This is a genomic window from Providencia sp. PROV182, assembly GCF_028480325.1.
Lineage (GTDB): Bacteria > Pseudomonadota > Gammaproteobacteria > Enterobacterales > Enterobacteriaceae > Providencia > Providencia hangzhouensis.
The window spans coordinates 57,672-115,342 of the sequence record NZ_JAMPOL010000015.1; the positions used below are offsets into that span (position 1 = coordinate 57,672).

Consider the following 57,671-nt stretch of genomic DNA (forward strand, 5'->3'; position numbering starts at 1 on the left):
AAAATAGTATCCGAACCTTCCCTCATATCAACTAGCTTTAGTGTAATTTGATGTTCGGCTTTACCCAGAAAAGTTAAATGGTCTTCTTGGCCCAAATGTAATCCATAAGAATCAAAATCGTAATGTTCATAACCATGTTCTACAATATACATCGGTGACATTCTTGTCAGTGGGACAATTCCACTGTATTTCCCTGTTTTGACTGATGGAATTTCTTTAAATTCAACACCAATAATTATTGAATTAGGTAGAACCAAAACCTCATCATCATTAATTTTCTCTCTGATACGTACATTTATTTTGCTTCCATCATCTAAGTTAAGCTCTCGAGTTTCAGAATGTTGAAATTTGTGTTTCATTAAATTTTTATGCTGATATTCAGCAATACGATGATAAACAATATCAGCTGCTTCTTCTGTCATTGGAAAGTAGCCAGATACCTCTGAAGGATGAACATTTTCTGGTATATTTATAACATCATTGTCAGGAAACCAAGTAAGGTCAGGTCGCGATAATGTTTCAATATCAGGAAGAAAAAGTGCATAGGAATTAATTGTGAATATATTTTCCAGATTATGAAATGTATGAGCAATGCCAGGTGGAATTACAAGTGTTTTTGCCGAAGATGGAGTAATATTAAATTCCAATGACACTCTGAATGTGGGGGAATTTGCACGGCAATCGATGAATTTTGCAGTTATGATTTGCTCTGTATTTCCGATGAAAGTCAGCGTATCTTGCTGGCCTAAATGAATCCCATACTGACCGTATTTAAATTCATGCTCACCATGATAGATAATATTTATAGGGTAGGTAGTAACGAAAGGAATAACATATGAGTCTGACTTTCCATTATTAACTCTCCATCGTGAGATCCAATGTAACCCTGTAATAGTTATTTTTTGGTTGAGATCATTAATTTCATCCATATAAAACCTCATTTAAGGTGGCAGCCCTAACCTACAGGCCGCCAAGATAATTAAATATTGACCACTTCTATGTCATAACCTGCACTTTCTGCACTTTTTATTAGTTCGCTCAGGCTACTTGTATTAAGTTGATAATATTTATCATCTGCTGGTGCATTTTTGATTCCAGCCAGATAAGCAAGCTTATCTAAAGCAACAGTTGCCACAGATTTTGTCTGTAGGATCATGTCAGTAAAACTATTTCCTTCTGCATTTATTACTTCAACACTTTTTGGAGATTTGTATAGGCGGGCTATATTTTGAATTTCGCTCATATGAGCTCCTTACTTTAGATTAAAAAGTATATAGGTATGTTTATGTCATGAAGGTGAAATGAAACATTAAAAAAACATTTCATTAACACTTATAGCATCGACATTTTTATTCTGTCAATAACCAATTAGTTTTTTAATCCAAAAAACACCAAAATTTCGATATTAATATTCACATATATTTAATATAAAATTATATAATAAACATAGTAACAAATATCCATTCAAGAAATAGAACTTACCATTCACTAGATCTTTTATATTCAAGAAATGTCATTGCAGTCTGCGATTGACGATAATTGGCTTTTACATAATCGATTCTCTCGATGGAATTTTCGCCAAGGAAGCCCATCAAATAAAGAATGAAATGAGTAAAGAAAATAGAGAGGATCGCTGCATATGTCACCCCTTTTCAAAGACCTAAGCCAGCGAAAGCTGGCTTAGGTGTTGGCAACGTGCGAAATCAATAAGATATTAGTATTTCAATGAATTACATAACCGTATGCATTTAAACATTCCTATACTTGTTCAATTAAGATCGCACTCAAACTGAACAAATATTATACAATCCATAAAGTTACATAAAGTAACTGTAATTGAGCTAGAGTTTTGCCTTTACGAGTAATTTATACTCACTCACCACGCGTCACAAATTCGAGAGCTTGCTCAACAACGACTAAGTCAGCCCCTTTTTTATGCGCATTTTCACTTAAATGACGACGCCACTGACGTGCGCCGGGGATACCTTGGAAAATCCCTAACATATGGCGGGTCATATGGCCTAAATAAGCGCCTTTCGATAACTCTTTTTCGATGTAAGGGTACATCGCTCTAACAGCGTCAACACCATTAGTGACAGGAAAGTGCTCACCAAACAATTGGTTATCAACCGCCGTTAAAATAGACGGGTTTTGATAGGCTTCGCGCCCCACCATGACGCCATCTAGGTGTTGAAGATGCTCTTTTGCGTCTTCCAGCGTTTTGACTCCACCATTAATCGCCATGGTCAAATGAGGAAAATCACGTTTTAATTGATAAACTCGCGGGTAATCAAGTGGTGGGATTTCACGATTTTCTTTTGGGCTAAGGCCGGATAACCATGCTTTACGTGCATGGATAATAAACATTTCACAACCGCCTTTATCAGAAACGGTTTCAATAAAATCACATAAAAACGCGTAGCTGTCTTGCTCATCAATACCAATACGAGTTTTTACGGTTACAGGAATAGAAACCACGTCTTGCATGGCTTTCACACAATCAGCAACAAGCTGTGCATCTCCCATTAAACAAGCACCAAAACGCCCATTTTGTACGCGATCTGATGGGCACCCCACATTTAGATTAATTTCATCATAACCACGCTCTTGTGCCAATTTAGCACATTGGGCTAATGCAGCAGGGTCGCTACCACCAAGTTGTAAGGAAACAGGATGTTCTTCCTCACTAAAAGCAAGATAGTCCCCTTTTCCGTAAATAATCGCCCCTGTTGTGACCATTTCGGTATACAGCAAGGTGTTTTTGCTTAATAAGCGATGAAAATAACGGCAATGGCGATCTGTCCAATCGAGCATCGGCGCAACGGAAAATCGGTTTAGGTTGGTGTAGCCTTGTTTTGAGGTATTTTGATGCATGGTGGTCTTGTGTATTGAAATCAAATGGATAGCCCCCAAAAGTAAGGAGCCAAGCAAAAACAGCAGGCTATTATAACATAGAGCGAATTAAGTGCGATGATGACGAAAATGAGCGGCTGAACTCAGTTAATTTAACGAAATAACCCCCGATATGAGCAATGTCATATCGAGGATTTTTAAACCAATTATGTCATTTTAATACTCAGTCACGCACTATTTTTTCGCAGAAAGCAGTGCATAGCTGGTCATTAAATTACGGTAATCAGGGATATGGTTTGAAAACAAAGTGCCTAACCCTTCCACATCATTACGCCAATCACGGTGTAATTCACAAGCGGCACCAAACCAGCTCATCAATTGAACACCTGCTTTTGACATTCTATCCCACGCGGCATCACGTGTAATCGGGTTAAATGTACCTGAGGCATCAGTGATCACAAAAACTTCATAGCCTTCTTCCAGTGCAGATAGTGCAGGAAATGCCACGCATACTTCAGTCACAACACCGGCAATAATCAGCTGTTTTTTACCTGTGGCTTTGACAGCTTTAACGAACTCTTCGTTATCCCACGCGTTGATTTGACCAGGGCGAGCAATGAAAGGGGCATCAGGAAATGTTTCTTTTAATTCAGGAACTAACGGGCCATTAGGACCATCTTCAAAAGATGTAGTCAAAATAGTTGGTAAGTTAAAATATTTTGCCAAATCGGCCAGTGCTAACACGCTGTTCTTGAATTTATCTGGGTCTTGGTCACGAACTAGCGATAACAAACCCGTTTGATGGTCAACAAGTAATACAGCTGCATTATCTTTATCTAGGCGGTTATATTTGAAACTCATATCAACGACTCCTCAATGATTAGAAAAGTACTCTATGTGGGTTCAGATAAAACAAAAGTGGTATTTAATCTGCTTATCGCGCCTAAAACACCACTTTTTATCAAAAATATTTCAACAAGATGAATTCACACAATTCGTTATTTAGTTTCTGCGCTCATTGTGACAAAATTCCCCATACGAGCACTGGTAATTGTATAGCTATCTGCGCCCGCTGCTTTAGCTTTAGCTGCAATTTTCGCTTCTGTTGAAGCTAGCGTATCACCTGTTGCGGTGATTGTTGCTGCTGATGCACCAAATGCGACGAAAGATAATACAGAAGCTGCCATCAAAGTTTTTAACATGTTCATAGTCTAATTCCTTCATTTTTTATTCGATGAGACAACCCTTGTTGTCTGCGATGAAGGCATCATATCGACAATGTTATTTAGGTTAAAGCTAATAATATAGCTCAATTTATTCAAATTAACTGAATAATGTACTTTATCTGAAACTCACAATGGAATAAAACCGAAAGATATAATCAAGCAGCCTTGTGGTATGCTTTCCCAAAGTTGGTTTACTTCTCGCGCAACCTTTAATAGGAACTGTATATGCCACTCAATAACCGAACACTCCCTACATTTAGGTACCACCCGAACCCTATTGAAACAGAAGCTTTTCTGACGGATAAAACAGTAACCTGTGATTGTTGTAAGCAACCTACTGATATTTATTATGAAAGCCCGTTTTATTCTACTGAGGATATTGATGCTTTGTGTCCTTGGTGTATTGCTGATGGTTCTGCCAGTGCAAAATTTGATGGTGAGTTTCAAGACCCTGCCAGTGTTGAAGGTATTGATTGCGAATATGACGAGGACGGCGAGTTTTCACATACTCTAAACCTCTACCCTACTGAAATGTTTGATGAACTAATTAAACGAACACCGGGCTATCAAGGGTGGCAACAAGAAATTTGGCTCGCACACTGCCAAGAGCCTTGTGAATTCATAGGCTATGTTTACTGGGATGACATCAAAGATAGACTCGATGAATTTGTTTCCCTTGAAAATGATATCGCTGATTATGGTTTTTCAATTTCAGAGCTCGCGAATATTCTCCATCAAGATAGCTCTGCTCAAGGTTATTTATTCCGTTGTTTACATTGCAAAAAACTACGTTTGCATTTTGATTTTAGCTAATTTATATCAACTAAATCGCGTGAAGAGGCTTATCTTCACGCTCTCATCTTCAACTATTCATCAGTTCAATAATTTGCTCCGCTAATTCTGGCGTTGCGGCTGATAGCAAGCTTCCCGCAAACATGGCTTGCTTACGCTGTCCATTTAATGCACAAACTTCCCCGCCCGCCTCTCGGATACACGGAATAAGTGCCGCACTATCCCAAGGTTTCATAATGGTATCAATCGCACCATGAATGCGGCCGCTGGCAACCATGGCATGCTGATAAGCGTCATTAGCAAAAATGAAATCCCTTGCTTGGCCCACAACCGCATCCAAATGATAAATTTGCGCCCCTTCTCGGGAATCATAATTACTATTATGAATGCCTGATGCGCTTACCACTGCTTCTGATAATGATTTAGGCGATTGGCTTTCGAGTTTAAGCTGTCTTGGAGCCTGACTAGCTGTTTGCACCCAGCACCCTTCCCCTTGTGAAGCAAAGTAGAGTGTGGATATCGCGGGAAAACTAATCACACTAAGTAATGGTTCCCCATTTTCCACATAAGCAATTAACGTACTAAATAACGGCACTCCATAAATAAATGCACGCGTACCATCAATCGGGTCAATTACCCAACCAGAACTGAATTGCTGCTCACCGACAAAGCCAAACTCCTCACCTAAAACAGCGATATTCGGTGTTTTTTGTGCAAAGAATGCCCTAATTTCTTCTTCAACTCGGGTATCCGTTTCCGTAACTACGGAACGATCGGGTTTATAATCAAACTTTCCCGCCCCTTCAAAAGCGTCTACTGTCATGGTTTTGACTAATTTAGCGGCTTCGAGTGCAATATCTAACATGACCAAGCTCCTCATTGAAAAAGAAAATGAGTATAACGGATAGGTTATGGAATAAAGGCGCTAAAATGCCTTATCGACCAGAGATAAAGCACCAATACAACCTAAATTTGTTTAAGAGAAACTTCACCAAATGTCATAAATACCAAAGTATGCCCCGCAATTCCACGGTACACCCCTTGCTGATTATTGAGTTCGCAAGCCAATGCCGTTAATTGCCATGCGTCATACTCCTCGATTTGACTAATGCGGGCGGTTAATAATGCGTTGTCTTTCCGCTCGCCATAAGCTTTCACCGCGATTGCATCTTGTGTTAAAGCGCTGTCGATAGAACTGTTTGCCCAGCTCCACATCCAACTGCCTTGGCTTTGGTCATAAGTACCAACAATTTGAACGGGCGCTGTTGCCATTATATTGTCAGGCGCATGAAAAATAATGGTTCCTTCGTCTTGGTTCACTGACCAATCGGCTTCATCTAATTTCCATGTATCACAATGAAATTGGTTTTTGGCCTGTAACGCATTCATGCTACGTTCAATTAATGCCTCATAAGGCATTTGTTCTATTTCATTATCCATTTATTACCCAATATTTTTTAATGCGTTGATAATCAACTGCCAAAATTTATGATGGTCTAATTTAACAGCAACTTGAGTATGGCAATTTTCAGGCGCAGGATGGCGGAAGTCAGCCACCGTCATGCCTAACGTGTGCGTCCCAGTCAGTTCAATATTTACAGGCACTTTTTGTGTGGTCATTACGTTAGGGTCAATAACATAAGCAACCGCACAAGGGTCGTGTACTGGCGGAGCATCAAAGCCTTGAGCTTGCTTGTACATTTTCCCAAAAAAATCCAGTAGTTCGACGACAAATTGTGAACAATCACTGCCAATCGCAGCAATTTGTTTCACTACATCAGGAGTTGCTAGCGCTTGATGGGTAAGGTCTAAGCCCACCATGGTTAACGGCCATTTTTCATTGAAAACAATATGAGCCGCTTCTGGGTCAATTTTGATGTTAAATTCAGCTACCGCACTCCAATTCCCAACATGATAGCCCCCTCCCATCAGCACCACTTCTTTAACTCGTTCGACAATGCGAGGTTCAAGACGAGCAGCAAGCGCAATATTCGTTAATGCGCCAGTAGGAACTAAAGTCACCGTTTTAGGCGAGTGAGACATAATGGTTTCGATAATCAGTGAAACTGCATGTCTTTCATCAAGCTTCAATGTTGGTGTCGGTAATACAGGCCCATCAAGCCCTGATTCCCCATGAATATCAGGCGCAACTTCAATTTCCCGAACTAAAGGGCGTACCGAGCCCGCGGCAAATGGAATACCGCTAATCTTCGCCATTTCAGCGATAGCTAGTGCATTATGAGTGACTTTTTCGAGGGTTTGATTACCAGCAACGGTTGTTACCGCCAATAATTCAATGTCAGGGTTACCATAAGCCAGTAATAAAGCGATAGCGTCGTCATGGCCGGGGTCACAATCGAGGATTATTTTTTTGCTCATACCTTACCTTATTAAAATTGGAGTCAGAAATGGCACTGACCCCAATTTAACCAGCTAGCAAGGTAAAATCTATGCTTACTATCTGAATACTTAGAAATTTATTTTAAAACATGCGCATAGACACGTTTTTTCTCACCTTCATTTTTCGAAATATACACACCTTGTAACTCAGGAGCAAAGCCCGGTAATGCATTAATACCCGTTTCTAGTGCTTTGAAATAACGCAGTACTGGCCCCGACCACACTTCCCCAGGTACGACACATAATACGCCCGGTGGATACGGTAATGCCCCTTCAACGGCAATACGCCCTTCCAATTCATCTAATGGCAATAATTCACAGTTACCACGAATAAACTCTAAATGTGCTTGTTGAGGTGCCATTTTCACTTCCGGGAAGTGAGCTTTACGGAACATCTCTTTTTGCAGCTGTTTAATATTGTCATTAACGCTGAGTTGGTGCATCTCTTGGCATAAACGGCGTAATGTATAACCCTGATAATGGTCTTGATAACGCTGATAAACCGAAGGCAATACATCTTCTAATAACGCATCTTCATCCAGTAGCTGTTCGAAACGGACTAAATGGGATACTAGCAGTTCCAGTTTTTCACGGGTTTCTGCGGGTGTTAACAAAAATAAAATTGAATTTAAGTCACATTTTTCAGGGATCATGCCGTGTTCACGTAAAAAATGCGCCAAAATCGTCGCAGGCACGCCAAAAGCGTCATATTCTCCACTTTCGACATCAATACCTGGCGTCGTTAGCATCAATTTACAGGGGTCAACGAAGTATTGGTCCTGTGCATAGCCATCAAACGCATGCCAACGTTCTTGCGGTATGAAGTTAAAGAAGCGTTGCTCAGCAGCGATTTGCTCTGTTGGGTATTCGTGCCATAACTTGCCATCAACGATTTCAGGAACAAAAGGCTTAAAATAACGGCAGTGCTGAAGTATCGATTTTCTTACCTCAATCCCCACTTTCACGCAGTCCATCCACATCATTTTACCTGCATTACCTTGGTGAATACGTGCATTGACATCTAAAGAGGCAAACAAGGGATAAAATGGGCTCGTCGAGGCGTGCATCATAAAAGCATTGTTGAGTTTTTTGTGTGAAACAAAGCGCTCTTGCCCCTTGATGTGGTTATCTTTTTTATGGATTTGTGACGCTTGTGAGAAACCAGCCAGTTGTTTATGAACTGACTGAGTCACCATAATACCGGGGTCATTTTCATTTAATTCAAGTAGCAATGGCGAGCACTGGCGCATCATTGGAATAAATTGTTCATACCCCACCCACGCAGAATCAAATAAAATGTAATCACACAAATGTCCAATTTTATCAACCACTTGCCTTGCGTTATACACAGTACCGTCATAAGTTCCAAGTTGGATCACCGCTAAGCGAAATGGCCGTTGGGCTTGTGCTTTTTCAGGCATCACTTCTTGGATGAGTTCACGTAGGTAAGCGTCTTCGAAACAATGTGCATCAATGCCGCCAATAAAACCAAAAGGATTACGTGCCGTTTCTAGGTAGACCGGTGTTGCCCCCGCCTGTATCAGCGCCCCATGGTGGTTTGATTTATGATTATTACGATCGAACAAAACTAAATCACCCGGTGTTAATAGCGCATTTAGCACGACTTTGTTGGATGATGAGGTGCCATTTAAGACAAAATAAGTTTTGTCCGCATTGAAAACTTTCGCGGCAAATTTTTGTGCCTCTTTCGCTGCGCCCTCGTGGATCAATAAATCGCCCATTGCCACATCGGCATTGCATAAATCGGTACGAAACAGGTTTTCACCATAAAATTGATAAAACTGCTCCCCTGTTGGGTGGCGACGGAAAAATTGGCCGCCTTGGTGCCCCGGACAGGCGAAAGTCACATTATGGCCCGCAGCATAATCCATCATTCGAGCAAAAAATGGCGGTAATAACTGCTCAAGGTACTGATTTGCAGCATCGAGCAATTGACGGCTATTTTCTTCACGAGCAGCCGGGGATGGCGGTAATAGCGCCGTTAAATAAGGTGGTAAATTTTCATCGGTTGGCAGCTGTTTATCACTAATGATAAACAGCGGAATACTCAGCTGACTCTCAACAACTCTTTCCCACAGCCCTTGGTTGGCATCTTGTTCAGATAGCACGACAGCGGCAATATTGTTTAACTGTGCATCGCGAATATCTACCCACTGAAATTCATTAGTGAAATAGATTGCGACCCCCTGGCTACATGCCACATTGATTTTGTTCATAGCAGTCTGGCTCTTAGTTAGCTGAGGAAAAGAGGCGGACAATATACTTGATAGATCAGGGAATTGAAATGACTAGCATGGTAAGAAAAGAGGGCAAGATTTGGAAAGTCGAATATATTTTATAAGCCACTGGTTAATAGCATAAAAATTCTATCTCATCACACCCCACTCCCCCATACTTCAGGCCGTCATAAAGATAATAAAAAGATAAATTAACCAATTAACCCTGTGAACACCACAAATTAATCGGTCAATTTATCCGTAATGGGACGTTAGTTGTTTTTTTCCACATACAAAGTCTGTGATGGGAATGCAAAGTCAGCATCGTGGCGTTTAACTATCTCAATGATCTTCAAATACACCGCTTGCTGTGCGGCTAGCCATTCAGCCCAAACCGTTGTTTTGGTAAAGCAATACACCATAATATTTAACGAAGAGTCGGCAAAAGCATCGAAATAAACTAATAAGGTTTGGCTGGTATCGATATTTGCATCTTGTTGTAACATCGTGCGGATATCATCGACAATAGCTCCAATTTTGTCTGAATCTTCGTAACGCAAACCAATTTCAGTTTTGATACGTCGGTTAGTCATGCGCCCCGGGTTTTCCACACTAATAGAAGAAAAAACCGAGTTGGGAATGTATAGCGGACGGTGGTCAAACGTAATAATTTTAGTGATCCGCCAGCCGATTTCAACCACCGTGCCTTCAATGTTTCTATCCGGTGAACTGACCCAATCGCCAATATTGAAGGGCCGGTCAAAGTAGAGCATTAACCCAGAGAAAAAATTACTCAGGATATCTTTACCGGCCATACCGATAGCAATACCGCCAATCCCGCCAAACGCCATCAAACCAGAAAGGCTCATCCCAAAATGCTCGCCAAACAGCAGTACCATAATGACAAATATCGCTGTTTTAAACACGCGGGCAACAATACGTGCCGAAGTGGGGTCACTGCCTTTTTTAATCTGTGCTTTTTCTAATCGGTTCGCTAGTTGGAACAGTTTTCGCATTAAAATCAATGCAATCAATGAGATGGTAATAAAATTAACCAGAGAAGTGGAAATAAAGGTTAAATCAAAATCTTTTGCGGCCATGTCTACATATTGAGCAATAACAATAACCACGCCACACAGCACAACAGTTTGAATCACATTGATCAAAATACTTTTGCGCTTATGTTTATGCTTACGGCGTTTATGTACAATCTCAAAAGCTAAATAGATTGCGAGAAAAGTCGCAATTAAGGTCATACCAATCGCATATTTTTCAAGTAATGCTTCTATCATTTCTAACCGCCCTAAAATTTACCTGATAGATCTTATTTTTATTTGTTTTACTGTGTATTGTTTTTCGTTATCTTGTTATTAAGATAACAATTATAAAGATAATTTTCCCAATAATTATCAGGTACTTTTTAGATTATCCAATAATGAATAACAACCTATTTTCCCCAAATGATAAAGAAATAAAAAATGTCCATGCGCTTAGACCATACCAACAGTATAACTATTTTGTCGGTAAAATCGCTGACTGGGAACAGGTATGGAGCCTCGGTGATGGGAAAAATCTCGTTACCGCATGGAATGATGAAAAATGTCTTTTTCTCCCCTTATGGCCTGCCAAAGCATTTGTTGAGTTGTGTTTAACGGGTGAATGGGCAAATTTTACGCCAATGCTATTTACCCTTAAACACCTGATGACAGAAATTCTGCCTGATATGCATGAAGCAAATATTAAGGTTGCGTTGATGATGCAGTCTGATGGGGAAAAAACATTAGTTTATGATGCCGCGGCGCTTCTGCGCGATTTAGAAGAAGAATGTCAGCAATATGAGTAAAAGGCAGCAATGTGCTGCCTTTGTGAAGTAAAAACTACTTTTCAACACCGGTAGTGACAGTAAATTCACGAGTTTGCCCTGCCTCTAACCAAATCAGTGTTTGGTTATTTTTCGCCGCAAGGAAACCTTCTGGACGACAAGTTGCAGGGAGTACAAATGCGCCAACTTTTTGGTCACCATTATACAAAATCCAACGAGTTGCATAATTTAGCTCATTAGATTTAAAACGCGTTACAAACGTATCTCCTGCGGGTGAAACCATTCTAAACTCAGGCGTTGCGGTATATTGGCTAAGATCATCCATAAAAAACACAATTTCAGGGTCACACATTTGTGGCTGATTAAGCTGATTTAATGTGACTTTGCCAGATTTCAACGCTTCATTAAATGCGAGCCATTTTTCAGTTGGCTGTACATGCCCCGGTATTGATTCACGCAATTTAATCGCATTTTCGGGGATATTTTGTGTCAATGTTGCATTCTCCACGTAAGCATAATTCATATGGCACATATATTGGAGAGGCATAGGCACCGATGCTAAATTGGTGACTGACATATGAATATCAAATAATGCACTATCTGAGTTTAATTGCACTGACGGTATCGCACGATAATGGTGACCAAAACCCATCACATACTCATATTCGCCGACAACTTTCAAACTTTCGCCTGTCAGTTCCAGCCAAGCGCTATCCATTGATGCACAAGGCATTTCCCCATGTAATGGGTGAGAATCTTCTGGAGAAGGGCAACCATTGCTGATTAAACCTGAATGGAATGCAAAGCAACCGTAGGTTTCAACTACCGTTGGAACCAGTTTTGGCGCTGAAAACATATTTTCCATTTTCAGATTTTGGCCACAAAATTGTGCATCCCAAATCATTTGTCCTAAAAAAGGTAAAATCGTTAAATACCCTTGCTGATTTTCAATTCGTAGCCCTTCCACGCCAGTTTGGTAACGAAATGCAGTGGCAGTAAATTGGTTATTTTTTAAAATAAGCATCGGGTTTTCCGTAAATAAGCTTTTGTGAAGAGGTATCAATGTATTCATTTTCATACTCACGGTTTAATAAGATAAATGGAATTGGGTAGCTCACACTACCCAATTTGAGCACTATTTTGCAGCTTGTTTGGCTTTAAAGCGGCGTTCACCAACGAAGTAAATACCGACATACACGAAGCACAGCATGGAAACGAGGAATGAAAGTTGTAATGAGTGCAGCATATCTGCGACATAGCCTTGAACGGCAGGAACAACCGCAGCACCGACAATCGCCATCACAATGACCGCCCCAGCCATTTCGGTATGCTCATTATCAACGGTATCCAAAGTACCTGCATAAATGGTTGCCCAGCAAGGTCCAAACAAAATACTCACCATGACCGCTGCATACACCGCAGTGAAACTCGGAATAAACGCAACATAAATCAGGAACAACGCCCCAATCACCGAGTAGATAATTAGGACTTTTTCTGCATTAAAGCGAGTCATTAGAATATTGGCGATAAACTTCCCAATAAAGAAACAGGCAAAGCTATACACCATAAAGTTTGAGGCATCGCGTTCGTTAATATCCCCCATCTCTAATGCGAGACGAATGGTAAATGACCACACAGCCACTTGCATACCGACATATAAAAATTGGGCAATAATTCCTTTTCTAAAGCGGCTATTTTTCGCTAAATATTTTAAGGTTTCTACCGCGGTTGGGCGTTTATGATCTTGAGTTTCTGCCACTTTACATTTAGGAAACTTGGTAATAAGGAATAAAATCATTACCACAACCAATACCATAATCATATAACGGTAAGGTTCGAGGGTATTTTCCAACATGGCTAAACGGAATTCATGAATTTGTTCCGCATTCATTCCTGCCATTTGGTTTTGTAAACTATCCCCCTCGGAAAATACCAGATACTTACCTAGCAAGATCCCACCCGCTGCGCCAATTGGGTAGAAAGTTTGGCTAATATTTAAACGCAATGTCGCGTATTGTTTAGGCCCTATCATTGAGCTATATGTATTTGCTGCGGTTTCAAGGAAGCTTAAACCAATCGCAATGGCGAAAATAGCTGCCAAGAACATGGTGTAAGTCGCCATATGAGACGCAGGGAAGAACATACTGCAACCCGCGATGTATAGGATCAGCCCCACCATAATGGCATATTTATAACTGGTTTTTTTGATCACTAACGACGCTGGAATAGCGATTAAGAAATAACCACCATAGAATGCACTTTGCACTAAAGCAGAGGCGAAGTTACTGAGTTCAAAGACACTTTTAAACTGTGTGATTAAAATATCATTTAATGCTGCTGCACATCCCCACAATGGGAACAGGCACGATAGTAGGATAAATTGGAATAGAGGAGTCTTACTCAGGTAGCCATCCGGTAACTGAGTGATGTTCTTAATGTTCATAGTAACCCTTATATTTTTATAATTTATACCCGATGAGTGGCTATGTGGCTCTGATGACCACTTAATTATTCAAAGGGTATATAGCTACGTTGGACTATTATTATTTAGCTATTCATTAGCTGTGTTGATTTGCACAAATTCATTAAATTGCTCAACACTTGGATAAGAAGATTGAGTCCCTTTCCCTGTCACACTGAAGGCCGAAAACATCACTGCTTTTTTCAGTGCTTCTTCAATATTCCCCGTATGGACATAGTAATGAGAGAAACAGCCGATAAAGGCATCCCCTGCACCACTGGTGTCAATGGCATTCACTTTAATTGCGGGTATATGTAACTCACTGTCGCGAGTCATCCATAGCGCCCCTTTATCCCCTAATGTCACGATGACATTTTTTAACCCTTTATCCAGCAAAGACTGTGCGGCGCGACGAATGTTATCCATCGTGTCTACTGGCATATTGGTTAAAATTTCTAATTCCGTTTCATTAGGTACAAAGAAATCACATCGGCAAGCAAAATCGAGATCGAGCGTTCGTTGCGCTGGAGCGGGGTTAAGCAACACTGGGATCCCATGTTTATTGCCGAATGAAATTGCGTGATAAACCGTCTCAAGCTGGACTTCTAATTGCAGGACGATCAATTTACATTTTTTCAGATCTTCCGCTGCGCGATCGATATCTTCCGGGGATAAAAATTTATTCGCCCCTTTGACGATCAAAATGCTATTTGATGAATTTTGATTAACAAAAATAGGCGCGACACCACTTGAGGTACAAGGTACTTTTTCCACATAACGGGTGTTAATACCGTAAGACTCAAGATTGCGGATCGTATTATCTGCAAAAATATCATCGCCGACTTTGGTTAACATGATCACTTTTGAATTTAACTTAGCAGCAGCAACCGCTTGGTTCGCACCTTTACCGCCGCAACCAATTTTGAAAGCTGGCGCTTCTAACGTTTCGCCTTCTTTTGGCATTTGATCGATATAAGTGATCAAATCAACCATGTTTGAACCAATAACTGCTATATCCATAATGTCCCTCGTGTTAAATAAATCACATAATGATATGATAGTAACATTATCATGTTGCAAAAATATCATTTGTGATTAGGATCTCGAATAACGAATGATCAAGTGTTATATCTACCACATTTCCTCATTCTTTGTTGTCTATCCCACATTTATATAGGAAAGTTGAAAATGCAAGACTTAGCAAAATATATTGATCACACTTTACTTGCTGCGAATGCGACTGTCAGCGATATTACTAAACTGTGTACGGAAGCTGCTGAACACCATTTTGCCTCTGTATGTGTAAACACAGGTTATGTTCCTTTAGCCAGCGAACTTTTAAAAAACAGCGACGTTAAAGTTTGCTGTGTGGTAGGCTTTCCACTAGGGGCATGCTTAACTGAAGCCAAAGCATTTGAAGCCGCAGAAGCTGTCCGCCGTGGCGCTGATGAGGTCGATATGGTTATCAACATTGGCATGCTAAAAAGTGGCGACTTAGACTTTGTCCGTCGTGATATCGAAGCGGTATTTGCAGCCTGCGGTAAAGCAACATTAAAAGTTATTTTAGAAAACTGCCTATTAACTGATGAAGAAATTACACAAGTTTGTGAAATTTGCCGCACAATTAAAGTCGGTTTTGTGAAAACTTCAACAGGTTTCAGTACAATGGGTGCAACAGAGCACCATGTCGCCCTGATGCGTAAAGTGGTTGGCGATGAAGTCGGTGTAAAAGCCTCCGGTGGTGTGCGTGACCGTGAAACCGCAATTAAAATGATTGAAGCTGGCGCAAACCGTGTAGGTGCCAGCGCGAGTGTATCAATTGTCACAGGAACGGCGACCAAGCCGAGTGACTACTAAGTGATGGGGCGCGGTCTAACCGCGCCAATTTTGTGCATTTAAAAAGGATTGTAGGGTGATAGAAACTAAACAAAAAGAACGCCTTCGCCGTTTAAGTGAATGTTTAAAGCGTTCAGGACGCATTCATTTAAAAGAAGCCGCTAGAATACTCGAAGTTTCAGAGATGACTATCCGACGAGATCTCAGCGCAGACACAGAAGGCCCTATTCCTATGTCACTCCTTGGCGGCTATATTGTTTCTGTTACCCAACCAGCCAACTTAGCTACCCAAGAGCCGCAAGCCGATGTTTTTACCCCAGACCAGACCGAAGAACTATATATCCCTAATCTTGCCGCGAGTATGGTGACAGAAGATGATGTGATTTTCTTTGATAATGGCATTGAAATGGCCACCTTGATTTCACTCATCCCCGAAGAGATTAATTTCACTGGCATTTGTTACTCACATAATGTTTTTCTCGCCCTTAGCCAAAAGAAAAATGCCACCGCACTTTTATGTGGTGGGGAGTATCGCCCTAAAAGTGATTCTTTTTACAACCCTTCACTCCCTTCATTACTTGATTCAATCAACCCTAAAAAAGCCTTTATTTCAGCGGCTGGCGTGCACGGAAATTTTGGCGTAACTTGCTATAATCTCGATGATTTACCAATGAAGAAAAAAGCGATGGAAAAATCTATCCGTAAGATTTTACTCGCCCCTTATAACCTGTTCGATGAAGTCGCGACCGCCAATATGGGGGAATTATCACAATTTGATGTGATAGTCACAAATAGGCAGCTTTCTGATGAATATGAAACATATTGCCGTAATGGCTTTGTGAAAGTGATTTATTAAAATCGCCAATAGATTTAGCGGACAATATCTTGCCCGCTAACATTAAATCTTCACGGTTAAATAGTCTTCTGCAATTTCTGTTGCGAGGAACACCGATTGGCACTCTGCAAGCAATCTTGGTATATCTTCACTCACGTAACGACCACTAATATGGGTTGCGATAAAACGCTTAACCCCTGCCGCGCGTGCTAGCTCAGCCGCTTGTACCGTAGTCGAGTGGCCACGCTCATTGACTTTTTGAGCAAATTCAGCCTCTAAGGTGGTTTCATGGATCATCACATCGGCATTTCTCGCAAGCTCCAGTGCTTGTTCTGTCGGTTGAGTATCACCAAAAATCGCAACGACTTTACCGGGAATAGGCTCACCAAGGTAATCAGCCCCATTCACGACTCGCCCATCATCAAGAACAATGGTTTCACCCGCTTTGAGTGCTTGCATCCAAGGGCCGCGAGGAATATTGTCATTGGCTAATTTGACTGCGTCTAATGCACCACTTTTTGGATGTCCTTCAATACGATAGCCGTAGCACTCAACACGGTGGTCAAGAGCATAAGCCGTCACAATTAACTCCCCATCATCAAATAACTGCCCAGCTTCAATTTCAACGATTTCCAACGGGTATGTCATATAAGACACACTCACGGCTAATACCGTTTCAATATAGTGTTTTAACCCTTTTGGACCATAAACAGTCAGTAGGTCTGTTGCCCCACCCATTGAGCGGCTACATAACAAACCGGGGAGACCAAAAATATGGTCGCCATGTAAATGGGTAATAAATATTTTCTCAATTTTTGGCGTTTTAAATGGGCTATTTAAAATGCGATGTTGTGTCCCTTCTCCACAATCAAATAACCAGTAGCTTTTACGGATACCGACTAAATTTAATATCATACTGGTGACATTGCGCTCTTTTGTCGGCACCCCAGCACTGGTTCCTAAAAATGTTAACTCCATAACTTCCTCATCTAATTTGTTGTTTTTATTATGGTAAGATTTTTTCCAATAAAAAAATCATTTATTTTAATCTGTATAGTATTCCGTATTTTTTGATTATCAACCAAAGCCAGTTATTCCAAATATTTCCAATATACAAATCGTATTTCCATATTCATCCGATCAATTCACAAGCACTGATCATTGTCTGCCCTGAAAATAGCGATATTAATATTTATATCAGGAATATGTTCGATGAATCCCCCTTCGTCAAAATTGAAACCTAAACTACCGAACAGTTTGCTCCTCTCTACGGCAATTTGGTCTACGGCTATTTTGCCAATGGTGCCAAGTTATGCCCAAATCGTCCATTTAGACGATTTACCTACACTCGGTGGTCAGGCCATTCAATTTGAAGGAACCCAACCTGAAGATAGTACTGAACGTTTTTTAGCGGAATATGGACAAAATGCCGCAAACTTTGCTTCTGAAGAAAAAAACACCAAAAATCTGGCAGATATGGCACAAGATTACGCTCGCCATAAAGCCGCAAATATGGCGACGGATGAAATAACACATTGGTTATCCAAAGCCGGTAATGCCAGGCTAAATATTAATCTCGATAAAAAATTGTCAATTAAGACATCTCAATTAGATTGGTTAGTACCTTGGTATGAACAACAAGATTTGTTGTTATTTTCTCAGCACAGTATTCACCGCACTGATGGCCGGCTACAGACCAATAACGGTATTGGTTTACGTCATTTCCAACAAAATAGCATGATAGGGGTAAATGCTTTCTTTGATCATGATTTATCCCATTACCATTCGCGCTTAGGGTTTGGTGTGGAATATGCTCAAGATTACGTTCGAATGAGTGCGAATAGCTATTTGGGACTATCGACTTGGCGCAGTGCATCCGAATTAGCCGATGATTATAACGCACGCCCCGCCAACGGCTGGGATATTCAACTTGAAGGTTGGCTACCCACGTATGCGAATTTAGGTGCAAACCTAAAACTGGAACAATATTACGGAGATGACGTCGCTTTATTTGGCAAAAATGAGCGCCAGAAAGACCCAATGGCGGCTACCGTCGGCGTCAATTGGTCTCCATTTCCCCTGCTCGCAATAAATGCAGAACATAAAATAGGCAATAGTGGAACAAATGAGACAAATGCAAAAGTGGCGTTTAATTGGTTGCTAGGAAGGAGCTTAGCGCAACATCTTGATACTTCGGCGGTAGCGGCCACTCGCCATATTTCCACCAATCGCTATGATTTTATTAACCGTAATAACAATATTGTGTTGGAATACCAAAAGAAAAGCTTAATTTCATTATCATTACCGAAAGTTATTCAGGGTATGACAGGAGAAGAACTTTCTATTATCCGCAATTTAACCACGAAATACCCGCTAGAAAAAATAGTGATAGAAGCCCCTGAATTGATAGCCGCTGGGGGGGAAATACACCTTAATGGCAGAGAAAGTTCAGTAAAACTACCGTCTTATAAAATTGCCAATCATTCATTTAAAAACTCACAACTCAATCTTTATCGCTTAACCGTGACGGCTTATGACATTAACGGAAATGTTTCCCCACAAGCAGAAACGTTAATTGAAGTTACCAACACAGGCGCTCTCACTATCACCCATAAGAATACCGCAAAAAGAAATAATGCTGTCGCTGATGGTAAAAATACAAATATATTCACTGTAGTAATTAAAGATACTCTTGGCCACCCAGTACCCAATGCGAAAGTCAATTTCACATTGCCTGCAAATCTTAATTCTATTAATCAAAAAAATACGGGATATTATTCATTACTTAATCATTTTATGTGGAAGGCTCAGGCAGAAAAATCAGTTTCTGAACAATCCCATAGCATCATCGCTAACAGTAAAGGTGAAGCTTCCATTCAATTTACTAGTTTGGTATCAGGAAGTTATGCAATAAAAGCAAATATTGAGCATGGTACAGAAATTAATGAAATATATAACTTTAAATCCGATATTAGCCAGTCATTTATTGGTAGCGTCGATATCATTCAAAACAATGCAGTGGCAGATGGGATCAGTAAAAACAAAATTAAACTGCATATTGTGAATAATAGCCGACAAAGCATCGCAGGAGCACACGTTCACTTTGAAGCAGCAAATGCCATTATCTCACCAATTAAATTGACTGATGAATATGGAAATACAGAATTAGAAATCAGCAGCTTAGTCGAAGGTTCTATAAATATCATTGCCACCCTGAATGGCGATAGTCGAACAATACAAGTTAACTTTCTAAGGGATGGATCTGCGATAAATATTCAGCCGAGTATTGGGACTCTTTTTAAATCTACAGTAAATGAGAAAAATAGTCCTACACGCACACCGTTAGGTTTGCTAAGGCAGCTATTTCAAAAAATGAGCTAATACTGCCCATAATAAAACAAACTTAATTTAGCGGTTCTTTTAGTGTCAAAATTAGCCCCTTAATAGGGGCTTTCTACTATAAATTTTTTCAACCGTTCCCCTTCAACCCATCCCAATCCAACCCAAATTTAGCGAGATACTTTCGCAGCCTATCTGCATCATTGGGCTGTTTTTTATGTTGCCGCGAAACGGCAAACAGCTCACGCCCCGCTTCGGAAAGGGTAGATGAACGGCGACAAACTTCCAGCACTGTTGCCAGCTGTTGCTGGTCGAATAAATCAATTTCACCAATTTGCTTTGGTAATGTATTGGTTGATTTTGACTGCCATTGGGCTTGCAAACGGCCAATTTCTTCTTCGGCCACCGCTTTAGTAATACGCCCGCGTTCGGCAAACGTTGCCATCCGGCTAATGGATGCACCCAACTCACGAAAATTGCCACGCCACAGGGCCTGAGAGGAACAGGCAAACTTCACATACACATTGCGAGCTTCGCTATCAAAACGAATTTGGCTTTGTTGCTCTTGGCAAAATTTGGCTAATTCATAATCAATATTCGGTTCGATGTCTTCACGGCGGTCACGCAAGCCCGGTAACGCAAACGTCCACATATTGATACGGGCAAATAGGTCTTCACGAAATTTGCCCTCCTCCACTTGCTGCGCCAAATTACGGTGAGTCCCTGCAATTAATTGAAAATCACTGTGAATTTCTTCATCTGAACCATAAGGGAAAAAGCTTTTTTCTTCGATGGCTTTCAATAGCATTGCTTGCTCATCTAGCCCAAGTTCCGCAATTTCATCGAGAAATAAAATACCGCCATCCGCTTCTTTCAGTAACCCACGCCTTGGGTTGATTGCCCCTGTGAATGCCCCTTTTACATGGCCAAACAGCGTTGACATAGCGTTATCACCACGCAAGGTAGCGCAGTTTACTTCCACAAAGCGCCCTTTAACTTGGTGGCGACTTTCACGCAGTTGATAAATTCGCCGAGCTAAGAAAGACTTCCCCGCCCCCGTTGGCCCATTGAGTAAAATCGGGGCTTTAGAACGCAGTGCGACACGTTCGATTTGCTCAATCATGGTATTAAATGCCGCGTTGCGGGTGGCAATACCCGATTTTAAAAACGAAACCTGCTGTTGCTGCTCTGTTTGGAAACGGCTGGTGATATGGGTATAACGGCTTAAATCAAGGTCAATCACGGTATGAATGCCGATAGGGTCTTTTTCTCGCCCTTTTTGGCTCGGTGAAGTTTGAATTAATTTGGCTGGTAAATAATGAGCTTCCGTTAATAAAAACCAACAGATTTGCACCACATGGGTACCCGTAGTGATATGTACAAGATACTCTTCATTATCAGTATCAAATTGATAATGCGAAGAAAAATCCAGTAATGAGGTATAAACCTCTTCAAAATCCCACGGGTCAGCAATATCCACCTCATGCAGTACCACTTCCGTATTGGGAGAAGCTTGTTCAATATCCTCTTTCACCCGGTGCGCCATGCCATAGTCATTCACCTGATGCAGTAATTCAAAACGACCAATATCCAAATCAGGCTGTTGGCAAAGACCAACCGTTGGGCGCCATTTTGTCCAGCGATTGGCTTTTTTGCCTCTTCTATCAAGTACTGTGCCCAATACACCAATCACAACCTTACGTTTCTTGCTCATAATATTTATATAAATTTATAAGTTACGATATAAAAAGATAATAAATAGCATAATCCATTTACCATGCCAATGTTACCCACTTTTCTCTTAATATTATTTTTTACTTATTTTTCAATGCAGTAAAAATATTTATTTCATTTTAAAAAAAGTTGGCACGCTTCTGGCAATACTATATTCATCCACTGCCGGAAATTGTATGAACTGCAAGTTCAACCGGTGCAGACATGGTGGCTTAGCCACTACATGGTCTGTATGCCGCCGTCAGGAAGATACCTTGGTAATAGCCTAGCTATCAGGTTCGACTCCTGAAAAAAATACAAATCCAACTGTATAAAACTAAGCAGAAGTTAAGCTTAAAACCGCCACTCGAGAGCTTTGCCGAGTGATGAGCAGAAATTTAGACAGCCAATTTTGGCACTCTACTTTTCCCCTCACCACTTCGCTTTTTTCTTCAGTGCCGGATAAATATTGAAAAAGGAAAAATAATGAAAAAAATAAATATCGCTCAAGGACAAATCGCACTAACCTCAAAAAATGGGGATTTTAAACAATTACTGACTGCGGGTGAGCACCATTTAAACAATTGGTTCAATCGATTGACTGTGTCATTGTTCACACTTGATAACGAACCTATTGATGAAAAACTGGCAGACCACTTACGCCAATTTCACCCTGATTGGGTTGATGACCACTGTATTGACATCGCTTTGACTGATGACGAGATTGGTTTTATTTACTTGCACAATAGTTTGACAGAAATATTGCCACCAGCGACCCGTCGGTTGTATTGGAAAAATGGCAATAATTTAAAAGTGGAGCCGCAGTCGCTAGAAAATAGCGTTATTGACTCTGCATTCGTTGCACGTCTGATGGGTAAAAAACGCATTAAAGGCAATGAGTTGGCCTTGATTAGCCAAGTACCTGCATGGCATGTCGGTATGTTAAAAATTGATGGTGAGATACAAGATTTATTACAACCGGGAACTTACGGTTATTGGAAAATCAACCACAAACCGGAAGTTGAGATAATAGACACCCGTTTACAATCATTAGAAATTAGCGGACAAGAGATTTTAACCAAAGACAAAGTCACATTACGCATCAACCTGTGCGCCAACTGGCGCTATCACGATATTTTACTGGCGTTCTCAAAATTGAGTCAGCCTGTAGAGCATTTATATCGTGAATTGCAGTTTTCAATACGAGAAATCGTGGGGACTCGAACCTTAGATGAACTATTAGAAAACAAACAATTAGTCGATGAGCTGATGTTAGCTCAAGTCGCGCAATGTGTGGCTGAATTTGGCCTAGAAATTGACAGTATCGGTGTAAAGGACATCATTTTGCCTGGGGATATGCGCACTATTTTATCTCAAGTGGTAGAAGCCGAAAAATCAGCACAAGCTAACGTGATCCGCCGTCGCGAAGAAACTGCCGCGACTCGTTCACTGTTAAATACCGCAAAAGTGATGGAAAACAACCCAGTTGCACTGCGCTTAAAAGAGCTTGAGACCTTAGAAAGTATCGCACATCGAATCGACCAAATTTCCGTTTACGGTGGATTAGATCAAGTATTAAACGGATTGGTAAAAATTAAGGAATAACAATGAATAACAATAACTTTAATCAATTAATTCAAGAAAATGGCGTACCTGTAAAAATGTGGACCAACGGTGTGCCTGTAGATCCTAAAGCGGTAACACAACTACAAAACACCGCTAAAATGCCGTTTATTTTTAAGCACCTTGCGGTAATGCCTGATGTACATGTTGGGAAAGGTTCAACCATCGGGAGCGTGATCCCAACCAAAGGCGCCATTATTCCTGCGGCGGTTGGCGTGGATATTGGTTGCGGGATGATTGCGGTAAAAACGTCCTTAACGGCATCGGATTTGCCGGATAGCTTGCAAAACATCCGGTTTGCTATTGAAGCCGCGGTTCCGCACGGTCGAACTACACATCGACATGGACGTGATAAAGGAGCTTGGCATCGTACACCGGATATTGTCGATACCCACTGGGCGCATTTGGATGAAGAGTTCAAACGTATCTGTGATAAATACCCAAAACTGCGTGGAACCAATCATTACAACCACTTAGGAACATTGGGAACGGGGAACCACTTTATTGAGCTGTGCTTAGATGAACAAGACCGCGTGTGGGTAATGCTTCATAGCGGGTCACGTGGTGTAGGAAACGCGATTGGTAATCTGTTTATCACCTTAGCGCAAAAAGATATGCAACAGCATATCGCTAATTTGCCAGATAGAGACCTTGCGTATTTCGAAGAAGGAAGCGTGCATTTTAATGACTATATGGAAGCGGTAAGTTGGGCGCAGGACTTTGCTCGCCATAACCGTGAAGTGATGATGCACCGCGTGCTGGAAGCACTATCACGCGAAATTCCAAAACCGTTTATCACTGAACAAGAAGCCGTAAATTGCCATCATAACTATGTGCAAAAAGAGCAGCACTTTGGTGAAGAAGTACTGGTAACCCGAAAAGGTGCCGTGTCGGCTCGAAAAGGCCAAATGGGGATCATTCCAGGGTCTATGGGAGCCAAAAGTTTTATCGTGCGCGGTTTAGGTGACGAAGAAAGTTTTTGCTCCTGTAGCCACGGCGCAGGCCGTGTAATGAGCCGAACAGAAGCCAAAAAACGTTTCTCAGTCAGCGACCAAAAAATGGCGACCGCCCATGTGGAATGCCGTAAAGACAGTGATGTGATTGACGAAATACCGATGGCGTACAAAGACATCGACGCAGTAATGGCTGCGCAATCATCATTAGTAGAAATTGTTCATACCCTACGCCAAGTGGTGTGTGTGAAGGGTTAAAGATAAAAAGTAACAGGAGAAAGCATGGAAACTGACCATGAAAGTGTATCCGTGCTGATGAAAGAACGGATAGGTAAAACACTCAAAGAAATAGAAGAAACTCATCACGTTAAAATATTATTTGCGTGTGAGTCTGGAAGTCGCGGTTGGGGCTTTGCCTCCCGCGACAGCGACTATGATGTTCGATTTATCTATGTTCACAAACTTGATTGGTACCTAACGCTAGATAAAAAGCGCGATGTGATAGAAAAGCCAATTGATGATGAGCTGGATGTATCGGGTTGGGAGCTATCTAAGGCATTGAAATTAATGCGTAATTCTAACCCTGCATTAATAGAGTGGTTGCATTCACCCATTGTTTATTTTAAGGATGAAGCATTTTTTGCTCAACTGGAGCAACTGGCTGCGCAATTTTATTCACCATTAAAATCACGCTATCACTATTTATCAATAAGTAAGCGTAATTTACATACTGACTTTAAAGGTGAGCGCGTTAAACTGAAAAAATATCTTTATCTGCTGCGTGCGGTATTAGCCCTGCGTTGGATAGAAGTAAGTAAGAGCATGCCACCAATGGCATTTTCTGAATTAGTCGCGGCCACAGTTACCGATAACAAGGTACTCACAGAGATAGATGAATTGCTGGTTATTAAGCACCAAGCAGTTGAAAGTGATTATGGCGCGAGGCGACCAGCTATTGATAAGCTCGTTTTGGAAGTTATTGCCAACGCAGAGCGAATGCAATTTCCTGAGCCCGCTTGCCGTGACAGCCGATTATTAGACGAGTTTTTGCGTACAATTGTGCTAGCAAATAATTGACTATCATGATTCAAAAAAAAAAGACCATCAGAACATTTTTGATGGTCTTTTTCTTTAATAATATTAAATAATTAACAATAAAGCTTATTACCACCCGGATTTTTATAAATGAGAGTTTGAATCCTGTGTATGATGTAATACCGCCAGCACTTCAATGCCTTCAAGCGCTTTTCGATAATAAATAATATGGCTTTCAACAGGGAAGCTAAAGACGCCCAAATACAAATCTTCACTACGATCACGACCAAGGGATGGCTGTCGGGCAAGTATGTCTGTCATTGTTACTCGTAATGAGTTGGCATAAGCTTCGGCAACATTAACTCCCCAACGACGCATAGAATAAAGCTTGATTGAGCGGATATGCTCTCTTGCTTTATGAGTAAACCTAACGCTCATCCTTAAGCCTTATTTTCAAGTTCGTCCATGGTTAGCGGGGCAAATACATCATCAATGCTATGAAATTCACCGCGTTCTGCTTGTGCAATAGACTCCGCCAAAACCGTTTTTAGGCTCTGTAATTTTAATTGCATAAGCTGGTCATATTCGTCCGGAGAGATAACAACAGCAACACGTTTACCGTGCTTGCTTATTTCAACAGGTGCACGTTGAACTTTCATCAATAAATCACCAAATTGATTTTTAGCAACTTGTGCTGAGATAGTTTCCATACATCACCTACAATATAAAGTAGCTTGAATATCCATTATAGCTAAAATGGCTTAAACTACCAATATTTCAAAAATATCGTTCATCTTGAAACGACCATTTTTTAGACAAAAAAATAGACCATCAGAACATTTTTGATGGTCTTTTTTCAAAGGCAATGTCAAACACGAAAGAAAAACGGATTTATCGCCAGTTCGGGTTTTTGATAATGGAATATTTACCCGCACCTAAAAATGCCAATGCGATACCACTCAAGAAGAAATACACAATACTTTCAATCGCCCATGCACCTGTTTTATCAAGCACGAATGTTTTATCTAGCCCAATCATCAGCCATGCAATCACCATAGTGAAGGCAACTAATAATGCAGATGGGCGAGTTAAAATCCCTAAAATAATGAAAATAGGCGCAACAACTTCACCTAAAATTGTTCCATAAGCGATAAATTCAGGTAAGCCATAAGAAGCTAGCAGCGCTTTAATACCACTCGCCCCTGTCATTAATTTACTCATACCATGAAATAACATGAGCCCACCGACGGAAAGACGCAATAACAACCTGCCAGCATCTTCATGGGACAACAAACGATTTAATAAATTGACCACTTTATACCCCCTATGGATATCCAAAAACATCATTAAGTAGTATGACTTAAAAATGCATTATGGCTTAGAAAGGTAAAGTAAGAATCATTTTAATTTGCATTTCTTATAACTAAATCAATTTTCATTTAATTAAATTTTGTTAACTTTTCACCCATTCAAATATTACGTTTAATTAACCATTAAACAGTCAAATATACTGAACAATATTATATACATGACCTTACAGTAACCAGCGCTAATTCTGTTAATGCGTTATAAAACGGGCTACATGTTGTTCGATTTAATTGCTGAGAAAACTGGGGTAACCAACTCCCCAAATGGTCATTTAGCAATTCTTTTAATGCTGCCTCCCTGACTTGTGAAGCCAAAACTGCCGCTTGAAATAACATTAAACCAACATGGTCAGAAGGCTCTGGATAACGCGTCTGAATTTTTAAACGCTCTCGTTGTAAAAACTCGCTCAGCGCCAGTGTCGAAGAGCCCTGTAATACGCCTTCAGGGTCGAGGTATACCGAGCCCCATGGCGGAGCAGGTAATGCTTCAGGCCCAATAAATAAATTTGTCCACTGAGTATGCAGCGTCGCTATTTCGATGCTTAGCGATGCCGAGATGCGTTCGCTAAGCTGAGTACTGATTTTACAAGGCCACTGAGATGCAAAGTCATTTAGCTTGAAGAAACTTATCGCATAATGGCTTGCATCATCATTTGGAGAAAATAAATAGCAAGTGCCTAAGATATTAAACGCTGCTGCGTAGTGTGAAAAATGGATCATGAAAAAGGTAATTTCCTAAGCGATAAACTGTTATTTATTTACAGATGAATAGTATAGAAACAGTAACGCAGCATAAATTCAGCAATTATGGCAGCCGCAAAACCCACCACTAAATACCCTTTGCTGCTCGAAGTCATAACCCCACTCGCAGTCTGTCGCATATGGCGAAATAATCCATATCCCAATAAAATCACCGCCAGTATTCCAACTACCCAGCTAGTGATACGCAGCGACCAAATCCTTTGGTAGGCATGAATAGAGTCGATAGGAAATGTAATCGATTCATTATGATAACTCGTGCTAACTAAGTAATTTTCATAGATCGGCTGATAAACTAAACGGATTAATAAGCTAATGCCAATAACCGCCCATAGCACCCATAACCCACACGTTGAGACTTGAGCCGCTGGCGAGCCTGCATGGAAGCGCAATAACAAATCGATTAATAAATAATACCCAGCAGCTCCTGCTGTAAGCATCGTGCCGTAGAACATCAAATAAGTATTATCATTCATCCACGTTAACATTGATGTATAACGATAAATTGAAGCCATGGCATACACATCACATAACCCAGCAATGATAGCCAAACCAAGCAGCAGAAATGACAATTCCTTTTTGAACCATAGCCACAAAAAAGTCAGCCCAAGAAAAGCAAAATAGGTCGCAGTCAAAACCACTTCACGGCTTAGCCACGATGAAAAGATATTCAACAAAGAATTAGGCGCATTCAAAGGAACCCCTAAGTGGGTGATTGAAGACAATAAACCTACCCCCGCAAATACACAGGCAACAAACACGTATTGCTGCAAAAATTGTGTATTCGTTTTATGAGGTAAAACCGCTGATAATTTTTTCGCAAAAAGCGCTAACATCACACTCAACCCAATGGATGTTTGCATTAAAAATGTGAATAACAATAATGGCCATTCATTCATTTGGCTTCTCCTTGTGAGTTTTGAGTGCGACCAGCCCCAAGATGTGGGTGGATCACTAAATTGGGATGGGTAATCGATGAGTCTGGCAACCCACGGACATCCGCCAGCTCGCCATAACGTTGTCTGAGTTCATCTATTGGGCCAAACTGAATGGCCCCTAATGGGCATGTGGCGACGCAGACGGGTTGCTCCCCTTTTAGTTGCAGGTCGATGCAAAAATCACATTTCGACATTTGTTTGGTTTCAGGGTTCATTTGCGGTGCGCCATATGGGCAAGACCAAGCGCAAGTTCCACAACCTACGCATTTGTCTGTATTGACCATCACGATGCCATCCCCTTCACGCTTGTGCATCGCCGTTGTCGGGCAGTTTTTCACACACATTGGGTCGGCGCAGTGGTTGCAGGAAATGGATAACGTATAAGCAAAGACGTTATTCACCAGTCCTCCCGTACCATTTTCAATAAACTCACCACCAGCGACTTCGTATACGCGACGATATTTGCGCCCCACATCAAGATTATTTTTGTCTTTACAGGCAACTTGACAGGCTTTACAACCTGAGCAACGTGCAGAATCAATATAAAAACCAAGCTGTTTGCTGCTTACAGCGGGATAAACGTGAAATTTACTCATGCTTTGCTTACCTCCACCAATAAGGTTTGATGGGCATTTCCATGTGCCATTGCTGTGCTACGGGCTGATGTTAAAACGTTAGCGCAACCGCCTTGGTCAACGCCATTTTCATCAGGTTGCCACCATGCTCCTGCTTGTAAAGCCACCACTCCGGGCATAATCCGCTGGGTGATTTTGACGGGCACCATAGTGATACCGCGGTCGTTATTCACTTTGACGCGCTCTCCATCCGTGATATTTCGCCGTTTGGCATCAATTGGGTTGATCCACAACTCTTGGCGCTGCACTTCTTGTAGCCACGGGTTAGCAAATTGCGTTGAATTGGCACGATTACGACCTTTCCAAGTGATTAATTGCAATGGATAGCGGGAAGCTAGTTCATCTTCTGGTCCTTCAATGGCAGGCACATAATGGGATAACGCAGGGATATCCACATCATTGCGTTCATAAAGACGCTGAGAGAAAATCTCAATTTTTCCAGATGGTGTTTCAAACGGGTTATTCTCGATATCGTTAATATTTTTTTCGAAGGCGACATGGCCCACATGCGGTTTGTGTTTTAACAAATGGCGACGCTTAACCAGTAGCTCATCAAAAGTTGGAATGCCATCTTCTGGGCGTTTTTGATGAGCGTCATTGACTAAATACTCAATCCACTGTTTTTCTGTACGCCCTTCACTGAATTTCTCGCCAACGCCGAGTTTTTCAGCGACCTCTCGCAACCACTCATAGTCACTACGCCGCTCAAATTCAGGCTCAACGACTTTTTCCGATAAAATAATGTAGTTGCCCGTTCCCCATGTTCCCCCCACATTCCAGCGTTCTAAGAAGCTGGTTTCAGGTAGTAAAATATCGGCATACTTGGCGCTGGGTGTCATGTATAAGTCACTGTAAACGATAAACTCAACTTTACTTTCATCTTCCAGAACTTTAGCAGCATGCAAAATATCGGGGTTCTGGTTAGTCATATAGTTACCCGCTAACGAAAAAATCATTTTGATTTCCGTATCGAGTTTTTCCGCGTTTTTTAAACCGTTATCTGGCGTAACTAATGCTTTATCTTCACAAGCTTGCACCCAATTGGTGATATTGATTTTCGCTTTAACTGGGTTTTCAAATAGGCTAGGGCCCGCTAACGTTTTACGTAAATCAGGGGTCACAGCCATGCCATAGCCCGCAGCCCAGCCCCCTTTTACGCCTACATTTCCGGTAATTGTGGCTAACAGAGTGGCCCCTCTGGCGGAACGTTCACCACAGATGTGACGTTGAGGCCCCCAACCTTGCATTAAGGCCGCCGGTTTTGTATTGGCATATTCGCGAGCCAGTTGACGAATGGTATCAGCGGGGACTTTGGTGATAGGTTCTGCCCATTCAGGAGTTTTCACCACACCATCTTTTTTCCCCATTAAATATGCCACTAATGACTCATTTTCAGGGATGCCGTCGGGCATCTGGTGCTCATCAAAACCAATAGTGAATTTGTCGATAAAAGATTGATCATGCAGGCCTTCGCTGATGATCACATACATCATGGCATCCATCATCGCATTATCTGTTGTCGGCAAAATGGGGATCCACTGATCCGCTAATGACGATGCGGTATCCGAGTAACGTGGGTCAACAACAATAAATTTGGTGCCATTTTTTTTCATTTTTTGGAAATAATGATTCGTATGACCAAAAATGGTTTCGTTCGGGTTATGTCCCCACAGGATCACCAATGGCGTATTTTCTAATGTATCTAGCGTGCTACCACTTGCTGACGTGCCATAGGTATAAGGCGTAACCGCCATGGTATTGCCATTGCTCACTGAGTGGTAATTTTCTAAAAAACCACCCGTGATATTAAACAGCCGACGCAACATATTGGCACCGGAGAAAATTCCCCCTGTTACCCCAGTGCTGAGGCTAACAAAGCGCGATGCAGGGCCATATTGGGCGTTGATGCGCTGCATGTTGTCTGCAATCAAGGTTGTCGCCTCTTCCCAGCTAATTCGCTCAAAGCGCCCTTCTCCACGCTTGCCCACTCTTTTCATTGGGTATTTCAGGCGATTTGGGTGATAAACGAACTTCCGGTAACTGCGGCCACGCACGCAAGCACGCATGATTGGCATCTCTTCGTCTAAATCGGCATCTGGACGGGTACTAATTCGTGTCACCACGCCTTCTTTAACGTGTGCTCGAATATCACATTTGCCACCACAGTCAAAACTACTGCAGGTGGAGACCACTCGCTCACCTTCATTTTGCAGCGTTGTGGTTGGGATGATATTCGGGTTTTCTGCTGTCGATGCAACAGTATTTGTCGCAATAAATGGGACAGCCATGAGCGCAGAGCTGCCTTGAATAAACCGACGACGGGTTAGGGGTTCAATCAGACTCTCACTACCCGCCTGATCGTAATAATTTTCCATGATAACTCTACCTCTGGCATACATTAGGTTGCCGCGATAGGGTAAACATTTCCCTGTTTACCAACTTTCGAAAACCTGCCAAACACATTGGAATTTCAGCCAACCACGGAAAACATGTGGTTATATCAATAAAAATTGCCTATATTCAGAAAATAGATAATAACTTTTGAATCTCAGCCAAGAAAAATTCCTATGCGAAATATTCCTCTGAAAACTGTCGATGCAACTCCGCGTGATGTTTTAGCTATCGGAACAGACTATTTACCAAACGTGCTGCTTGATTCTCACGTTCACCGCCGTGCCCAGTTTCTATATGGTGCGACAGGCTTGATTGAAGTGAGTACCGCAGATGGCGAGTGGGTCATACCGCCTGATAGTGGTGTTTGGATCCCCTGTAATACACCTCATGAAACGCGCATGTTGAATGTCAGTACGCGTAGCTTATACATTGAGCCCAAAGCCGCTCCACGTAGGGGAAACAAATGCGAAGTACTCAGGGTTTCCCCCTTACTTCGTCAGCTATTGCTTGAAGCAGTTGATACCCCAATTGAATATGATTTAAATGGTCGTGATGGTGTGATGTACCAATTGATTTTGTATGAAATTGCACAAGCAGAGCCCCTGCCTTTCTACGCCCCCATCCCACGAGATGAACATTTAGCCCAGTTGTGTCGGGAATTCCTAAAAGCGCCACAAATCACCTCATTACCACAGGAGTGGGCGGCAAAACTACATAAAAGTGAGCGCTCATTTAGCCGTTTTTTTGGTGCTCAAACGGGGTTATCTTTCTCTGACTGGCGGCAGCAAGCTTGCTTATTAAGTGCGATTACCCATATTTCTGCAGGTAAATCCATTACTGAGGTCGCATTTGATTTAGGCTACAGCAGCGTTGGGTCTTTTTCGACCATGTTTAAAAAATGGTTAGGGCAAAGTCCATCCAGTTTTATTCAGAGAATTAGTGGATAACACCTAACCATTCAAAAATTCAATTTAGTCAAATGTGGCAATTAACCATGCAGACCCTTGATAACTTCCTGCGTCTGCATTATTTCCTTGAATACGACTACGAATATAAATAGTGCGATTTGAATGAATTCCCACACGAATATCTGTACCTGTCGCGCCGGTTTGTTCATCCACAATGTCTAACTTACTGTAAATCGTTCTATTTGAAGCATCTTTCATTGGCAAGCGCTTTTGTGGGTCGCCATCTGTCACATAGTCTAACCGTAACCTTACCTTCGTTAAGGCAGCAAATTTGCACGTGTATCTGATACTTTCCGTCACCAAGCTATCGTAATGAATACTACTTAATTGACCGTGTCGCAAATTGACGGTACTAGCCTGCCCAGAGCTCGTTTGCGTGGAGCACATTGCTTTCACATTTAACTGAGAAGCGGCAAGACGCATTGGCACTGTTGAGTCAGATAAAGGCCAGCTATCAAAGGGTGGCACTGCTTTAGGCTCAGTAAAAGCGCGAACATAGCCCGCTAAATCCATTGCAGGAATAACCAGTTTTCCATCAATAATTTGCTCATTAATAAAAAATGTAATAGTAACTGGAAATTGACTGGTAAACTCTTGGGCAGCCCTAACAAGCCCCACATAAGCATATGAGCACATTCCTGCATCAATATTTATCCAATTCATTATTGGAGTTTCCACCGTCATCACTAAATTGTTATTGATCCGGTAGGCTGTTTTTCCATCAATCGTGACTCCCGCAGAAGCTACATACATAAACAAACGATGAAATGCCTGTGATGAATGAATTCTTGTATTGCTGCTCCCCCATCGTCTCCCAACACAATCAACCAAGCCAGACACACTCACTTGAGCACTATTACCGTCAATAACAATAGGGTTTCCTACACGATAATAATTTTTGCCATCAGAACCAACTCGTGCAACGGGTTCAATAACACTATTACTATCGATCCGAATTGAATAACCTGAATTGGAATTTTGTATTCGAGATGCATAATCTGCATGAGCATTCATTCCATACAAACTAAGAATGGCCACCAGAAAATACATTAATAAGCTAGATGGTTGTTTAAAAAACTCTCCCTTAAAAAATAAGGGAAATGGTATTTTCACCATAGAGCTAGAAACCGCCTGAAACAGGATTTGAAAATTAGACATAACCGATATTACCGCCTTAATAGTAAGTGACCGAAATCATGGCAATAGCACTAAATTTTCCAGCACGGAGTTGGCTCGCTGGTAGGGTATTGACGAGCTCAGCTTGTAAAATAATTCGCTGTAAAGTGGCATCTATTTGTTCTGGAAATATTTGTTGAATTTGATTAACTTCAAGTGGATGAGCCACACCACCAGTTATATTATTGATATTAATGCCAAGGCCATCAGTACTAGTGGATAAAATACTTTTTCCTTGATAAACCATAGTGTTACTATTTTTGGGGTTAATCATAATACCGAGTGATTTATTCCAATTACAGCCAGTTAAATACAATGGAAATGTATGGGATTGGGAAATATCATCAGAGTTATGCGGTATATTAATCACCCCAAAATTGATTTTTAACGGTGAACTGTTATCTTCGCTACGCAGGTGGCAGGCTGGGTCGACTAACGTCGCGCTCACATCGATTAAAACATCCGACTTAGACATAAATGGGAGGAATAAAAAACACAAAACAAATTTAGATAACCAATTGATTGTATTCATTACTCATACTCCAATGAAAAAGTCGCTGAGCTTGAGAAAACCCCTTTTTTTGCTTCATTCAACGGATTTTTACGCACAAATACACCAAATTCCAATTGCTGACTTCCATCTGTAACCGTAACAGGTGTTACCTCAATCGATTTATCCCAAGTAACAAGTGCGCCTTGCTTATCAACTACACCAAGCAGTACACCACTACTTCCATCCGTTCCAAGGTAATTCCCTCCCTCTACAGTGACTTGTTTTGGGCTTTTCCAGGTAATCTTAATCATCTTATTAAGGTCGGCTTGGCTGCATTTTTCAATCGTGATAAAAAATGGTGTGATATCACTAGGAATATTGTCATTAATCGACTTCAAACGTATATTTTCAATTTTTACCCGCTTATTGATGGAATCAGCCGCTAACTGACAGGTTTTATTGACTAAAATACCACTAAATTCCACATCTAGGCTTTCCTTACTCCAACCAAAAATAGGAACCACAAGGCTTAAAAGTAAAATGGCCTTACTCATAAACCACCTCCAACCGTAATAAATTCGATTTATGCATTGAAACAGGTGGGTGAATAAAATTATTACCGTTTAATAAATTCATTTTCTCTATGGCCGTAACATTTCCATTCTGCACATCATAGAAGCGTATTTGTGCGGGCGTTGTTTGCGTTTTATCCGCAGAAAATGCACCGCCTGCGCCACATTGAGTCAACATCACCGCTGAGGTTGATATTTTTAAGTGGCAAGGCGAATTGAATAATCGAGCGCTCACTTCTAACCATCCACTATTTAAATCTTCATAATGTGATTCATTCACCGCAGTATGATTTAAAAGTCCGTTCGCTGAAGCCATCACTCCTATCATGCCACTGATGAAAAATAGACCAATAAGCATATGCTTTATCAATGCATTACTCCTTCTATTATTGATGCTAGGCGTATATCCCCCTCAGCTAACTAATGTTCATCCACCACTGTGCAAACGTCTTGTTGGCAATGAAAAGCCAAAGTCGGTTTTCCGCCATAATCATTGATATAGGTTAAATGAGGTCTTGTTAGTGGCTGGGAAATAAACTCTTGAGTCGATTTAGGCGGCACCATCACCACTTCAAATTGGCTTTGTTCCGACTGTTTTTGGTTATTACCCAAGCCAATAACCGTCAAATTGAAAGGCGTTGAATTATTGAGCTGATACCCTTTATTCGTTTTCATTAATGTGACCTTATGTGCCCAGTTTGTTTCTGACTTGGCTAAAATGGACGGAGGTCGATAAAAAAGCTTCACTCGCGATTGCAAAGCAATTTGTAAGGTATTCGCATCATGAGATTTAGGCGGGACTTCTCGCAAATTAAAATAAAATACGGATTCCCTATCTTGCGGTAACTGACTAAATAAAGGCGTCAGACTCAAGCGAACTAAGCTTTGGCTATTCGGCTCTACGCGTTGTAGTGGCGGCGTAGCCAATAACGCTCCTTTTGTTAGCTTCTTACCTTGTTGGTCTTCAATCCAACTTTGTGCGAGATACGCCTCTTCTGGGTTATCATTAGTTATCTTGATATTAATCGATTTCACATCCCCAGGAAAAATAATCCGAGTTCGATCCAGGGTCACTGCTGCGTAGGTATTAAATGATAATATAGGTATGACAAGCAGTACTCTCACAATCCATTGATAACAAATATCTAACTTCCACATAATTAGCCTCACAATCATTTACTTGATGATGAATAAACTGAACGGACCGCTTTGGCTGAAGAACATGGCAGCAACAACAAATCCGTAAGCTCATTTAATTTTTCAGGTAGAGATAACTCGCACTGTGGCTGGTTATTCCAATACAACGACAACTTTTCTTGAGGTGATACCCCCACTAGCCACGTCACACCGCCTTCACCCACTAGCCCTACTTCTTGGTTATTTTTATTACGTACACTGGCGCCAAAAGGTGGGTGCTTTCCATCTGACAAAGCAAAAACAACAAATAATTTATGCCCCTTCATCACCGATAAGCTGCGATAGCCTATGGCACCTTTGGTTAACGTAATATCTGTCGAGGGATCGAGGCTTTCGATATCATCGGGTAACTGGCTGGTATTAATTGAAGCTGTTGATTTTCGATAACTATTCACATTGGGAATAACAGCCAACCCAAATGCATTGGTTTTAATCACCCCATTATCGAGAGGAATACCGCTCACGTCGGGGGTTTCAACCATAAGTCGTGTATCACCGTGCGCTGATCGGTGCAATGCCGCCCCTTTCGAGGTTAATGTAAGCCCGCCATTGATTGACCCGCCAATGCTGTGGTATTGATCAGGCACATAGCTCGCATTTATAGATGTACTTGCTTGAGAGATATCTCGTGAATAAAAGCCACTCAAACTCACTTGATTATCAATATGTTGGCCGTGGTTATAACCAACATTGATATTGTAATTATCTTGTTCCCCATAACCGCTATAGCCAACCTGATGATTAAATTGATTATTACCCGCTGACCGTGAGTAGAGTTCAGAAAATGTGATTCTATGCCCGCGGAATAACGGTACCGTGAGATATAGGTTAATTGCATCATCTTCATTGCCATTGTCTCGTTCAGTACGAGTTGCTGATAATGATAAATTTGCGGCATTCTGGGACAGAAGAGGAAAATTTAAAGGCGCATTAATGTATAAACCGTATTGCGTTTGTGAGTCGTGCTGCCAATAAGTACTATATTGATAATTAAGAGAAATATTAAAATCATCAAAATATTTATTTAAATATAATTGATAATTTTCTTTTGCTGCCTGAGTACCATAACCTATTCTCTCTTCATCCATAAATTGCGTTAGTGTTCGGTATTCTTTGTCGGCAAAACGGTAGCCTGCAAAGGTAATATCTGTGCGTAGCTCATCGAAAGATTTTGCGTAATTAACGCGATAAGAGCGGCCTTGGCGTCTTTTATCTGAAAAATCGGCAAAAGATTGTGTGATATCAAAAGAAACCGCGCCTATTGAAAAAAGATCCCGTCCGATCCCTAATGCTGCACTTTGGTAATAACCATTAAGTTGAGTTCCTCCATATAATGACCATGCATTTGAAACACCATATGATAATTCACCACTTACAACAGGCTCACCTGTCAAATGCCGATTGTCATAACGCGTCTTTCCCATTGCGACTTTATAAATAACGCGTCCGGGACGTGTTAAATAAGGTAACGAAGCTGTACTAAGACTAAACTTGCTCTCCTCCCCATTTTCTTCACGCACAGTCACATCTAATACACCACGGATCCCACTATCAAGTGTTTGAATACGAAATGGCCCAGGAGGCACTGCCGTTTCAGAAATAATGCGTTCTTGGCTGCGAACAATTACAATCGCATTAGTATTTGCAACACCAATAATTTCAGGTGCATACCCCACTAATTTAGGCGGTAGCATGCGGTCATCACTTTCTAAAGAAAAACCAGTATATTGCCAAGATTCAAAGATATCCGAATAAAAATAATTTTCTCCCAACGTAAAGATTGAGGCACTATCTTTCAATGAAGTAAATGCATAAAGACGAGTAAAATCAAAGTTATGTTTTTCTTGAGGATAATCCCCCCGTTGCTTCTGATAAGATGTACTGTAATCACCACGTAGGCGCCAAGCCCCCCAATTTACCCCTGTGATTCCATTACTTGATAAATAGATTTGCCGATTACTATTCGTTTCCTTGGTTGCAGAAATATTCGCATTGTAATCAATAAATGCGCCACCTATTCCTTCTTCCCATAAATTAGCAGGAACCCAGTAAGGGTCGCGATATTCCATCCATATTTGCGGAACAGTCATTTTCAGCGATAAGGTGCTGAGCTCTATAGCTGTTTGAACGCCTGATAGCGCAGAAAAATCGAGGCATTTTCCACTATGAGAAAGTGTCACTTTCTCCATCGCAGAACGCTTTAACCCAATTAACTCAAGGATATCAGGAGGAATACAAATAGTTTGTGTCGCTTGGGTTGATTCGCCTGCAATAGGCTTATTTTCATAAACGGAGATATTGCGGGGTGCCCCTAAACGTTGCCCATTAACAAAGAGAGTAAAAACATAATCCCCCGGTAGCGTATACCCTGCTACCGAAAACTGGCTCATATCAATATTTTGCATATCATCTGCATCTAAAACATCTGTATTAAATTCAGTTGCAAATGCTTTCCATCCTATAAAACTCGGTAACAGAAAAGCAATGAGCCAAGCTAGCTTCAATTTTTCGTTAGTTTTGAACACCATGCTCTATACCATCCTAGCTATACCAGATTAAATGCAATAAGAGTTCATCTTCAAAATGAAGCTCATAAAAACATATTCTTCGTGCGTGTTATTGGTAATCGATGAAAAAGCGGATCAGCCCGTAATAACGGCCCGCTTGAATCGGCTGTCCGGTTAATTCCAAACGTAAGAAATAGCGAAGGAAAAGGCTGTATCCTGATTTATCTTGATACAACACATTGTCAGATAATGAATAAACCTTATTAGGCTGTAATCGTATTTTTGAATTGTCTAATACCGATACGCCTAGCCCTTCGGAAGCACCTTGTAGCGTAAAAGCATCAATATATTGCGCACGTTGGCCGACAAAGCGTATTTTCCATGTTTTTAGGTCAATGGTTGAATAAGCACTACCACAATCTTGTAGCTCAATAATAAAAGGCTGATCATGCATTTCTCTTTGCAAGCTATTTGACAAAAAAGCGAGAGCCAAAGAAGAAAAATCAATAGTTTGATAGCGATTTTTCAACGTTATTGAACACGGCGCATCGATAACACTGCCTTTAAGTAATGTTCTTGCATTGACGTTGTAGGACTTAATAATTTTGGGGTCTGCATATGAGTGAATACTAAAAATAAGCATTATCGACAAGACTATTATATTCATAACCCTTTGATAACTAACCATGCCCCCCCCTCTAGCGAATCAATATTTAACCACCAGTCAATTCTGGCGGTTAAACCATTTAGTTATTGATAGGTAATACGAAAGTTTGTTACTGCGCTGAACTTACCTTCCGATACACTTTTCGTTGTATCAACAGCTTTTGCTAACGCTTTGAAAGATAATACGTTATCTCCTTTTTTATTGATGATACGTGAAAGCACATCTTTAGCTTTTCCAAACTCAAATCCATCAATACCAATTCCTACATTATTGGTATTACCCGCAGAAGTAGAAAGTAAAGTATTTGCTGCATCCGCATAGCTTTGCCCTGTAAACACTAATTCCATTGATTTAACAGCAATAGGTTTTCCAGCTGTATCAATATCAAAGTCAGTGAAATCACACCCAGTAAATTCAATATTAAATTTCACCTCAGCCACGCGACCATTTTCCAATGCTCGACGAGATAACTGTCCAAAATCAATAACTTGCTTTAGTGAGGATTGCGCTATATTACAAGGAGTACTAACAACGACACCTTCGAAATCAACTGTACCTGTGTTGTCGGCAGCAGAATTTGTTGAAAAAATACCAGCTATTAATGCAGTAAAAATAAATAACCGAGATGATTTTGATAAATAGGGTGCAATATTTAATTTGGTAAATTGCATATATTTTTCCTTTCAATTAAAAAATTAAACTACAATAAATACGCCATTAAATATTCAATAGCGTAAATCTAATTTCGATATTTAATTCAATTAAAGAGGACATAAAACTAAGCATCACCATATGAGTGATTTTTTACTCCAACCGCATACCCAATTGAAAATTATCTTTTTTTTGATTCCCCATAATAGTAGAAAAGTGATCTTTCGATGAGATTAAAAAATTCATTTTGTATTCTTATATCTGCAATTTCATTCGAATGATTCACTAGGACTTTGAAAAAAAATTCTAGCCAATTTCTTTCTAATACGCCCAAAAGAGTATTTAATACTTCAACATTAATACCGGTTTCCCCTCTTTCATAACGAGAAACCTGTTGTTGACTTATTTTTAGTATTTTAGCTAGTTGGTACCCTGTTAATGATTTATCAATTCTGGCTTGTCTTAAAAATAACCCAACATCCCGACGTAATAACGCATTTGTTTTTATCATATTAATTCCAATGAATAAAACTCCCATTTGAAATTTTAAATGACTCGTTACGAACTTAAGAATCAGTTTTTTTTTACATCTAATAAAAATAGAGAATGATTTAATTTAAATATAGGTTTATTAATTAATTCTGTAAATACGTTTGTATCGATCGAACTTATATAATTTGATAGCTATTTCCTATTAAATTATATAACCCATGTAATATAACTTAGATGAACACACAATAAATATTAAAAATCAAAAGGTTAAAGACAAATAAATCAAGATAATAGCAAGGCGAATTAATTAAATATAAAAATATTAACATGCAGAAAATAACGAAATTAAAAGAATAAATTAAAGCTTATAATTAAAATAAATCAACCCACTGGATTTACACAAAAATAGAGTTAAGCAATAAAGTCAATACTAAAGCTCATAAATAAAATAAAGATAATCATCAATTACTATTTAATTTAATATTATTATATTAAGTTATATCCTCAAACGTTAATATAAGAAAAATTAAAAATAGAATATCCACTTACTGCATTCTTTATGCATTAATAGCATTTATTATTTAAATACCTAACACCTTGTTCAAATATCCGTTAAAGTAACGTTAAAAAGGACTCCAAAATGATAGCAAAGTTTTATAGTTACCAACCACAGCAGGGTCACGGGCTACCCCATGACCCTATCCCATCACTCATTGGTCCTAGACCTATTGGTTGGATATCAACCTGTGATAGTAAAGGTAGAACCAATCTAGCTCCTTATAGTTTTTTCAATATTTTCAATTATTCACCACCTATATTGGCCTTTTCGAGTGTTGGTAAAAAAGATTCAGTAACTAATGCCATCGAAACAGGGGAGTTTGTTTATAACCTTGCTACGCTTTCACTCGGTGAACACGTAAATATGAGTAGTGCCACACTCGCACATGGTGAAAGCGAATTTGTATTAACGGGGCTATCCCCCCTCCCTTCAACACTCGTTTCACCGCCTCGTATCGCTCAAACACCCGTTTCAATGGAATGTGTTGTCACGCAATATCAGCAACTTAAACGGGCAGATGGGCAACTATTGGATACTTGGATGGTAATGGGAGAAGTCGTCATGGTGCATATTGATGAATCAGCCTTGAATAATGGCTTATATGATTGTGCTAGCCAGAAACCACTATTGCGTGCTGGAGGGCCAGCTGATTACTATTGGATTGAACAGCAGCAAAACCTCAAAATGTATCGACCTAAGTGACCATAAATCTGAGTAATAAATCTCCTCCATAAGTTTATTACTCAGGTATGTTACCTTTATGGATAAAATTTACAGATTAACCGCTCGCTACTTGTTGGATAAGAAAAATGTGCCGTAATTAAATCAAACTGCGTTTCAGATGTTTGAAATGGGTTTTCCCCTGCTAAATTACGAGCAGCAAGCCTTGCCTTACACTCATCATTACTTACCTGCAATACATAAGATACATCAGATGATTGCGCCAAAGACATTAACCATTGCCGCTGTATTGGTGTGTTGGCAGGAAAATCCATCACGATATTATTCCCAGCCTGTATTAATTGCCTAATATGGTCTTCCAATACCTGTTTTACTAAAGCACTTTTTTCGACATAGTGAGCCAATTCATTAATTTCATTAGGATAAAGGGCGGTAAGCCATTCATCTTCACAGAGCAAAATAGTACGAGGGAGGTTAGCCAGTTGTTTCGCTAATGTCGATTTCCCAGAAGCGATTTTCCCACAAAGAAAATGCAAACGAGGTTGTTTTTTAATAATGGAGATGCTTCTGTTAAATTCATAAATAGTTCCTTACTGAAGAATTAACCAGATAAGGACAAAAAACCCGCCTTATCTGGCGGGTTTAGGATGTAGCTTATCCCCACCACTATGTGATGGTAATAATAATGCTTAAGCTTGCTACAACCTGTGACATATAAATTTCCTAAATTGAATTGTAACCAACCTATCAGAACTCAATACAAGCCGTCAAATTCAGTTGAATTACAATAACAAAAGACCTGAATAAATTCAGGTCTTTTGTTTTCGCTAATTAATGTTTACCATTTTTATGGTGATTCAGAGTTTCTTCTTTTAAATCAAGTTCATCACGTAAACGGTGATACACCCTTTCATTGATATTTTTACTTTTACGCATTTGATATAACGCGTCGCGTTTCGCTTTTAACGCCGACTTAGACATTTCGCGTTCCATATTAATCATCTTATGTAAATCATAGACATCTGACTCAGTTTCATCCGAATTATCGAGTCGTCTGCCATAAATTTCTAATAGTTGCGCCCCAACTTCAGTACGCATAGCAATTTCATCCATATCATCCGATGGGTGGTTCATTAATTCACGTAAATGTGCCATCGCGGCTTCATTTAAAGCTAAACGCGCTCGAATTTCGTCATTATCATAAGGTAAGTCTTGTACTAACCCTTTCGTTAAAATAGGCAGTGCGATACTGGCAATCAATAATGAGCATAAAATCACCCCCATCGCTAAGAAAATAGCCACGTCACGATTCGGGAATAATGAACCATCTGGCATCAATAAAGGTAACGTTAAAATACCCGCTAACGTAATCGCTCCGCGCACACCCGCTGTCGCCATTACTGCCATCATACGAATATGCATAACATCTGCTTCTTTACCGCGACGGCGTTTATGGAAGACGGTTAAAGTCATCGAGATCCACACCCAGCTAAACCGTAAAACTGCCAATGCCACGGTAATAATCGCCACATAAACAAACAGCATCCAAGGATGGCTCGCACCCGCGGCCTCTGCTACAGCAGGCATATTTGTCCACATACCCGGTAACTGTTCACCTAACAAAATGAAAATCATCCCGTTCAACGCAGTTTGTACCGTATCCCACACCGCTTTACTTTGCATACGTGTAGCAGCTTGCATGCGACCTGCAATTTTTTCATAGTGCATCGCAATACCAGCAACTACTGCCGCTAAAATACCGGAAACATGCAAATGTTCAGCTAATAAATAAGCCGTAAATGGCATCAGTAAGCTGATCATAATTTGAATTGCAGGTTCTTCCCCAGTACGCTTAACGAGCAGTTGGTTTAACCAGCCAATTGCCCAAGCCACCAGCAAACCAATTAAAATTCCGCCAAATGCCACTAATACAAATTGCCCAGCCGCTGAAGCAAGGGAAAATGTACCTGTTAACGCAGCGACCACTGCAAAACTAAAGCACACCAGACCCGTTGCATCATTCAACAATGACTCCCCTTCCAAAATATGCGCCATTCGAGATGGCAATGGGGAATTGACAGTCATGGCAGACACGGAAACGGGATCCGTTGGCGATAAAATGGCTGCTAACGCAAAGGCAACAGCTAAAGAAATGGCTGGGATTAACCAATGTATAAAGAAGCCCATACCAATCACTGTTACAACCACTAAACCTATGGCTAGCGACATTATCGGTTTAATTTCTTGAAATAAGGCTTCTTTAGGGATACGCCATCCATCAAGGAATAATAAAGGAGGAATAAATAAAAATAGAAATAGATGAGGCTCAAATTCAACTGTAAAACCGTATAAAGACAAGCCAGCCCCTAGTGCTATCTGGATCAGGGGTAATGGAATAATATCTTTGAGCAGTCGTGAAACAAAAACGCTCACAACAACGGCTAATAAAAAAACGAGTACAAGTGTCACTACTGACATTGATTGCTCCATGTTTAGCTAATCATTAATTATCAGTTATGAAGTAAATAGATAAAATGAATCAATGTAAAGTGGCAATTAATCAATCGATACAAAAATAATAAAATTAAGAAATAGCCTATCTATCATCAGGTTGCAAAAATTACCACTGACTTAAATGCCCCATAAGAAACTTATTTATCTATTTGATAAATAAATATTTAAACGCAATATCAATAATAAGTTATGTATTGCCATCAAAAATAGAACTAAACCATCATTAATCGACTATTTTGTTGTTTCTTTAGATAAATTTAGGCTACCTGATTTTTTTCTTTTTAGCTTTTTTTCATTATTTTTATCGGAAGTGCTTTTATCTGCGGTATTGGTGTTTTCTATACTATGCCGCTCAATTAATTCTTGTAGCACTTGCTTAAGAATCTTACTTTTACGTAGCCCCAAGGGAGCTAAAACAACTTCTTCGTGTTGCTGAGCTGCAATAAGTAAACCATCAACTAGTGACATTCCACTTGATGTCACACTGACAAGTGTTATGCGCTTATCACTACCATTATGGTTACTGTGGCGAACCACGTGCCCTTGCTGTTCTAGACGTTGTAGTACACGAGTAATTGTCGGTTGTTTACTGACTGTTTTTTGTGAGAGCTCTGTAATCCCCATCGAGCCATTACCTGCTAGTGTGGATAACACTCTCCACTCTAATATTGACAAACCTTTTTCTTCAACAATGGCATGAAACTCAGATGAAACCAACATCCAAGCCTGCCCCAATAGGGCAGGCAAATAATTATCAACAAAAACCTTTGAGTTTGCCATTCGCTCCCCTTGATAACATCTTGAATTATTGCATTTGATTACAACCCCTCAAGAGTAGCAGAAGTCGGCGATAATTCAGCTAAAACTTTCCACTTAGCAATGAACCAAACCCATCAACACGAGTTTCTAAACCCAACTTTTTTAACATCATATAGGTCGTCGCCACCGAAGAAGACAGTACAGGTAAACCAACTCGGTCTTCAATTAATTGTATTGAGGGTAGCGAAGGCATTTGCACACATGCAGAAGCCACAATTGCATCTACTTGGGTATTGAGTTTTTTCGTAATTTCCACTGGTGCGAATGGGTTTTGCCGGCCCACATCTAAATTATCTGGAATTTCCAATGAAATACTATCTACCACTTCAATGCCTTCACTTTCGATATAATCAATCACTAACTGCGTCAACGGCTTCATATAAGGCGTTAAAATAGACACTTTTTTAGCGCCCATTACATGTAAGCCGTCAACTAATGCCCCAGCGCTAGTCACTACAGGTGCTGGATGGCCGTTATCTACCGTACGTTGAAACAAACGTTTTTCTGAAATGCGATGATAACCTTTCCCCATGCTCATAATCGCAACTAAACAGGCATATCCCAGCACATCAACCGCAGCATCTGACAATTCAATAGCGCAGCGGTCACTATCGGAGTCCATTTTTGCCAGCTCCTCTTTGGTAACTTTTTGCATACGCATACGGCTTGAATGAAAGGTAAAGCGCTCCGCAAACAGAGCTTCTCTTGCCCGTAATATAGCCGGAATTTCTGTTTCCATCGTGGTATTTGATGACGGGACAATCTGCCCAATACGATATGTACGTGCTAAACTCATATCTCCCTCTCCCCAAATGACTCACCTGATTCTGGAAATACGTTTAAAGCTTCATCTTCTTGCCCATTACCGTGAAAACGTGCTGCCGTTAATGGCCGGCGGTTCACCTGTAAATCAAAGATATCAAAACGGTTATAATGCCCTGTAATATCATGCATTTGTCGTGGTTGAATACAGCGATTTAAATCAATTTCACCGTAAACAATCCCTTCTTTGTCAACCAATGGTTCGCCTACAACTCGTCCATCAGGCCCGATAATTCCTGAGAAAGCGCTATTTGGCCGAGCCAGTAACTCACGTGCTTCTGGGTGAGTTGCAGACATTGCATCCATAATCTCTTCTGACACTGTCGAACAGGAAACAATCGTAAAAACTTTGCCTTCGAAACAGTGGGCAGATGCGCGTAAACGAATCGCTTCGGCCATGTCATAGTCTTTTGGTGCAACGGGTAAGGCGATATAGCTCGCAATATGGACTAACTCGCCTTGCGCCAATAGAGCAAAACGCGCCAATGTATTGGTGTTTTCCCCACAGGCCAATGCCCCAAGAGGCCCAATACTGGTTTGATGAACTTTTAGTGAAGAGGCATCTCCATTTGCCCACGTCAGTTTTTCTGCCCATGTTGGGACTAATTTACGATGGCGCCCCAGAATTCTTCCTTCATCAGAAATCGTCACTAATGTATTATATAACGTAGCGATTCCATTAGGGTTCCGCTCATTCACACCAATTACAACATTGATGTGGTGGCGTGCGGCAGCTTGAGCAATTTTTTGTATTTCAGGCCCTGGGACTTCAATGGCAGATTTGCACAGTTTTTCAAACCATGGACTGCCATCTATCGGGTTCATCACCCAACTCCAATAAGGGTAACCAGAAATAAAAACCTCTGGAAATGCAACCAATTTCGCTCCGTTATCCGCCGCCTCTTCAATTAAACGACAAACTTTATCTACCGTAGCATTGGTATCGAGAAACACCGGAGCGGCTTGTACCGCAGCGGCTTTAAACGTCTGCAAATTAAGCATACTTCCCCCTTAAACGGCGACAACTGGATGGCGCAATTCACCAATATTCTCAACATATGCTTCAATCACATCCCCCGGCCAGACCCATTCTTGAGGTGTTCTTCCCGCCCCTACCCCTTCAGGAGTGCCTGTTGCAATAATGTCACCTGGTTCTAATGTGATCCCTTGGCTAATATCTTCAATCAATATATTCACATTAAATAGCATGTGGCGTGTATTTGAGGATTGTTTGGTTACACCATTCACCTTCAAGCTTAAATCTAAGGTATGGGGATCTGGAATCTCATCAGCAGTGACAATGCATGGCCCAAATGGTGCATAGGTATCTTGCCCTTTAGAATAAATCCATTGCCCAGCACGGCGGCAATCACGCGCACTCATATCAATCATCAAGCTGTAGCCAAACACATAATTAAGAGCATCTTTTGCCGCGACACTTTTCGCACGAGTGCCAATAATCACCGCCAACTCCACTTCCCAGTCTAATTGTTGGGTAATTTTGGCGTTATGTTCAATGGCATCTCCCGGCCCAATCACTGTGGTTGGGGGCTTAGAAAAGATAACGGGTTGTTTTGGAAGATCTTTTGAGGTGTCTAATGTACGGCTGGATTCCGCCACGTGTTCAACATAGTTTAAGCCAATACCAAAAATATTTTTACGTGGGCGAGGTATCGGCGCCAAAATTTTCACATTTTGTACAGGCCACGCAGTCCCTGCTGGGAATTGCTCTTGATATGTATTCAGAAGTTCTGTACCAACACGCACACCTTGTGGGCCTAAATCGATAAAGTCCAACATATTATCAGGCAAGTACAGCCCTTGCTCTTGTGCCAGAAGGGCTAAATCCACTACTTGTTGATTAACAACTGCTCCTAAACGGCCTGCCGCGGTCACATCAGAACGATAAGTTATTAAGCGCATTTTCTTTCTCCTTGAATGAGGTGATTGCCTCACTCACTTCTTCACGTAAATTGGAATAATAAAATTATTTATATTAATCAATAAGAAATATAATACTCACCTAGGTAACGACTTTCTGGTGACCGTCATTTTCTACTAGAGCCTCTTCATAATAGAGCCCCAAAGAGTGCATTACGGGTAAATCATTAAAGCAAAACAGACAAGCATCTTCGGTTTGTGAGGTATTCACATGTTCATGGAACATCCACGATGGCACACAGAAAATATCACGCTCTTGCCAATCAAAGCGTTGCCCATTGATCACGGAGTACCCTTGCCCTTTCGCTACTTGATAAATAAAACTTCCCGTATGGCGATGAGCTTTACCAACAAAGCCCGGACGCAGTAATTGCATACTCGCTCCAATGGTTGGCATCACAGGTCCTCCTGTGAGCGGGTTAGTGTAGTGCATCAAAACATCATCAAATACTGAGCCATCCGCTGCCTTCGCTGCACGGCACAACGCCTCGTAGGTTGGCCCCCATTGGTATTTAAATAATGGTGAATAAGGTTTATCCCAGCCGATATCGTGAGGACGTAATGCGGTTCCTCCCCACATACCAACGGGGTAATCGATAGGTCGTGTTTGTGCTTGATGTAAGTCAGGATGCACTTTGTAAAACCCAGCTTCCATGGCATTGACTAACGGGATATCTAATCCATCTTGCCAGATACAAGGTAAACCATCTTCCGCAACGCCGTGTTCATGCCATGTCCCATTCGGCGTCAGTACAAAGTCATTAGCTTCTAGCATCATTTTTTGCCCTTCGACAATGGTATATGCCCCACGCCCTTCCATAATAAAACGCAATGCGGAGGATGAGTGGGCATGAGCCGAAGCGGCTTCTCCTGGATGCATGACTTGTAAACCTGAGTACAGCCAACCTACTGCAGCAGCCACTTCTTGGCGGCCGGGATTATTCAGATAGATTACGCGACGCCCCGCTTTTTCTGGTGTCACCAGTTCAACTGAGCGCAACACATGTTCGCGTAAATCACGGTAGCGCCACAACACAGGAACTGAGCTTGATTTGGGTTGCCACGGTTCAATCTTGTTTGCGACCGTCCATAATGCACCTGTCTTCAACGCATCTAGTTCTTGGTAATACGCCACTAGCTCAGGGGTATCTGCCACATCGGCACGCCCTGCCACATTTTCTCGGTATTGGTCATGGGAGTGTGTACTCATGCTATTTTCCTCTTTGTTTGCCAAAGCCTTTAACGCGACTTCAAGGATTGAACGAGTTGCTGACGCCCATATTCATACGGTGCCGGCCAACGAGTTTCCCACCCATAACGCGCACATTCATGTAAGACCCATGCAGGGTCAGAAAGTAATGGCCGAGATAAAGCACATAAATCCGCCCGCCCAGCGGCAATAATGCTGTTGACTTGGTCAGCATCAGTAATAGCACCTACGGCAATAACCGGTATTCCAGCTTCATTACGAATACGGTCTGCCATTGGTGTTTGGTACATCCGACCATAGACCGGTTGCTGTTGCGGTGACACTTCACCTGAAGAGCAGTCAATCATATCTGCGCCCGCTTGCTTCATTGCACGGCCAATTTCCACCGCGTCATCAACCGTAGTCCCGCCATCCACCCAATCCGTCGATGAAATACGTACACTCAAAGGTTTTGACCACACCTGACGCACAGCACTAATGACAGCTAACGGAAAACGTAAGCGATTTTCTAACGTTCCACCGTAGTTATCTGTACGCTGATTAGTTAATGGAGAAATAAAGCTCGACAGCAAATAACCGTGCCCTGCTTGCAGTTCAAGCCAGTCAAAACCAGCCGTTTCTGCTCGTTTTGCTGCCGCAACAAATTGGTCAATCACCGTAGTCATTTGTGCCTCGGATAGCTCTACCGGAGTTTGTGAGATATTCGGTAAATAAGGCAACGCTGAAGCAGAAACTAACGGCCAGTTATCTGCATCTATTGGGTGATTTTCTTTCTCCCACCCTCGCTGAGTTGAACCACGGCGCCCTGCATGGCCTAATTGAATGCCAATTTTGGCATCCGTTTTTTGATGAATAAAATCAGTCACACGTTGCCAAGCAGTAACTTGCTCGTCATTCCAAATACCGACACAGCCTTTTGTCACACGGGCATCGGGGGCTATAGCCGTCATTTCAGTCATCACTAGACCCACACCACCTAATGCGCGGCTTCCCAGATGTACCAAATGAAAATCATCGGGTATACCCTGATTAGCGCAATACAACAATGTTGGTGACGCGACCACGCGGTTATTAAGAGTGATACCTCGTACATGATAAGGTGTCAGCATAGGGGGCACTTTTGCCTTTGAAATCACACCTGTTTGTTCCGCAAACCACTGCTCATAGTTTTCCAACCATACAGCATCACGCACGCGCAAATTTTCATGAGATATACGCTGTGAACGCGTTAAGAGAGAGTAGGCAAATTGCTCTGGCGCTAAATTTTCATAACGACAGACATTTTCAAACCATTCTGTCGAATTGCGTGCCGCATTCTGAATTTTCAGTACTTCGACACTGCGAACCTTCTGGTAATGCACAAGCCCTTTACGTAAATCACCCCCTGAAGTTTTCAAGCTTTCACACAGCTCAATAGCATCTTCTAGTGCTAATTTAGTCCCAGAACCAATAGAGAAATGGGCGGTATGTGCCGCGTCACCCATTAAGACCACAGGAACGTCTTTACCTTGAGTGGGCTGCGTCCAATGCACCCAATTTCCACAAATGACCCGAGGAAAGCGGATCCAAATTGCGGCACCACGTAAATGCGCTGCGTTAGCAATCAGTTTTTCACCATCAAGCCACGGCGCAAATAGTTTTTCACAATAAGCGATGCCATCCTCTTGAGACATTTGGTCAATACCGGCTTTAAGCCAAGTTTCTTCCGTCGTCTCCACAATAAAGGTCGATAACCCTTCTTGAAATTGGTAGGCATGAACTTGAAACCATCCATGCTCATTTTTGGCGAATAAGAAGGTAAAGGCGTCAAAAATCTTCTTTGTACCTAGCCAAACAAAACGGCAACGACGTGGGTCAATATCTGGTTTAAATACGTTTTCATAACGCGTACGCACCGTACTATTAATGCCATCAGAGGCGATAAGCAAATCAGCTTGGTACTCGCGAGCAATCGCTTGGTCATCCGTTACTTGGGTTTCGAACACTAACTCCACACCCAACTCCACACAGCGGTCTTGTAATATATTGAGTAACTTTTTACGCCCAATGCCGATAAACCCATGACCACCGCTGCGGTTACATACACCTTTAAAGTGCACATCGATATCATCCCAGTGACTAAATTCTGCAGAAATCGTTTTGGCAGAAACTGGGTCCGCTTGGCGCAAATTACTGAGCGTGGCATCAGAAAATACCACTCCCCAGCCAAAAGTGTCATAAGGACGATTACGTTCCACCACCACTACACGGTTCTTTGGGTTCTGTAGTTTCATCAGCAACCCGAAATAAAGCCCTGCGGGACCACCGCCAATACACACAATATTCATGGAACTTCTCCTTTACTTACACTGGTTGCTGAGCGGTTAATGCCTGATACAAGGCGTCTGGAATGGGGATGGCTTGATGCGTTTCTAATGACGTCGTGACATAAGTTTGCGTCACTTGCATGCGCAGTACTCCATCAACACCGACACAGCGTTGATGTAACGTCAGAGACTTGCGACCAATACGCTGTACATGTAGCTCTAACATCACGTTATCCCCCATTTTGCTAATGGCCTTGAACTCCGCTTCTAGGTGTACTGTCGGCAATCCAAAGCGTTGTTCCATGATGTAACCTGCAAAGCCTTGAGGGACTAATTCATCAACCCAACGTTCAAGTAAATTATTAAACATCACGAAATACTGGGGGTAAAACACAATCCCTGCGGGGTCACACTCTGAAAAATGAATTTTATGTGGCTTAGTAAATGTCAGTAAACTCATGATGTTATCCTTAATTCATAGCTAAACGTTGACGGCATTTTTCCAATTCTTTCCCATGTTCATCAGCCAATGCGGCTTCACGCAGTTCACGTAAATTAATGGGGGTGAGTTTGTTCCCTTGCTGCGCAACGATGTCCATTAAGATTTTAAAATTACGCAACCCTCTCGCATGAGTGTCGCTATACCCCTTAACCACGCGTTGACATTCGGTAATTTCGGTTGCAAGTGCAGGGTTAGCTTTCGCTGCTTTAATTACAGCAGCTAACCACTTTTCAATGCGCTGCGTTTCTAGTTGATAACGTAACGTCGAACGTCGGCCTTTTCGCCATGCGGCTAATAGATACAACTGTAAAAAACCTAATAAAGAACTGGTAGTGATCGTGCGCCCCTTTTCGGTCATTTTGCGAAGCGCTTTGTGTAACCAATGTGGACGCATTAACCAACGACCTAAATTTTTGGGAAGCGTTTCGCAAATTTCTTCAATTCTTGGATGCATAAATTCATTGATCTCCAATAATTGATTATCTTTTGCCTGTACTTCATTGCGAACGCGAGAAAAGCGGCTATCACGAATTTTAAGGTCAGCCACTCGGATGGTGTCTTCATAGGACATCCAAAGGGCTAAGTGGCGCGCAAGCGCACGTTGCAAACGCTCATCTTGCCCGCCATCTTGCGCAAAGAGGTTATTGAGGCGATCCAAATATAAAGTGGCATAGGCAGGGTCTTGGTAGTCTATAAGTCGGCGAGTCCCTTCAGTCACGAGATACTGCACATGAGGAGAGAATTCATGTTGGATACGAGCTAATAGTTGCGATACCTGCTTATTTTTTAGTGAATATACAGTGTTCTTTGTGGACTCCGGCCGATATGCATCTTCGGGTTTAGTCGCTTTTTCTGCCCCTAATGTAAAAGCTCGCAAACTTGGTTTTACGCCAACGCCCCCACGTACAATCGTTTCTTCAAATTGTGCGCGGCTAAATGGTAAAACACCGGAACCAAACAGCGCACCAAATAAAACAGCACTAATCACACTGCCACTTTCTTGTGCTGCTTGTGCCATATCAAAGTGAATAAACTGACGCGCAGATGCCGCAGTGTGGCGAATTAATGCTTGGCTATCGACTCGCCCATCACCCATGGCTGATTTTTCCGCGATAGAGTAAACACGGTGTGTTGAACTGATCAATGTTGTGCGCTCTGGGGTAACAAAGCCGCGCTGTACTGCTCTGCCTGCTTCCATTAATTCAGAGGCCAAAACAACATCAACATCACCGGGCATCGGCATAAGCGCTAATACAGGAGAAGGCGTTTGTGGGTTATCAGCACCTGGGAATAATTCCACATAATAAATTGTTGCCCCCGTGCGCTGTGCCACGCCAGGCACTGAAGTCGTTTGAGCAAAATAACCGTTTTCTTCACTTAGGTTGACAACCCAGTCGGCAAGTACTCCACCGCCTTCGCCGCCCATGGCTAAAATGGCAATTTTAATCGGCTGTAATGCGACTTTTGTTGATGGTAATGCAGTTGATAAAGAATTCATGCATCCCCCTTAGAAACTAAATTGTTCACGACGACGTGCGTCACGACGCTGTAAATAGCCAATAAACCAACCGCGTACACGATGGCGCAATTTGTCCCAACCATTAGGGTTAGTAATAATTTGAGCTTTAAAAAAAGAAGGGCACAAGACAGCAGCGTGAGAGACTTCACCACATAGCCCACAACCGACACAGCTATCCATCACTGTTGCAACCGGGTCTGTTCTTAATGGGTCTTGGCTTGGTTTAATTGATAAAGACGGGCAACCAGATAAACGAATACAAGAGTGATCACCCGTACAGGTATCAGGGTCGACACCAAAACGCTCACGTACCACTCGTTTGCCTGCGGCAACATCACTACGCACTTTTTTCTTTTCGCGGCGTTGTTTGTTCAACATACATTCGCTTTGCGCAATCAGAACCTTGGGCCCTTGCTCATCGGTTGTTAAAGCTTCACGTAACGTATTTGTCATGGTTTTTAAGTCATAGGTGTGTTTAATGGTTTTCACCCAATTAACACCCACCCCTTTCACCGCTTTTTCAATTTCATGACCAGTACTACGGGTTGGATTCAACGCTGTCGAAGAGAGAATATCTTGCCCTCCTGTCGCAGAGGTATAGCTGTTATCAACCACAATAGTTAAGTTATCGCTACGGTTAAAAACACTATTGGCAATACCACTGGTTAAACCGTTATGCCAGAACCCCCCATCTCCCATCACTGAAATCGCGCGTTTCCCAGCCTTTGCATTCAAAGCCGCAGCCCCTGCGCCTCCTAGCCCATAGCCCATGGTGGTATTCCCCAAATTAAAGGGCGGTAGAATAGAAAATAAATGACAGCCGATATCCGCACTCACATGATGTTCGCCTAATTCACGCTCCACCAACTTCATCGCAGTAAAAATAGGCCTTTCGGGGCAACCTGTGCAAAACCCTGGTGGGCGCGCATGGACAGATTCATCTAATGTTGGCTCTGCTGCATTCACGTATTCAGGTAAAGATTCTTCAGATTTTTGAGTGGCAATATTAATCGTTGGAATACGAATCTGTTTTGCAGCCGCTTTGACTTGTGGAGCTATCTTTCCATAGCATTCAAAAAACGAACGTAAACCCGCAAGCACTGTTGCAGTATTATATTCCCCCGCCATTGGCAGCATATCCTTACCATGCAGGGCAATATCAATCTTGCGTTGACGCAAAATATTCGCCACATTTTGCTCAACAAAATTTGGCTGGCCTTCTTCCAAAACTAGAATGGCTTTTTTATGACGACAAAAGCGTTCAAATTCATCGTCAATCAATGGATAAGCCACATTCATCACATATAAAGGAATTTGGCTATTACCAAAAACATCCGCTAGCCCTAGCTGATTTAATGCGCGGATCAGCGTGTTGTAACAACCGCCTTGTAGCGCAATTCCAACATCATCCGAGTCTTCTGAAAAAAATTCATTTAACTCATGTTGTTGAATAAATTTAATTGCAGCGGGCCAGCGAGCTTCAATTTTTTCTTTTTCATGTAAGAAACTAGCAGGGGGTAATACTATGCGACTGACGTCTCGAGTTGGGTTCTCAAGCGCATCTTTGACGGTAAATTTAGGGCGCTGATTATCTGCGCAAACAAATTGCCCGTGAACGTGACAAGAACGAATACGCATTTGTAACATAACGGGTGTATTACTGGCTTCAGAGAGCTCAAAACCATCTTTCACGGCTTGAACGATAGACGGTAAATTGGGCCGAGGGTCAAGCAACCACATCTGCGATTTCATCGCAAAAGCATGGCTACGCTCTTGCATAATAGAAGAGCCCTCACCATAGTCTTCACCAACAATAATTAAAGCACCACCTAACACACCACCCGAAGCTAAGTTAGCTAAGGCATCAGATGCGACATTCGTCCCCACTGTTGCTTTAAAAGTCACAGCTCCACGTAGTGGATAATTAACTGAGGCTGCTAAGGTTGCCGCTGCAGTTGCTTCACTTGCGCTATTTTCAAAGCGAATACCATATTCAGATAAAATATCTTGTGCGTCAGCAAGGACATCCATCAAATGGGAGATAGGAGCACCTTGATATCCCGCAACATAAGATACACCCGACTCTAATAGCGCTTTTGTAACAGCAAGGATCCCTTCACCACTGAAGGTTTCACCTTGCCCTTGCCGTAATTTTTGAACTTCTTGTACAAACGATCGCTCAGCCATTTTAACCTCACCAATCAACATCAGAACGTTTTTATCTTTTTTGTGTTTATTATTTGTATATCTTTTGTTAATAACAGGTCAATCCATGATTAATCATGTAAATTAGATTTATGCAGAGAGTGGATAAGGCTTGCAGATAAGGGACAAATAGTGAGTTAAAACAACTAGAAAATTAGTTTTTCCGCCAAATAGCGTAGAAAAAAAAGATCAATAAAATAAATAAAAAATACTGAATAGCATGTTTAAATAGAAAATAGGCCTCACAAAAGCAAACAAATCAGAAAAAAACATCGCCATAAAACAATTAATTAGAGAATTACATTAATTAAATAAGAAAAAGATAGGTAAACATAAAATTTAATATGAAAAATCATATATATTTTACTGTTATTGAAATAAAAATAACTTTATTTTTTATATTGTTATCGCTATCACAACAACCGCATAGTTTCTATTTTTTTGCAGTTTTAGGATAGTTTCTGCATGTTTTTATCTAGGTAAGAAAATTTGTTTATGTTATGTTCAACTCATGACTAGTTAAAAAATAGTCAATAAAATGTTAACAAAAAGGAAGGCTTCATTTGACTTAAATGGAAAGCATTCCTCCCTAATATAATAAGTCATTGCAAAATATTATAATAAATTGAATTTACTGAGAAAAACACATAACAAGCAATATTAGTCGGGCCCTATTTTGGTTATTCTATAAAGCAGGGCTGGCAAATCATTTTGGAGGAACCTCCGATGTTGAGCAACTCGTGGTCCCATTCATCTGCATCTCAGATTGAAAATCAGCTCTGTTCTTCAGAGCGTTTATTATTTACCTCAGCTGACCCTGAAGAGATTAAATCGATGGTTGGTCGAGTCATGAAGCCACATCAATTTAACTTACTTAATCCACATCAACGCCTTGATGCTCGTATGCACTATATTCCTATGGGGGATATTTCTCTAAGCCGCTTACGCTATGGTGCCGATGTCTCCATTATTCCAGGGCAACTACAGGACTTTTTTTTGGTTCAAATGCCTCTATCAGGTACAGCAGTCATCGAAAGTGGTGGAAAATGTATTGAATCAACTCCTCAGATGGCCTCACTTCTTAGCCCTGAAGAATCAACAATAATGCGTTGGAATAGCGATAACGATCAATTTATGTTACGCATTTCCCGTTCTTTACTCGAAAGATCCTTAGTAGGCCAACTAGGGCATACTTTAGATAAACCGTTAGTTTTTGAGTTGGGTTTTGCTTGGCAATCTTGCATTGCATGGCGCACTTTGATGAATTACCTGATTGAATGCGCAACTCGCGCGCCCGATCTCTTACAACATAAATTGATCACGACTCAAGTTGAACAATTGGTTTCTGTCACTTTACTTTCTACCCAAGGCCATAATTATATCGAAGACTCAGGCATGCGAAGGTCAACAATTCGTCCTCGTCACGTACGCAGAGTGCAAGAATATTTAGAAGCTCACGCCCATGAACCTATCACTGTTGAGCAGCTAGCTCATATTGCAGGCGTCAGCTTACGCAGTTTATATGCTGGTTTTAAAGAGTTCTTAGATATCAGCCCAATGCAGTATTTACGTGATTTACGGATGGAACGAGTTCGAGCAGAGCTCCTTTCAGGGGAAGCAACTAGCGTCACTGGGGTAGCTTTACGTTGGGGATTTGCCCATATGGGTCGCTTTAGTGCAGATTACAAACAACGCTATGGTGAAACTCCAAGTCAGAGTATGAAAAAAGCCTAAATTCCCAATCATCACTTTCTTAGAAATACCCCCCATATTGTTATGTAATACCAATATGGGGTTTTGATATACAAACGTGTTTAAAAAGGTATCGATGCCTTCAAATAAATTTGGGAACCTTCTGGACGGTTTCTGACTTCAAAATCCTTTTCCCATTTAGCAGTAAATAGCCACCCTTGCGGGTTAGCATAGCGAATTGAAGGCCCAATAGAATAGGCTCGAGCTTTTCCTTGAGCTGAATTTGGTCCGCTATCATCTGTCGTTTGCCAAAATGCATAGCCCCCAATACCTGCCACCCAACCATTGCCGAACCCCCAACCTAGTGCATAATCAGCGTGAAATGCTTGCCCTGAACGTGTTTTCGTATCGTTATTGCGGAAGTTAAAGTCATACATCATCTTCAAATCCGCATTTACACCAACAGGTGGAATATAACTGATTGCCCAAACTGGTTGCAGCGCCCAATAATTCTTACCTAAACTTGATGGGTCTGTTTTGCTGTATTTACCTGTTGGAGCATACGCATCTAGCCCAACCACATAATGCAAATCGGCTGATGGATGAAACCCTAATGCGGGGCCAAATGTAATATCACCGAGGCCGCGGCTGGTATCTTTTTGCCCCGCCGCTTTTGCAGTCACATCCAATAGTGGCACAATCGTATGAAAAGCCAGATCACCACCAAAGACTTTTTGGTCAGTTACCCAAATAAGTCGAGGAGCGAGTACGTTCACATTGACGCTAAACCCCGGAACAGGGATCTTATCGCCTTTGTTATCGCGAATACTGTCATAATGTGCATTTCCACCATACACCAGTACATGTACCCCTTGCGGTGGCAATGCACCTGACATAAAGTTTTCTAGCCCATCGGGGTATACCCCTAAACCGCCACCTTCGGTGGCAATCGCACCAAAC

Annotated in this window: 54 protein-coding genes (2 of these 54 cut by a window edge); 11 read left to right on the forward strand and 43 right to left on the reverse strand. The window is 41.4% G+C overall.

Features of this window, described 5'->3' with window-relative positions:
• From PR834_RS14025 to PR834_RS14045, 5 genes are all read right to left on the reverse strand, one after another.
• Nucleotides 1-929: the 5' portion of a dTDP-4-dehydrorhamnose 3,5-epimerase family protein gene (locus PR834_RS14025; protein WP_262960794.1), read on the reverse strand. It extends 364 nt beyond the left edge of the window; the window shows 929 of its 1,293 coding nt (coding positions 1-929); it begins with the start codon at nt 927-929; its stop codon lies beyond the left edge, outside the window.
• A gap of 50 nt (nt 930-979) precedes the next feature.
• Nucleotides 980-1,243, reverse strand: coding sequence for a hypothetical protein (locus PR834_RS14030; protein WP_004260915.1), 264 nt, complete (start codon nt 1,241-1,243; stop codon nt 980-982).
• A gap of 629 nt (nt 1,244-1,872) precedes the next feature.
• Nucleotides 1,873-2,874 carry a tRNA dihydrouridine(20/20a) synthase DusA gene (dusA, locus tag PR834_RS14035; RefSeq protein ID WP_272536719.1) on the reverse strand — a complete coding sequence of 334 codons (1,002 nt, stop codon included), beginning with the start codon at nt 2,872-2,874 and terminating at the stop codon, nt 1,873-1,875.
• A gap of 213 nt (nt 2,875-3,087) precedes the next feature.
• The gene (gene ycaC, locus PR834_RS14040) at nt 3,088-3,714 is read right to left on the reverse strand and encodes an isochorismate family cysteine hydrolase YcaC (protein WP_272536720.1); all 627 of its coding nucleotides are present in this window, start codon (nt 3,712-3,714) and stop codon (nt 3,088-3,090) included.
• A 137-nt stretch (nt 3,715-3,851) separates the two neighbouring features.
• Nucleotides 3,852-4,061, reverse strand: coding sequence for a YdgH/BhsA/McbA-like domain containing protein (locus PR834_RS14045; RefSeq protein ID WP_004260921.1), 210 nt, complete (start codon nt 4,059-4,061; stop codon nt 3,852-3,854).
• 243 nt (nt 4,062-4,304) lie between these two features.
• On the opposite strand from PR834_RS14045, the gene cbrC reads away from it, so the two are divergent.
• Nucleotides 4,305-4,892: a PF03691 family colicin E2 tolerance protein CbrC gene (gene cbrC, locus PR834_RS14050; protein ID WP_272525491.1), complete on the forward strand. Its 588-nt coding sequence runs from the start codon at nt 4,305-4,307 to the stop codon at nt 4,890-4,892.
• A 49-nt stretch (nt 4,893-4,941) separates the two neighbouring features.
• Here the strand turns inward: cbrC and PR834_RS14055 are convergent, their stop codons facing one another.
• The 5 genes from PR834_RS14055 to PR834_RS14075 form a co-directional block, all read right to left on the reverse strand.
• A complete protein-coding gene (locus tag PR834_RS14055; protein ID WP_272536721.1) occupies nt 4,942-5,736 on the reverse strand; it encodes an inositol monophosphatase family protein in 795 nt (264 codons plus the stop codon).
• Nucleotides 5,737-5,837: 101 nt separating this feature from the next.
• Complete coding sequence (locus PR834_RS14060; protein ID WP_094961408.1) at nt 5,838-6,311, reverse strand: DUF6882 domain-containing protein; 474 nt, start codon at nt 6,309-6,311, stop codon at nt 5,838-5,840.
• Between the two features lie 3 nt (nt 6,312-6,314).
• Nucleotides 6,315-7,250: a uridine-preferring nucleoside hydrolase UriH gene (gene uriH / locus PR834_RS14065; RefSeq protein ID WP_272536722.1), complete on the reverse strand. Its 936-nt coding sequence runs from the start codon at nt 7,248-7,250 to the stop codon at nt 6,315-6,317.
• A gap of 98 nt (nt 7,251-7,348) precedes the next feature.
• Nucleotides 7,349-9,508, reverse strand: a complete 2,160-nt coding sequence (locus PR834_RS14070; protein WP_272536723.1) for an ornithine decarboxylase — start codon at nt 9,506-9,508, stop codon at nt 7,349-7,351.
• A gap of 272 nt (nt 9,509-9,780) precedes the next feature.
• The gene (locus PR834_RS14075; protein ID WP_096864598.1) at nt 9,781-10,800 is read right to left on the reverse strand and encodes a mechanosensitive ion channel family protein; all 1,020 of its coding nucleotides are present in this window, start codon (nt 10,798-10,800) and stop codon (nt 9,781-9,783) included.
• Nucleotides 10,801-10,943: 143 nt separating this feature from the next.
• On the opposite strand from PR834_RS14075, the gene PR834_RS14080 reads away from it, so the two are divergent.
• On the forward strand, nt 10,944-11,351 hold the full coding sequence (locus PR834_RS14080) for a DUF2750 domain-containing protein (protein ID WP_094961411.1): 408 nt from the start codon (nt 10,944-10,946) through the stop codon (nt 11,349-11,351).
• 34 nt (nt 11,352-11,385) lie between these two features.
• On the opposite strand, the gene PR834_RS14085 is transcribed toward PR834_RS14080, so the two are convergent.
• The 3 genes from PR834_RS14085 to rbsK all read right to left on the reverse strand — a co-directional run bounded on the left by PR834_RS14085 (nt 11,386) and on the right by rbsK (nt 14,811).
• Nucleotides 11,386-12,402, reverse strand: coding sequence for an aldose 1-epimerase family protein (locus PR834_RS14085; RefSeq protein WP_272536724.1), 1,017 nt, complete (start codon nt 12,400-12,402; stop codon nt 11,386-11,388).
• A gap of 63 nt (nt 12,403-12,465) precedes the next feature.
• Nucleotides 12,466-13,773 carry an L-fucose:H+ symporter permease gene (gene fucP, locus PR834_RS14090; protein WP_004260949.1) on the reverse strand — a complete coding sequence of 436 codons (1,308 nt, stop codon included), beginning with the start codon at nt 13,771-13,773 and terminating at the stop codon, nt 12,466-12,468.
• 108 nt (nt 13,774-13,881) lie between these two features.
• The gene (rbsK, locus tag PR834_RS14095) at nt 13,882-14,811 is read right to left on the reverse strand and encodes a ribokinase (protein WP_094961414.1); all 930 of its coding nucleotides are present in this window, start codon (nt 14,809-14,811) and stop codon (nt 13,882-13,884) included.
• A gap of 168 nt (nt 14,812-14,979) precedes the next feature.
• Between rbsK and deoC the strand changes: the two genes are divergently transcribed.
• A complete protein-coding gene (gene deoC / locus PR834_RS14100; protein WP_004260954.1) occupies nt 14,980-15,648 on the forward strand; it encodes a deoxyribose-phosphate aldolase in 669 nt (222 codons plus the stop codon).
• Nucleotides 15,649-15,703: 55 nt separating this feature from the next.
• The gene (gene deoR / locus PR834_RS14105; protein WP_004260957.1) at nt 15,704-16,483 is read left to right on the forward strand and encodes a DNA-binding transcriptional repressor DeoR; all 780 of its coding nucleotides are present in this window, start codon (nt 15,704-15,706) and stop codon (nt 16,481-16,483) included.
• A gap of 42 nt (nt 16,484-16,525) precedes the next feature.
• Here the strand turns inward: deoR and rnz are convergent, their stop codons facing one another.
• Nucleotides 16,526-17,440 carry a ribonuclease Z gene (gene rnz / locus PR834_RS14110; protein WP_262960798.1) on the reverse strand — a complete coding sequence of 305 codons (915 nt, stop codon included), beginning with the start codon at nt 17,438-17,440 and terminating at the stop codon, nt 16,526-16,528.
• Nucleotides 17,441-17,674: 234 nt separating this feature from the next.
• On the opposite strand from rnz, the gene PR834_RS14115 reads away from it, so the two are divergent.
• Nucleotides 17,675-19,843, forward strand: a complete 2,169-nt coding sequence (locus tag PR834_RS14115) for an inverse autotransporter beta domain-containing protein (protein ID WP_272525490.1) — start codon at nt 17,675-17,677, stop codon at nt 19,841-19,843.
• An 88-nt stretch (nt 19,844-19,931) separates the two neighbouring features.
• Here the strand turns inward: PR834_RS14115 and rtcR are convergent, their stop codons facing one another.
• The gene (gene rtcR, locus PR834_RS14120) at nt 19,932-21,515 is read right to left on the reverse strand and encodes an RNA repair transcriptional activator RtcR (RefSeq protein ID WP_164564484.1); all 1,584 of its coding nucleotides are present in this window, start codon (nt 21,513-21,515) and stop codon (nt 19,932-19,934) included.
• A 485-nt stretch (nt 21,516-22,000) separates the two neighbouring features.
• Here rtcR and PR834_RS14125 point away from each other — a divergent pair, with 485 nt between their 5' ends.
• The 3 genes from PR834_RS14125 to PR834_RS14135 are packed head-to-tail and all read left to right on the forward strand — an operon-like array spanning nt 22,001 to nt 25,167.
• Nucleotides 22,001-23,119 carry a slipin family protein gene (locus PR834_RS14125; protein WP_272536725.1) on the forward strand — a complete coding sequence of 373 codons (1,119 nt, stop codon included), beginning with the start codon at nt 22,001-22,003 and terminating at the stop codon, nt 23,117-23,119.
• Nucleotides 23,120-23,121: 2 nt separating this feature from the next.
• A complete protein-coding gene (locus tag PR834_RS14130; protein ID WP_272536726.1) occupies nt 23,122-24,348 on the forward strand; it encodes an RtcB family protein in 1,227 nt (408 codons plus the stop codon).
• Nucleotides 24,349-24,372: 24 nt separating this feature from the next.
• Nucleotides 24,373-25,167 carry a nucleotidyltransferase domain-containing protein gene (locus PR834_RS14135; RefSeq protein WP_262960801.1) on the forward strand — a complete coding sequence of 265 codons (795 nt, stop codon included), beginning with the start codon at nt 24,373-24,375 and terminating at the stop codon, nt 25,165-25,167.
• A gap of 102 nt (nt 25,168-25,269) precedes the next feature.
• Here PR834_RS14135 and PR834_RS14140 read toward each other — a convergent pair whose 3' ends face one another.
• The 7 genes from PR834_RS14140 to PR834_RS14170 form a co-directional block, all read right to left on the reverse strand.
• Nucleotides 25,270-25,563, reverse strand: a complete 294-nt coding sequence (locus PR834_RS14140; protein ID WP_272536727.1) for a type II toxin-antitoxin system RelE/ParE family toxin — start codon at nt 25,561-25,563, stop codon at nt 25,270-25,272.
• Between the two features lie 2 nt (nt 25,564-25,565).
• Nucleotides 25,566-25,835: a type II toxin-antitoxin system Phd/YefM family antitoxin gene (locus PR834_RS14145; protein ID WP_110592491.1), complete on the reverse strand. Its 270-nt coding sequence runs from the start codon at nt 25,833-25,835 to the stop codon at nt 25,566-25,568.
• Between the two features lie 181 nt (nt 25,836-26,016).
• Nucleotides 26,017-26,472: a DoxX family protein gene (locus PR834_RS14150; RefSeq protein ID WP_004260983.1), complete on the reverse strand. Its 456-nt coding sequence runs from the start codon at nt 26,470-26,472 to the stop codon at nt 26,017-26,019.
• A gap of 173 nt (nt 26,473-26,645) precedes the next feature.
• Nucleotides 26,646-27,212 carry a molecular chaperone TorD family protein gene (locus PR834_RS14155; protein ID WP_094961423.1) on the reverse strand — a complete coding sequence of 189 codons (567 nt, stop codon included), beginning with the start codon at nt 27,210-27,212 and terminating at the stop codon, nt 26,646-26,648.
• A 38-nt stretch (nt 27,213-27,250) separates the two neighbouring features.
• The gene (locus tag PR834_RS14160; protein WP_272525488.1) at nt 27,251-28,150 is read right to left on the reverse strand and encodes a dimethyl sulfoxide reductase anchor subunit family protein; all 900 of its coding nucleotides are present in this window, start codon (nt 28,148-28,150) and stop codon (nt 27,251-27,253) included.
• The gene (locus tag PR834_RS14165; protein WP_004261008.1) at nt 28,147-28,785 is read right to left on the reverse strand and encodes a DMSO/selenate family reductase complex B subunit; all 639 of its coding nucleotides are present in this window, start codon (nt 28,783-28,785) and stop codon (nt 28,147-28,149) included. Before PR834_RS14165 ends, PR834_RS14160 begins: the two co-directional genes overlap by 4 nt.
• Nucleotides 28,782-31,199, reverse strand: coding sequence for a DMSO/selenate family reductase complex A subunit (locus tag PR834_RS14170; protein ID WP_272525487.1), 2,418 nt, complete (start codon nt 31,197-31,199; stop codon nt 28,782-28,784). The genes PR834_RS14165 and PR834_RS14170 overlap by 4 nt, the downstream gene beginning before the upstream one ends.
• Nucleotides 31,200-31,391: 192 nt before the next feature.
• On the opposite strand from PR834_RS14170, the gene PR834_RS14175 reads away from it, so the two are divergent.
• On the forward strand, nt 31,392-32,165 hold the full coding sequence (locus PR834_RS14175; RefSeq protein ID WP_094961426.1) for an AraC family transcriptional regulator: 774 nt from the start codon (nt 31,392-31,394) through the stop codon (nt 32,163-32,165).
• A 24-nt stretch (nt 32,166-32,189) separates the two neighbouring features.
• Here the strand turns inward: PR834_RS14175 and PR834_RS14180 are convergent, their stop codons facing one another.
• The 9 genes from PR834_RS14180 to PR834_RS14220 all read right to left on the reverse strand — a co-directional run bounded on the left by PR834_RS14180 (nt 32,190) and on the right by PR834_RS14220 (nt 39,960).
• Complete coding sequence (locus tag PR834_RS14180) at nt 32,190-33,344, reverse strand: adhesin (protein WP_272536728.1); 1,155 nt, start codon at nt 33,342-33,344, stop codon at nt 32,190-32,192.
• Between the two features lie 16 nt (nt 33,345-33,360).
• Nucleotides 33,361-33,894, reverse strand: coding sequence for a fimbrial protein (locus PR834_RS14185; protein ID WP_262960806.1), 534 nt, complete (start codon nt 33,892-33,894; stop codon nt 33,361-33,363).
• The gene (locus PR834_RS14190) at nt 33,894-34,409 is read right to left on the reverse strand and encodes a fimbrial protein (protein ID WP_196725134.1); all 516 of its coding nucleotides are present in this window, start codon (nt 34,407-34,409) and stop codon (nt 33,894-33,896) included. Before PR834_RS14190 ends, PR834_RS14185 begins: the two co-directional genes overlap by 1 nt.
• Nucleotides 34,402-34,797, reverse strand: coding sequence for a fimbrial protein (locus PR834_RS14195; protein ID WP_136134395.1), 396 nt, complete (start codon nt 34,795-34,797; stop codon nt 34,402-34,404). Before PR834_RS14195 ends, PR834_RS14190 begins: the two co-directional genes overlap by 8 nt.
• Nucleotides 34,798-34,847: 50 nt before the next feature.
• The gene (locus PR834_RS14200; RefSeq protein WP_226617120.1) at nt 34,848-35,585 is read right to left on the reverse strand and encodes a fimbrial biogenesis chaperone; all 738 of its coding nucleotides are present in this window, start codon (nt 35,583-35,585) and stop codon (nt 34,848-34,850) included.
• Nucleotides 35,586-35,599: 14 nt separating this feature from the next.
• Nucleotides 35,600-38,152, reverse strand: coding sequence for a fimbria/pilus outer membrane usher protein (locus PR834_RS14205; protein ID WP_272536729.1), 2,553 nt, complete (start codon nt 38,150-38,152; stop codon nt 35,600-35,602).
• Nucleotides 38,153-38,240: 88 nt separating this feature from the next.
• Nucleotides 38,241-38,819 (reverse strand): fimbrial protein, encoded by a 579-nt coding sequence (locus PR834_RS14210; RefSeq protein WP_196725136.1) that lies wholly within the window; start codon nt 38,817-38,819, stop codon nt 38,241-38,243.
• A gap of 62 nt (nt 38,820-38,881) precedes the next feature.
• Complete coding sequence (locus tag PR834_RS14215; RefSeq protein WP_004261070.1) at nt 38,882-39,469, reverse strand: fimbrial protein; 588 nt, start codon at nt 39,467-39,469, stop codon at nt 38,882-38,884.
• A 161-nt stretch (nt 39,470-39,630) separates the two neighbouring features.
• Nucleotides 39,631-39,960: a helix-turn-helix domain-containing protein gene (locus PR834_RS14220; RefSeq protein WP_036958338.1), complete on the reverse strand. Its 330-nt coding sequence runs from the start codon at nt 39,958-39,960 to the stop codon at nt 39,631-39,633.
• Nucleotides 39,961-40,581: 621 nt separating this feature from the next.
• Between PR834_RS14220 and PR834_RS14225 the strand changes: the two genes are divergently transcribed.
• Nucleotides 40,582-41,202 (forward strand): flavin reductase family protein, encoded by a 621-nt coding sequence (locus tag PR834_RS14225; RefSeq protein ID WP_272525485.1) that lies wholly within the window; start codon nt 40,582-40,584, stop codon nt 41,200-41,202.
• A 56-nt stretch (nt 41,203-41,258) separates the two neighbouring features.
• Here PR834_RS14225 and PR834_RS14230 read toward each other — a convergent pair whose 3' ends face one another.
• From PR834_RS14230 to PR834_RS14280, 11 genes are all read right to left on the reverse strand, one after another.
• The gene (locus tag PR834_RS14230; RefSeq protein ID WP_272536730.1) at nt 41,259-41,717 is read right to left on the reverse strand and encodes an AAA family ATPase; all 459 of its coding nucleotides are present in this window, start codon (nt 41,715-41,717) and stop codon (nt 41,259-41,261) included.
• A gap of 295 nt (nt 41,718-42,012) precedes the next feature.
• Nucleotides 42,013-43,659 carry a Na+/H+ antiporter gene (locus tag PR834_RS14235; protein WP_036958339.1) on the reverse strand — a complete coding sequence of 549 codons (1,647 nt, stop codon included), beginning with the start codon at nt 43,657-43,659 and terminating at the stop codon, nt 42,013-42,015.
• A 267-nt stretch (nt 43,660-43,926) separates the two neighbouring features.
• A complete protein-coding gene (locus tag PR834_RS14240; protein ID WP_004261083.1) occupies nt 43,927-44,475 on the reverse strand; it encodes a MarR family winged helix-turn-helix transcriptional regulator in 549 nt (182 codons plus the stop codon).
• 79 nt (nt 44,476-44,554) lie between these two features.
• Entirely contained in the window at nt 44,555-45,310 is a 756-nt protein-coding gene (locus tag PR834_RS14245) for a maleate cis-trans isomerase family protein (protein WP_272525483.1), read from the reverse strand.
• Entirely contained in the window at nt 45,307-46,338 is a 1,032-nt protein-coding gene (locus PR834_RS14250; protein WP_110592498.1) for a carbon-nitrogen hydrolase family protein, read from the reverse strand. Before PR834_RS14250 ends, PR834_RS14245 begins: the two co-directional genes overlap by 4 nt.
• A 9-nt stretch (nt 46,339-46,347) precedes the next feature.
• The gene (locus tag PR834_RS14255) at nt 46,348-47,259 is read right to left on the reverse strand and encodes a fumarylacetoacetate hydrolase family protein (protein WP_272536731.1); all 912 of its coding nucleotides are present in this window, start codon (nt 47,257-47,259) and stop codon (nt 46,348-46,350) included.
• A gap of 100 nt (nt 47,260-47,359) precedes the next feature.
• The gene (locus tag PR834_RS14260) at nt 47,360-48,487 is read right to left on the reverse strand and encodes a cupin domain-containing protein (RefSeq protein ID WP_004261095.1); all 1,128 of its coding nucleotides are present in this window, start codon (nt 48,485-48,487) and stop codon (nt 47,360-47,362) included.
• 29 nt (nt 48,488-48,516) lie between these two features.
• The gene (locus tag PR834_RS14265; RefSeq protein WP_272536732.1) at nt 48,517-50,814 is read right to left on the reverse strand and encodes a bifunctional salicylyl-CoA 5-hydroxylase/oxidoreductase; all 2,298 of its coding nucleotides are present in this window, start codon (nt 50,812-50,814) and stop codon (nt 48,517-48,519) included.
• A gap of 16 nt (nt 50,815-50,830) precedes the next feature.
• Nucleotides 50,831-51,253 carry an acyl-CoA thioesterase gene (locus tag PR834_RS14270; RefSeq protein ID WP_102139150.1) on the reverse strand — a complete coding sequence of 141 codons (423 nt, stop codon included), beginning with the start codon at nt 51,251-51,253 and terminating at the stop codon, nt 50,831-50,833.
• A gap of 10 nt (nt 51,254-51,263) precedes the next feature.
• A complete protein-coding gene (locus tag PR834_RS14275) occupies nt 51,264-52,793 on the reverse strand; it encodes an indolepyruvate oxidoreductase subunit beta family protein (protein ID WP_272536733.1) in 1,530 nt (509 codons plus the stop codon).
• Between the two features lie 9 nt (nt 52,794-52,802).
• Entirely contained in the window at nt 52,803-55,001 is a 2,199-nt protein-coding gene (locus tag PR834_RS14280) for a thiamine pyrophosphate-dependent enzyme (RefSeq protein ID WP_094961459.1), read from the reverse strand.
• Nucleotides 55,002-55,745: 744 nt separating this feature from the next.
• Here PR834_RS14280 and PR834_RS14285 point away from each other — a divergent pair.
• Nucleotides 55,746-56,753, forward strand: a complete 1,008-nt coding sequence (locus tag PR834_RS14285) for an AraC family transcriptional regulator (protein ID WP_036958341.1) — start codon at nt 55,746-55,748, stop codon at nt 56,751-56,753.
• An 80-nt stretch (nt 56,754-56,833) separates the two neighbouring features.
• Here PR834_RS14285 and PR834_RS14290 read toward each other — a convergent pair whose 3' ends face one another.
• Nucleotides 56,834-57,671: the 3' portion of a SphA family protein gene (locus tag PR834_RS14290; protein WP_136134386.1), read on the reverse strand. 59 nt of this gene lie beyond the right edge of the window; only the last 838 of its 897 coding nucleotides appear in the window; the start codon falls outside the window, past its right edge; its stop codon occupies nt 56,834-56,836.

Coding starts and splice junctions, on each gene's coding strand:
- PR834_RS14030 (WP_004260915.1), bottom strand. CDS start 1,243: ATGAGCGAAATTCAAAATATAGCCCGCCTATACAAATCTCCAAAAAGT.
- dusA (WP_272536719.1), bottom strand. CDS start 2,874: ATGCATCAAAATACCTCAAAACAAGGCTACACCAACCTAAACCGATTT.
- ycaC (WP_272536720.1), bottom strand. CDS start 3,714: ATGAGTTTCAAATATAACCGCCTAGATAAAGATAATGCAGCTGTATTA.
- PR834_RS14045 (WP_004260921.1), bottom strand. CDS start 4,061: ATGAACATGTTAAAAACTTTGATGGCAGCTTCTGTATTATCTTTCGTC.
- cbrC (WP_272525491.1), top strand. CDS start 4,305: ATGCCACTCAATAACCGAACACTCCCTACATTTAGGTACCACCCGAAC.
- PR834_RS14055 (WP_272536721.1), bottom strand. CDS start 5,736: ATGTTAGATATTGCACTCGAAGCCGCTAAATTAGTCAAAACCATGACA.
- PR834_RS14060 (WP_094961408.1), bottom strand. CDS start 6,311: ATGGATAATGAAATAGAACAAATGCCTTATGAGGCATTAATTGAACGT.
- uriH (WP_272536722.1), bottom strand. CDS start 7,250: ATGAGCAAAAAAATAATCCTCGATTGTGACCCCGGCCATGACGACGCT.
- PR834_RS14070 (WP_272536723.1), bottom strand. CDS start 9,508: ATGAACAAAATCAATGTGGCATGTAGCCAGGGGGTCGCAATCTATTTC.
- PR834_RS14075 (WP_096864598.1), bottom strand. CDS start 10,800: ATGATAGAAGCATTACTTGAAAAATATGCGATTGGTATGACCTTAATT.
- PR834_RS14080 (WP_094961411.1), top strand. CDS start 10,944: ATGAATAACAACCTATTTTCCCCAAATGATAAAGAAATAAAAAATGTC.
- PR834_RS14085 (WP_272536724.1), bottom strand. CDS start 12,402: ATGAATACATTGATACCTCTTCACAAAAGCTTATTTACGGAAAACCCG.
- fucP (WP_004260949.1), bottom strand. CDS start 13,773: ATGAACATTAAGAACATCACTCAGTTACCGGATGGCTACCTGAGTAAG.
- rbsK (WP_094961414.1), bottom strand. CDS start 14,811: ATGGATATAGCAGTTATTGGTTCAAACATGGTTGATTTGATCACTTAT.
- deoC (WP_004260954.1), top strand. CDS start 14,980: ATGCAAGACTTAGCAAAATATATTGATCACACTTTACTTGCTGCGAAT.
- rnz (WP_262960798.1), bottom strand. CDS start 17,440: ATGGAGTTAACATTTTTAGGAACCAGTGCTGGGGTGCCGACAAAAGAG.
- PR834_RS14115 (WP_272525490.1), top strand. CDS start 17,675: ATGAATCCCCCTTCGTCAAAATTGAAACCTAAACTACCGAACAGTTTG.
- rtcR (WP_164564484.1), bottom strand. CDS start 21,515: ATGAGCAAGAAACGTAAGGTTGTGATTGGTGTATTGGGCACAGTACTT.
- PR834_RS14125 (WP_272536725.1), top strand. CDS start 22,001: ATGAAAAAAATAAATATCGCTCAAGGACAAATCGCACTAACCTCAAAA.
- PR834_RS14130 (WP_272536726.1), top strand. CDS start 23,122: ATGAATAACAATAACTTTAATCAATTAATTCAAGAAAATGGCGTACCT.
- PR834_RS14135 (WP_262960801.1), top strand. CDS start 24,373: ATGGAAACTGACCATGAAAGTGTATCCGTGCTGATGAAAGAACGGATA.
- PR834_RS14140 (WP_272536727.1), bottom strand. CDS start 25,563: ATGAGCGTTAGGTTTACTCATAAAGCAAGAGAGCATATCCGCTCAATC.
- PR834_RS14145 (WP_110592491.1), bottom strand. CDS start 25,835: ATGGAAACTATCTCAGCACAAGTTGCTAAAAATCAATTTGGTGATTTA.
- PR834_RS14150 (WP_004260983.1), bottom strand. CDS start 26,472: ATGATGTTTTTGGATATCCATAGGGGGTATAAAGTGGTCAATTTATTA.
- PR834_RS14155 (WP_094961423.1), bottom strand. CDS start 27,212: ATGATCCATTTTTCACACTACGCAGCAGCGTTTAATATCTTAGGCACT.
- PR834_RS14160 (WP_272525488.1), bottom strand. CDS start 28,150: ATGAATGAATGGCCATTATTGTTATTCACATTTTTAATGCAAACATCC.
- PR834_RS14165 (WP_004261008.1), bottom strand. CDS start 28,785: ATGAGTAAATTTCACGTTTATCCCGCTGTAAGCAGCAAACAGCTTGGT.
- PR834_RS14170 (WP_272525487.1), bottom strand. CDS start 31,199: ATGGAAAATTATTACGATCAGGCGGGTAGTGAGAGTCTGATTGAACCC.
- PR834_RS14175 (WP_094961426.1), top strand. CDS start 31,392: ATGCGAAATATTCCTCTGAAAACTGTCGATGCAACTCCGCGTGATGTT.
- PR834_RS14180 (WP_272536728.1), bottom strand. CDS start 33,344: ATGTCTAATTTTCAAATCCTGTTTCAGGCGGTTTCTAGCTCTATGGTG.
- PR834_RS14185 (WP_262960806.1), bottom strand. CDS start 33,894: ATGAATACAATCAATTGGTTATCTAAATTTGTTTTGTGTTTTTTATTC.
- PR834_RS14190 (WP_196725134.1), bottom strand. CDS start 34,409: ATGAGTAAGGCCATTTTACTTTTAAGCCTTGTGGTTCCTATTTTTGGT.
- PR834_RS14200 (WP_226617120.1), bottom strand. CDS start 35,585: ATGTGGAAGTTAGATATTTGTTATCAATGGATTGTGAGAGTACTGCTT.
- PR834_RS14205 (WP_272536729.1), bottom strand. CDS start 38,152: ATGGTGTTCAAAACTAACGAAAAATTGAAGCTAGCTTGGCTCATTGCT.
- PR834_RS14210 (WP_196725136.1), bottom strand. CDS start 38,819: ATGGTTAGTTATCAAAGGGTTATGAATATAATAGTCTTGTCGATAATG.
- PR834_RS14215 (WP_004261070.1), bottom strand. CDS start 39,469: ATGCAATTTACCAAATTAAATATTGCACCCTATTTATCAAAATCATCT.
- PR834_RS14220 (WP_036958338.1), bottom strand. CDS start 39,960: ATGATAAAAACAAATGCGTTATTACGTCGGGATGTTGGGTTATTTTTA.
- PR834_RS14225 (WP_272525485.1), top strand. CDS start 40,582: ATGATAGCAAAGTTTTATAGTTACCAACCACAGCAGGGTCACGGGCTA.
- PR834_RS14235 (WP_036958339.1), bottom strand. CDS start 43,659: ATGTCAGTAGTGACACTTGTACTCGTTTTTTTATTAGCCGTTGTTGTG.
- PR834_RS14240 (WP_004261083.1), bottom strand. CDS start 44,475: ATGGCAAACTCAAAGGTTTTTGTTGATAATTATTTGCCTGCCCTATTG.
- PR834_RS14245 (WP_272525483.1), bottom strand. CDS start 45,310: ATGAGTTTAGCACGTACATATCGTATTGGGCAGATTGTCCCGTCATCA.
- PR834_RS14250 (WP_110592498.1), bottom strand. CDS start 46,338: ATGCTTAATTTGCAGACGTTTAAAGCCGCTGCGGTACAAGCCGCTCCG.
- PR834_RS14255 (WP_272536731.1), bottom strand. CDS start 47,259: ATGCGCTTAATAACTTATCGTTCTGATGTGACCGCGGCAGGCCGTTTA.
- PR834_RS14260 (WP_004261095.1), bottom strand. CDS start 48,487: ATGAGTACACACTCCCATGACCAATACCGAGAAAATGTGGCAGGGCGT.
- PR834_RS14265 (WP_272536732.1), bottom strand. CDS start 50,814: ATGAATATTGTGTGTATTGGCGGTGGTCCCGCAGGGCTTTATTTCGGG.
- PR834_RS14270 (WP_102139150.1), bottom strand. CDS start 51,253: ATGAGTTTACTGACATTTACTAAGCCACATAAAATTCATTTTTCAGAG.
- PR834_RS14275 (WP_272536733.1), bottom strand. CDS start 52,793: ATGAATTCTTTATCAACTGCATTACCATCAACAAAAGTCGCATTACAG.
- PR834_RS14280 (WP_094961459.1), bottom strand. CDS start 55,001: ATGGCTGAGCGATCGTTTGTACAAGAAGTTCAAAAATTACGGCAAGGG.
- PR834_RS14285 (WP_036958341.1), top strand. CDS start 55,746: ATGTTGAGCAACTCGTGGTCCCATTCATCTGCATCTCAGATTGAAAAT.